General features: G+C 29.5%; 44 protein-coding genes and 1 riboswitch. Of the genes, 11 read left to right on the forward strand and 33 right to left on the reverse strand.

Going from position 1 to position 57,671, the window contains the following annotated elements; genetic code table 11:
• Positions 1 to 399 precede the first annotated feature (399 nt).
• The 9 genes from HGI79_RS07195 to HGI79_RS07235 all read right to left on the reverse strand — a co-directional run bounded on the left by HGI79_RS07195 (position 400) and on the right by HGI79_RS07235 (position 11,995).
• Complete coding sequence (locus tag HGI79_RS07195) at positions 400 to 1,572, reverse strand: FprA family A-type flavoprotein (RefSeq protein ID WP_185649992.1); 1,173 nt, start codon at positions 1,570 to 1,572, stop codon at positions 400 to 402.
• Positions 1,573 to 1,970: 398 nt separating this feature from the next.
• Entirely contained in the window at positions 1,971 to 4,259 is a 2,289-nt protein-coding gene (gene helD, locus HGI79_RS07200; protein WP_185649993.1) for an RNA polymerase recycling motor HelD, read from the reverse strand.
• Positions 4,260 to 4,690: 431 nt separating this feature from the next.
• Positions 4,691 to 5,188: an ECF transporter S component gene (locus HGI79_RS07205; RefSeq protein ID WP_185649994.1), complete on the reverse strand. Its 498-nt coding sequence runs from the start codon at positions 5,186 to 5,188 to the stop codon at positions 4,691 to 4,693.
• Between the two features lie 227 nt (positions 5,189 to 5,415).
• Positions 5,416 to 5,880: a peptide deformylase gene (gene def, locus HGI79_RS07210; RefSeq protein ID WP_185649995.1), complete on the reverse strand. Its 465-nt coding sequence runs from the start codon at positions 5,878 to 5,880 to the stop codon at positions 5,416 to 5,418.
• A 625-nt stretch (positions 5,881 to 6,505) separates the two neighbouring features.
• A complete protein-coding gene (locus tag HGI79_RS07215; protein ID WP_185649996.1) occupies positions 6,506 to 8,209 on the reverse strand; it encodes a B12-binding domain-containing radical SAM protein in 1,704 nt (567 codons plus the stop codon).
• A 206-nt stretch (positions 8,210 to 8,415) separates the two neighbouring features.
• Entirely contained in the window at positions 8,416 to 8,973 is a 558-nt protein-coding gene (locus HGI79_RS07220) for a class I SAM-dependent methyltransferase (protein ID WP_185650066.1), read from the reverse strand.
• 178 nt (positions 8,974 to 9,151) lie between these two features.
• Positions 9,152 to 9,868: a zinc dependent phospholipase C family protein gene (locus HGI79_RS07225; protein ID WP_185649997.1), complete on the reverse strand. Its 717-nt coding sequence runs from the start codon at positions 9,866 to 9,868 to the stop codon at positions 9,152 to 9,154.
• Between the two features lie 68 nt (positions 9,869 to 9,936).
• Entirely contained in the window at positions 9,937 to 11,247 is a 1,311-nt protein-coding gene (locus tag HGI79_RS07230) for a hypothetical protein (protein WP_185649998.1), read from the reverse strand.
• 187 nt (positions 11,248 to 11,434) lie between these two features.
• Positions 11,435 to 11,995, reverse strand: coding sequence for a ferritin family protein (locus tag HGI79_RS07235; protein ID WP_185649999.1), 561 nt, complete (start codon positions 11,993 to 11,995; stop codon positions 11,435 to 11,437).
• A gap of 359 nt (positions 11,996 to 12,354) precedes the next feature.
• On the opposite strand from HGI79_RS07235, the gene HGI79_RS07240 reads away from it, so the two are divergent.
• Together HGI79_RS07240 and spoVB are read left to right on the forward strand one after the other, a co-directional pair.
• Positions 12,355 to 13,188, forward strand: coding sequence for a hypothetical protein (locus HGI79_RS07240; RefSeq protein WP_185650000.1), 834 nt, complete (start codon positions 12,355 to 12,357; stop codon positions 13,186 to 13,188).
• Positions 13,189 to 13,479: 291 nt separating this feature from the next.
• Positions 13,480 to 14,985: a stage V sporulation protein B gene (spoVB, locus tag HGI79_RS07245; RefSeq protein WP_185650001.1), complete on the forward strand. Its 1,506-nt coding sequence runs from the start codon at positions 13,480 to 13,482 to the stop codon at positions 14,983 to 14,985.
• 516 nt (positions 14,986 to 15,501) lie between these two features.
• Here spoVB and HGI79_RS07250 read toward each other — a convergent pair.
• The 5 genes from HGI79_RS07250 to HGI79_RS07270 form a co-directional block, all read right to left on the reverse strand.
• Positions 15,502 to 17,109, reverse strand: coding sequence for a polysaccharide biosynthesis protein (locus HGI79_RS07250; RefSeq protein WP_185650002.1), 1,608 nt, complete (start codon positions 17,107 to 17,109; stop codon positions 15,502 to 15,504).
• 275 nt (positions 17,110 to 17,384) lie between these two features.
• Entirely contained in the window at positions 17,385 to 18,344 is a 960-nt protein-coding gene (locus tag HGI79_RS07255) for an RluA family pseudouridine synthase (protein ID WP_185650003.1), read from the reverse strand.
• A 189-nt stretch (positions 18,345 to 18,533) separates the two neighbouring features.
• Complete coding sequence (locus HGI79_RS07260; protein ID WP_185650004.1) at positions 18,534 to 19,706, reverse strand: M20 family metallopeptidase; 1,173 nt, start codon at positions 19,704 to 19,706, stop codon at positions 18,534 to 18,536.
• 21 nt (positions 19,707 to 19,727) lie between these two features.
• Complete coding sequence (locus tag HGI79_RS07265) at positions 19,728 to 21,884, reverse strand: cell division protein FtsA (protein WP_185650005.1); 2,157 nt, start codon at positions 21,882 to 21,884, stop codon at positions 19,728 to 19,730.
• Between the two features lie 96 nt (positions 21,885 to 21,980).
• Positions 21,981 to 22,280, reverse strand: coding sequence for a hypothetical protein (locus tag HGI79_RS07270; protein ID WP_185650006.1), 300 nt, complete (start codon positions 22,278 to 22,280; stop codon positions 21,981 to 21,983).
• Between the two features lie 1,150 nt (positions 22,281 to 23,430).
• On the opposite strand from HGI79_RS07270, the gene HGI79_RS07275 reads away from it, so the two are divergent.
• A complete protein-coding gene (locus HGI79_RS07275; protein ID WP_185650007.1) occupies positions 23,431 to 23,835 on the forward strand; it encodes a hypothetical protein in 405 nt (134 codons plus the stop codon).
• A 316-nt stretch (positions 23,836 to 24,151) separates the two neighbouring features.
• Here HGI79_RS07275 and HGI79_RS07280 read toward each other — a convergent pair whose 3' ends face one another.
• Both HGI79_RS07280 and HGI79_RS07285 read right to left on the reverse strand, forming a co-directional pair.
• Positions 24,152 to 24,928, reverse strand: a complete 777-nt coding sequence (locus HGI79_RS07280; RefSeq protein WP_185650008.1) for a potassium channel family protein — start codon at positions 24,926 to 24,928, stop codon at positions 24,152 to 24,154.
• A 262-nt stretch (positions 24,929 to 25,190) separates the two neighbouring features.
• Entirely contained in the window at positions 25,191 to 27,218 is a 2,028-nt protein-coding gene (locus tag HGI79_RS07285; RefSeq protein WP_185650009.1) for an ATP-dependent helicase, read from the reverse strand.
• Between the two features lie 478 nt (positions 27,219 to 27,696).
• On the opposite strand from HGI79_RS07285, the gene HGI79_RS07290 reads away from it, so the two are divergent.
• Positions 27,697 to 29,178 carry a nicotinate phosphoribosyltransferase gene (locus tag HGI79_RS07290; RefSeq protein WP_185650010.1) on the forward strand — a complete coding sequence of 494 codons (1,482 nt, stop codon included), beginning with the start codon at positions 27,697 to 27,699 and terminating at the stop codon, positions 29,176 to 29,178.
• Positions 29,179 to 29,275: 97 nt separating this feature from the next.
• On the opposite strand, the gene HGI79_RS07295 is transcribed toward HGI79_RS07290, so the two are convergent.
• Positions 29,276 to 29,500 (reverse strand): hypothetical protein, encoded by a 225-nt coding sequence (locus HGI79_RS07295; protein ID WP_185650011.1) that lies wholly within the window; start codon positions 29,498 to 29,500, stop codon positions 29,276 to 29,278.
• Between the two features lie 606 nt (positions 29,501 to 30,106).
• Between HGI79_RS07295 and HGI79_RS07300 the strand changes: the two genes are divergently transcribed.
• Together HGI79_RS07300 and HGI79_RS07305 are read left to right on the forward strand one after the other, a co-directional pair.
• A complete protein-coding gene (locus HGI79_RS07300; protein WP_185650012.1) occupies positions 30,107 to 30,496 on the forward strand; it encodes a helix-turn-helix domain-containing protein in 390 nt (129 codons plus the stop codon).
• 94 nt (positions 30,497 to 30,590) lie between these two features.
• A complete protein-coding gene (locus HGI79_RS07305) occupies positions 30,591 to 30,935 on the forward strand; it encodes a hypothetical protein (RefSeq protein WP_185650013.1) in 345 nt (114 codons plus the stop codon).
• An 88-nt stretch (positions 30,936 to 31,023) separates the two neighbouring features.
• Here HGI79_RS07305 and HGI79_RS07310 read toward each other — a convergent pair whose 3' ends face one another.
• Positions 31,024 to 31,635 carry a CoA pyrophosphatase gene (locus HGI79_RS07310; RefSeq protein ID WP_185650014.1) on the reverse strand — a complete coding sequence of 204 codons (612 nt, stop codon included), beginning with the start codon at positions 31,633 to 31,635 and terminating at the stop codon, positions 31,024 to 31,026.
• Positions 31,636 to 31,820: 185 nt separating this feature from the next.
• Here HGI79_RS07310 and HGI79_RS07315 point away from each other — a divergent pair, with 185 nt between their 5' ends.
• A complete protein-coding gene (locus tag HGI79_RS07315) occupies positions 31,821 to 33,086 on the forward strand; it encodes a D-alanyl-D-alanine carboxypeptidase family protein (RefSeq protein ID WP_185650015.1) in 1,266 nt (421 codons plus the stop codon).
• A 43-nt stretch (positions 33,087 to 33,129) separates the two neighbouring features.
• Here the strand turns inward: HGI79_RS07315 and HGI79_RS07320 are convergent, their stop codons facing one another.
• Positions 33,130 to 33,657, reverse strand: a complete 528-nt coding sequence (locus HGI79_RS07320) for a manganese catalase family protein (RefSeq protein ID WP_185650016.1) — start codon at positions 33,655 to 33,657, stop codon at positions 33,130 to 33,132.
• 200 nt (positions 33,658 to 33,857) lie between these two features.
• On the opposite strand from HGI79_RS07320, the gene HGI79_RS07325 reads away from it, so the two are divergent.
• Positions 33,858 to 35,387, forward strand: a complete 1,530-nt coding sequence (locus HGI79_RS07325) for a hypothetical protein (RefSeq protein ID WP_185650017.1) — start codon at positions 33,858 to 33,860, stop codon at positions 35,385 to 35,387.
• A 183-nt stretch (positions 35,388 to 35,570) separates the two neighbouring features.
• Entirely contained in the window at positions 35,571 to 37,094 is a 1,524-nt protein-coding gene (locus tag HGI79_RS07330) for an MBL fold metallo-hydrolase RNA specificity domain-containing protein (protein ID WP_185650018.1), read from the forward strand.
• A gap of 245 nt (positions 37,095 to 37,339) precedes the next feature.
• Here HGI79_RS07330 and HGI79_RS07335 read toward each other — a convergent pair whose 3' ends face one another.
• Positions 37,340 to 37,729: a hypothetical protein gene (locus HGI79_RS07335; RefSeq protein ID WP_185650019.1), complete on the reverse strand. Its 390-nt coding sequence runs from the start codon at positions 37,727 to 37,729 to the stop codon at positions 37,340 to 37,342.
• A 202-nt stretch (positions 37,730 to 37,931) separates the two neighbouring features.
• Here HGI79_RS07335 and HGI79_RS07340 point away from each other — a divergent pair, with 202 nt between their 5' ends.
• A complete protein-coding gene (locus HGI79_RS07340) occupies positions 37,932 to 38,180 on the forward strand; it encodes a hypothetical protein (RefSeq protein WP_185650020.1) in 249 nt (82 codons plus the stop codon).
• A 240-nt stretch (positions 38,181 to 38,420) separates the two neighbouring features.
• Here HGI79_RS07340 and HGI79_RS07345 read toward each other — a convergent pair whose 3' ends face one another.
• A complete protein-coding gene (locus tag HGI79_RS07345) occupies positions 38,421 to 39,698 on the reverse strand; it encodes a methyl-accepting chemotaxis protein (RefSeq protein ID WP_185650021.1) in 1,278 nt (425 codons plus the stop codon).
• A 305-nt stretch (positions 39,699 to 40,003) separates the two neighbouring features.
• On the opposite strand from HGI79_RS07345, the gene gltX reads away from it, so the two are divergent.
• Positions 40,004 to 41,458, forward strand: a complete 1,455-nt coding sequence (gltX, locus tag HGI79_RS07350; protein WP_185650022.1) for a glutamate--tRNA ligase — start codon at positions 40,004 to 40,006, stop codon at positions 41,456 to 41,458.
• Positions 41,459 to 41,535: 77 nt separating this feature from the next.
• Here gltX and HGI79_RS07355 read toward each other — a convergent pair whose 3' ends face one another.
• The 12 genes from HGI79_RS07355 to HGI79_RS07410 form a co-directional block, all read right to left on the reverse strand.
• Positions 41,536 to 42,711: a murein hydrolase activator EnvC gene (locus HGI79_RS07355; protein ID WP_185650023.1), complete on the reverse strand. Its 1,176-nt coding sequence runs from the start codon at positions 42,709 to 42,711 to the stop codon at positions 41,536 to 41,538.
• Positions 42,712 to 43,511: 800 nt separating this feature from the next.
• A complete protein-coding gene (locus tag HGI79_RS07360) occupies positions 43,512 to 45,371 on the reverse strand; it encodes a type IA DNA topoisomerase (protein WP_185650024.1) in 1,860 nt (619 codons plus the stop codon).
• A gap of 192 nt (positions 45,372 to 45,563) precedes the next feature.
• Positions 45,564 to 46,838, reverse strand: a complete 1,275-nt coding sequence (larA, locus tag HGI79_RS07365; protein WP_185650025.1) for a nickel-dependent lactate racemase — start codon at positions 46,836 to 46,838, stop codon at positions 45,564 to 45,566.
• A gap of 84 nt (positions 46,839 to 46,922) precedes the next feature.
• Positions 46,923 to 48,449, reverse strand: a complete 1,527-nt coding sequence (locus HGI79_RS07370; protein WP_185650026.1) for an L-lactate permease — start codon at positions 48,447 to 48,449, stop codon at positions 46,923 to 46,925.
• 390 nt (positions 48,450 to 48,839) lie between these two features.
• A complete protein-coding gene (locus HGI79_RS07375; protein WP_185650027.1) occupies positions 48,840 to 50,258 on the reverse strand; it encodes an FAD-binding oxidoreductase in 1,419 nt (472 codons plus the stop codon).
• Positions 50,259 to 50,282: 24 nt separating this feature from the next.
• Positions 50,283 to 51,482, reverse strand: coding sequence for an electron transfer flavoprotein subunit alpha (locus HGI79_RS07380; RefSeq protein ID WP_185650028.1), 1,200 nt, complete (start codon positions 51,480 to 51,482; stop codon positions 50,283 to 50,285).
• Positions 51,483 to 51,666: 184 nt separating this feature from the next.
• Complete coding sequence (locus HGI79_RS07385) at positions 51,667 to 52,455, reverse strand: electron transfer flavoprotein subunit beta/FixA family protein (RefSeq protein WP_185650029.1); 789 nt, start codon at positions 52,453 to 52,455, stop codon at positions 51,667 to 51,669.
• A gap of 670 nt (positions 52,456 to 53,125) precedes the next feature.
• Entirely contained in the window at positions 53,126 to 53,818 is a 693-nt protein-coding gene (locus HGI79_RS07390; protein WP_185650030.1) for a FadR/GntR family transcriptional regulator, read from the reverse strand.
• Positions 53,819 to 54,012: 194 nt separating this feature from the next.
• On the reverse strand, positions 54,013 to 54,684 hold the full coding sequence (locus tag HGI79_RS07395) for a ribonuclease H-like domain-containing protein (protein ID WP_185650031.1): 672 nt from the start codon (positions 54,682 to 54,684) through the stop codon (positions 54,013 to 54,015).
• Positions 54,685 to 54,877: 193 nt separating this feature from the next.
• Entirely contained in the window at positions 54,878 to 55,603 is a 726-nt protein-coding gene (locus HGI79_RS07400) for an HAD-IB family hydrolase (protein WP_185650032.1), read from the reverse strand.
• Positions 55,604 to 55,790: 187 nt separating this feature from the next.
• Positions 55,791 to 56,435: a methionine ABC transporter permease gene (locus HGI79_RS07405; RefSeq protein WP_207725731.1), complete on the reverse strand. Its 645-nt coding sequence runs from the start codon at positions 56,433 to 56,435 to the stop codon at positions 55,791 to 55,793.
• Positions 56,425 to 57,393, reverse strand: a complete 969-nt coding sequence (locus tag HGI79_RS07410) for a methionine ABC transporter ATP-binding protein (protein WP_185650033.1) — start codon at positions 57,391 to 57,393, stop codon at positions 56,425 to 56,427. The genes HGI79_RS07405 and HGI79_RS07410 overlap by 11 nt, the downstream gene beginning before the upstream one ends.
• 119 nt (positions 57,394 to 57,512) lie before the next feature.
• Positions 57,513 to 57,623, reverse strand: a riboswitch (SAM riboswitch).
• Positions 57,624 to 57,671: the final 48 nt, after the last annotated feature.

Genomic DNA, 57,671 nt, shown 5'->3' on the forward strand with positions numbered 1-57,671 from the left:
TTCTCCGTACATTTAGTATTTGGAGAAGAAATTTAATTATTCTGTATAAGTTAAGTTTAGACTTAGAAACCCTATATATAGGCATGGAACTTTTAAATTTAATTTATGTAGCATAGCATATTACTAGATTGTACCACATTTAAATAGTTTATTAGCAAGCCTTGGTCTCAAATTAGTAGAAAAGCTTAGTACTTTGATACTGTTTGAGCGTAAGCGAGTTTATCAAAATCCTTAGCTTTTCTGCTAATTTGAGGCTTAGGCTTGCTTAAACTATTTATCAGTAGCATAATCTAGTAATATGCTATGTGGAATAAATTAAGTTTAAAAGTTCCAGCTCTATACAATAAATGAGTTAACAGAATTCACTAGCTTTATTTAGCTAGTGAAAACTTTTTATACTTACATTAGTTGTAAGAACTTATCAACAAATTCATCTGCTCTCTTGAAGTCTTCTTCACTTGGTACAAATTTAAACTTAAGTCCTTCTTCAACAACTTTGAACTTTAAAGATTTTAGCCTTGCAGTTAACATATCAACGCCTTCTCCACTCCATCCATAGGATCCAAAGGCACCTGCAGCTTTTCCTCTATTAGTTATGGCACATACTAGAGATAACATATCCCATGCTGGTTTAACTGCATCTTGGTTTATTGTAGGTGATCCTACTAATACACCTGTAGATTTTTCAATTAATTCTAATATTTCACTCATATCCATGGAAGTTATTTCATGAGCCTCTGCTTTAATTCCTTTTTCATTAATTTTATCAGCCATGTATTTACCAATCTGTTCAGTATTACCGTAAGCAGAAATGTATAATACTTGAACGTTTTTTTCATCTGGTAGATGTATTGTAGCCCATTCTCTATATAGATTTATATATTTTTCTACATCATCTACATGAACTGGGCCGTGGCTTGTTGCAACCATATCAAACTTTAAGTCTTTTATTTTATCAAGTGCCATAAGAACAAACTTTTTAAAAGGTCCCATTATTACATCAAAGTAGTATCTCATTTCTCCATGATAGTCTACAGAGTTATCTGTAATAGAATTATTTGTTGGACAATAATGACATCCTAAGAAATCACAAGTAAATAGTACTTCTTTATTTTCAACATAGGTAAACATTGTATCTGGCCAATGAAGATTTGGAGCCATTATAAATTTTAAATTTGTGTTTCCAAGACTTAATTCTGCTGGAGCTTCCATGCTATTGAATGGTTCGTTAACTATATCCTTTAGATATATTAGTGCTGCTCTTGATCCTATAACAGTTGCATTTGGATAAGCTTTTATAAGTTTTACAATTGATCCGCTGTGATCTAATTCTGTATGCTGAACAATTATATAATCTACTGCTCTATCCCCAATAATGCTTTTTATGTTTGATAAATACTTATCAAGAAAATGATTTTTTACTGTATCAACTATGGCTACTTTTTCATCATCAATTAAGTAAGAATTATATGTGGTTCCTGATTTAGTTTCCATAATTATATCAAATACTCTTAATTCCGGATCCTCCACACCAATCCAATAAATGTTATCCTTTAATTTTACACTATTCATGTTAACCCTCCTAAATATATACAATATATTTTTATATATTAAATAAATTTATATATAAGCCTTATACCATAGTTAACTGCCACTAATAGCCCGCTTCTTCAAGCGGTGGGATAAGTGGCATTAAGCTTCTAGATTTATAAATGAAACTCCTCTTCCTAACGTCAGGTGAGTAAGCGACCATCACAAAATCACAGATTTTGGATGTCTACTTAAGAATCAGTTAGGATTAAAACCCAATATAATTCAAGTTTCACTTTATCTTTAAATTATTGTATCATAAAATTGCCAAATAATAAAGAATAATAGTAATTATCATTATTTAATATTGATTATTATTTATTAAGTTAAGTAATATTTATATTCCCTAAAATATTTTAGAATAAATAATAATGGGTATATTATATTAATTTCGATTTATTTCCATTATAAAATACGTATTCTAGATGAAGTGCTCTAGTTAACACTACATAAAGTATTTTCTTATCTAATTCGTTTTCTCCATAATTTTCTTCATTACAATTATATATAACACTACAGTCAAATTCTAAGCCTTTAGTCATATAAGATGGTATTATTATTTTCTCCAGCTTAAAATTTTTATCCGTTTCTTTCACTAAATCCCACTTATAACTGCTGTTTTTTCTTAAGTTCTCCTTGATCTTTTTACATTCATCATAAGTTCTTCCTATAACAGCCACATTTTTCTTGCCCATACCTTCTACTTCTCTAACAATTTCATCTACTCTTTCAGCAAATTCTTTGTTTGTTTTAAATTCTACTACCTCTGGAGTTTTTCCATGTCTTAAAACTGGCATTGCTGGCTTAAGCTTATTTTTTTGTTGTATTAATACTTTATTTGCAAAATCTATAATTTCCACTGTTGAACGATAACTCTGTGTGAGCTGTACATAGGTGGATTCTTCTTTAAATACCTCATCAACAAGTTTTTCCCAGTATTCTATTCCTCTATAGTAATATATTCCTTGACCAACATCTCCAACTATAGTTAAAGAAGTATTAGCTGCCATTTCTTTTAAGATTGCAATCTGAAACATGCTATAATCTTGTGCTTCATCTACTACTATATGTTTGTATTTATATTTTTCAGGTACACCTTCAATTTTAAACTTTAAATAAAGTATGGCAGCTAAATCATCACTATCTAATATACCCTTGTTATAGCTATTATTTAGTTCTTCTTTCATATATTTATAAAGATTTTCTGGTATCTTTCCTCTGGTTATTTCATTGAATATTTCTTCATTATTAACAAAATCAAAATAAAGTTTACTTGTATCTATTTGCTTCCATGTATCAAAATACTCATTAAAACTTTTTTTAGCTTTAATCTTCAACTCTTCTTTTTTACGATCTCTTTCATCATATATGTCTATTAACTTCTTTCTTCTTTCCACACCATCTTCCATAGTCTTTTTGATCCTGGCTACCATATATTCATAAGAGAATTCTATTTTCTCTAATATAGCAAATATTTTCTCATCTATCTTTAAAGTAAAATATCTTTTAATTTCATCTTTTCGTTTATTTAAAGGTAAATGTACCATATCTTTGGAATAAAGTCTCTGTATTTCCTTCTTTTCAAAAAGTAAATAGTTATCTACTTTTATATCTTCTATATCTAAATCTTTTATCTCCATATGCTGAACATATCTATCCATTAAGTCTTTATAGCCAATATTACCTCTTAGTCTACTACTATTTGTTATATACTCTAAAGTCTCTTCATTTTTTCCTTCTAATATTTCTGATAGTTTCTTATCTTTAGTAAATACCTTTAATTTCATACCTATTATTTCACAAGCTATTTCTTCAAAGGTGTTTTGCTTTACATTATTTATACCTAAATCCGGTAATACTTCTGATATGTAATCTAAAAATATTTTATTTGGAGCTACTACAAGTATATCTTCTCCAGATAACTTATCTTTATATTTATATATTAAATAAGCAAGTCTATGTAATGCTATTGTAGTTTTACCTGAGCCAGCTGATCCCTGGACTATAAGGGCAGTATTTTTATCTGCTCTTATAATATCATTTTGCTCTTTTTGTATAGTAGCTACAACGTCTTTTAATTTATTGCTTACACTTTCCTCCAGGTTTATTTTTAAATACTCGTCTATAAGGGCGTTTCCTTCTTCATCAGAGGATTTTAGTATTATTTCATTTATACCTTCATCAAAGATATCTTTCAGTTCTCCATTTCTTATTAAAAACTTTCTCTTAAGACTTAATTCTCCATTTATTATACCTATTGGTGCCCTGTAAAATACCTCTCCAAAAGTACCACTATAATATAAGTCAGCTAAAGGAGATCTCCAATCAATTACCTTTTCATCTCCTGTACTTATATCTCCAAGTCCAAACTTACCTATATAAAAAGTTTCTTTATCCCGTCTATACTCTCTAAAATCAATTCTTCCAAAGTAAGGTTGTTCCTTAGCCTCATTATACTTTTCTAAATTTTTATGTGTTATTTGGTAAAGTTTTTCTTTAGTTTCCAATTCTTCATTATACTTTCCTTTGGATTGTTTTCTAAGACTATCTATTCTATCTTTTAATTTTTTATCTTCTTCTTCCATTCTAACCTTTTGCTCTTCAATCCATATCTTTGTCTGTTGTAGGTTTTCTTTTTCAAACCTCATGGCCTCTGAGTTTGTTGACATTTATTTCACCCCCAATCATGTATACAAATTTTAATTTTATATTTAATTGAAATATATGTCAAGTTTTAACTCTATTATTGTACAGATAATCATACCCAAAATTTAACTTATACTACGTTATATATTATCATGTTTTATCACATTAAATATTCTTTTATTAGTATAAATCTTAAATTTAACTTATACGCAGGGATACATTGCCAATGTTGAAGTCACATTTAAATATTTTTTATTAGTCTTAGCGAAAACTTGAGCTTTAGACTGATTAAAAATATTTAACGTGACGAAACATGGTAATATATCCAGGAGTATAAGTTAAATTTCGGGTTGATTATCTATATTATAATATAGAAAAATATAAAAAACTTTTGCATATATGGAGTTAAAACTCTATACAATGCAAAAGTCCTATGTTGGATTTATTATATAGCTTACGCTACTTTTTTTAAGTCCATTTTTAAACTTTTTGATAAGGCATTTACTAAACCTAGAGAAATTATTCCGTCTACCATATGATGTATCAAAGTTCCTAACCCTACAACCACAAGAAACTTATACACTGAAAAACCAAAAGGAATTACTATTAAAGCTTCTAAAATTGCATGTATAGGACCAGTAATTAATATAACCTTCCCAAAAGAAACATCTTTCTTTAATAAGTATGCCCCTGCTAGTCCAACAAAAGTATGCATAAATGCTCTTGCAGCAATAACTGCTGGAGCAGTAAGCAAAAATCCTATACCAGAACCCACTCCAACCATAACCGCTGCTCCTGGCCCTAAAAACATAGCCATAAACATAGGTACGTGTGAAGCTAAAGTAGCACTAAAGGGACCTGCATGAATCTTTAAAAATCCAAAAGTTAAAGGAATTATAATTGCAAGGGCAGTTAAAAGTCCTGAATAGGTCAACTTTTTTATATTATTCATATTATTATACCTCCATGTATACTAATGTATATACAGTAGTATATATTATCTCTTTATATTTGTAAATAGAATTTAGTTCCGTAAAAACAAATTTGAGTTTCAATATCAATAAAATCCAATATATAAAAGCGTAAATATACTATATATATTTACGCTTTTATATATTATAGAAATTAATTTAATTAAATATCAATAACGGTAAAATTTTATCTCATTCAAGCTTGACTTTACTCTTGTAGTTTGTACATCTTTTTTGCTCTATCTGTGTATAAAACTCCATCTAAGTGGTCTATTTCATGGCAAAAAGCCTTTGCCAAAAGACCTTCCGCCGTATATTCCACAATATCTCCTTCAACAACTTCACCTGTAACTACTACTTTTTTAGGTCTTACTACTAACCCCTCATATCCTGGATAACTTAGGCAGCCTTCTATATCCTCTTCTCTGCCTATTTTTTTAATTATTTTAGGATTTATTAATATAATAGGTTCTTCTTCATCTCTAAGATCTATTAGAATAACTCTTTTTAAAACACCAATTTGCGGAGCTGCCAATCCAATACCTGAAGTGCTATATAGAGTATCCTTCATATGTTGTATAAGATTTAAAATTTCTTGGTCTATTTCCTTTACAGGCTTACTTACTTTCTTTAATGTTTGATTTCCAAATTGTAATATTTCTTTTACTGCCATAACTGTTCTTAAAACCTAATAAAATATAATCAGGTTTTAAACTCCCCCCTTATTAACTTCACTGCGTAAATTAATTCAATTATACATAGATTTATACTAACAATCAAATACACTATTTGCATAAAATATAAAAGAAAAACATCCATACTTATTCTACTTTTCCCTGACTATATAGGGTTTCTAGCTCTAAACTTAACTTATACGCAGGAATATGTTGACAAAACTGAAGCACATTTAAAAACTTTTTTATCAGTCTTAGTGAAGTGTTTTTAGAAAATCTTAGGAGCTTTGATATGTTTGAGGTACGAGTTTATCAAAGTTTCTTAGATTTTCAAAAACACGAACTTTAGACTGATTAAAAGTTTTTAACGTGCTGAAGTTTGGCAACATATTCCGGAGTATAAGTTAAGTTTCTACTTTGGAACCCTATAGATAAGCACAAGCTTAAATTTAACTTATACGTAGGCACATATTACCAATACTGTAGTCACATTTAAATATTTTTTTATTAGTCTTAGCGAAAATTTGAGAAAAATCTTAGAGCTTTAGACTAATTAAAAATATTTAACGTGATGAAGTATGGTAATATGTACGGTCGTATAAGTTAAATTTCGGTCATGGTTATTTATAATTTTTCTTTATTAATAGTTGCTGTTATATCTAATATGTTATCAGCTACATTTTCATCAAAAATCAAATAACAGTTTTCTTTACTTATTACTCCACTACTTAAAAAATTCAAAATATCTACTTTAAATCTTTCTAGGTGATATTTTTCATAAGGTATGTGAACAACATTGTTTTTCTGTGCATCTCTTAAGTTTTTCTCCAAAATCTTATCTGACTCTCTTGCAAGAAAATCTGGCAACCATCTTTTTTTATTAAACTTCAAATAGTCAAATTTAACAATTTCTTTTAAATTTTCATTTTGTTCATGCATTATTTCATTGTTAAATTCTAAAAATACTTTGTAATAATCAGTTGGTGATAAACTTCTAGCAAAGTATCCTTTACTATGAAAGAAATTTCCCAAAGCTAAGTAAAAATCAAAAGCAGTTTCAAACTTTGAAATAAAATATTTTATTATGGTATTGAATTTTTGAGAATTATAATATTTATCCACCATTTTTTCAACTCTTTTTAATAAAACAAGTTCTTCATAGCTTATATCATTAGTTTTAAGTACTTCATTAGGAGTATAAGGAGAATGGATAATCCCCCACTTTTCAGCTTCCTCTTTCATCAGTGTTCCTTTTAACACTTTTAAGAAACCAAGTTGTATTTCATCCGGTTGTATACTATATAAATCATTAAAGGATTTCTTAAAGGATTCAAAATCTTCCCCAGGAAGCCCTGCAATTAAATCTAAATGTTGCTTTATATTGCCATACTTATTTAGTTTAATGAATTGTTCTTTAATATCCTTAAATGGAACAAATCTATTAATGTTTTTTAACACCTCATCATTAGTTGTTTGTACTCCTACCTCAAATTGAAATCTTCCTTTAGGTGCTTTTTTTAATATTTTAAGCTGCTCTTCATTTAAAATATCTGCTGAAACCTCAAAATGAAAGGTGGTTTCAGTATCTAAACTCATTAAATATGTCCAAATTTTTATAGCAAAATCACTATTACAGTTAAATGTTCTATCAACAAACTTTACAAGTTTTACTTTTTTATCAACAAAAAACTTTAAGTCTCTTTTAACTCTTTCAACATCTAAAAACCTTACTCCTTGAGTGCTAGAAGATAGACAATATTTGCATTTAAAAGGACATCCTCGAGAAGATTCAAAATATATTATTTTGTTATTTAAATCATCCTCTTCACTATATGGGAACACCAGCTTATTTAGATCCATAAGTTTTCTTTTCCCACCATATATTATCCCATTATTTTCTTTATAATATAACCCTTTAACCCCTTCTAAGCTCCTATTAGAAATTACGCATTCTATAAATTCTTTATAGGATTCCTCTCCTTCGCCTTCTATAATATAGTCTACTTTATTTTTACTGTCTTTTAAAATTTCTTCACTATCATAAGATACCTCTGGACCACCGTATAATATTCTTACATCACCATCTATGAGTTTAATTAAATCAGTTAACTGTTTAACGTAATACATATTCCATATATAACAGGAAAAAACTATAATATTTGGCTTTTCACTTATAATCTCCTCAACCACTCTTTGAATGCTATCATTTATTGAAAACTCCATAATCATGCAGTGATAATCTAAATTCTTTGTATAAGCTTTTAAGTATTTTACGGCTAAATTACTATGAATAAATTTTGAGTTTACTGCTACTAAAGCTACCTTCATCCTCATTACTTCCCTTCTCTATTACTCCTTAGCTGCTTTTATTCCATGACTCCCAAGTTTCACTTTATATAGTATATAGTATCAATATGATTTAAATCAATTCTTTTACATGTTTTTGAGATTAAAAGTTATGAAATTTAAGTTTTCATTGTGGCTACCTCTAATTATTAATATAAAAACTCTGGAACAATCCAGAGTTAAAATAGTTAAGCGCTATTAACACTACCTTTGCTATTTAGTTTAAAAATTTTTTCTTTCTTTTTTTCTTTAGTAATAGCTTTTTCTGCTAACTTCTTTTTGGCTTTAATATAGAACATTCCATCAGAAGATTTTACATCTAAAACTTCGAAATAGTTCTGTAATAAGTTCATGGTTTTTTCTTTTGAATTATTTTTTAATATATTTAAGTCTCTAACTTTTATTTCTTTTAGATTGTTTCCTGGAACTACAATTTTAATACGTGCATCAAAGATTTTACCATATCCTTTATCAATATCCCATATATATAATAGACCATCTTTAGCTAAGTATTTATATATATCTTTTATAAAGTTTTTCTTATTAAGAGCAAACCATATACTGCTAAAGGAAAATAATAATATACAGTTATCATAGAAGTTCTCTTTAATATTATCCTCTTCTTGCCTACCATTAATATATTCTATATTTACATCTTCATTATATTGTTTGTAAATACTATATATGACCCCATAATTTTCCAATCCTATGTCAAGTATATTTCCTCTAAAAATTTCTTTTTCCATATTTATAAAAATTTCTTTTCCTACATAACCACCTAAAGTATTTGTGCTAATTTTACTTATAACCTTTTTCTTATCAATTACTTTTTTAAACAAATCTTTTCTCACTTTACATCACCTGCCTATTTATAATTAAATATTACTTATATGATTTCTCCATATAAAAAAAAATTCCTCCAATTTATGGAAGAATTTTTTTATTCTTTAAATCATCATAATATTTAACCATAAAACCAGCTGTAGTGCGTTGAGCTTCTCTAATTATTGTAGTAGCTATATTTTCATATTTTTCATCTCTAGATTTTATTCCTATGTTTTTTATATAAGTACTGCTAGCCATAATAGCATTATTTTTTATGAATTCTTCTATAGTATTGTATATAACAGTACCTTCTTTTACTTCAAATGAATAATCTGTCATAAGCCTACTTGCTATCCATGATTCAAAATTTCTATGGCTCTTAAGTAGATTGTTATTCACATGTTGAGGTACAGTTGCATCCTGGACTAAGTGACAAGAAGCACCAAAATAAAAATTAGCTTTTTCAATATCCTTTTCATATATCAGTTCAAGTGCTTTATTATAGTATTTTTTACATTCACTTAAAGCATTAGAGAAACCATATAACCCAGTTCCTTTACTTACATGATAAAAATGATTCGAGCTTTTTAAATCTTGATCAGCCCAGGTAACACCGTTATTTAAGACTTTTATATGCTTTTTAAAAAAATTATACTCTTCTTCATAACCATCATTTTTTAGTATTTCCACAGCCTGCCTCGTAATAAATTTATGAACAGTACAGTGCGTCTTCATTACTTTCTTTTTTAATGGATTAATGGCAAAAAATATTCCTTTTAGTGCTCTGCCATAAGTCCTCTCAAGTTTTTTTCTCATATTTTACCTATATCTCCTTTTATAAAGTTAATTTCAATACGTTGAATTTTTATACAATTCAACAAATGTTACTTACTTTTTTGAAATTTTAAGATGGTTGTTATTCCTGCTACAACTATTATTATTAAATAAATATATATACTTTTTCTAATTATTAAATTATTATTTAAAATCCCTTTATTAATACTATATAAACATTCTCCTTTTTCATCAAGTAGTAATAAATGGTTTTCTTTAAATTTCATATTAGAAATTTCACTAGCTGGACTAAACTTTATTTCTTCTTTAATTGCACCTGCACCACTGAACCTATATAGTACATTATCTAACTTATCATAAAAATATATACAATTTTTTTCTCCAATTACCCCATTACTATCTATAGCTATAGAATTTATAGAACTTACAGACTTATGTTGATATATTGGCGCTGGTGGATTAGTATTAGGATGATTTTCTAATATAAACTGAATGTTGCCTGACTTATTAACTTTAAATCTCGGAGATGTAACTGGATCACCTCCGCTATAATCAGGCCATCCGTACCAAACCCCTTTTTTTATTTCATATATATAATCGGAATCTCCTTTTATAGGTCTAGCTCCCCTGTCTTCCATTCCACCAACAGCAGCTATAAGTTTACTTTCATTTGTAAAATCCATACTAGTGATATTTCTTATTCCCCAAGAGAAAGTTTCACCGTTTCCAGTTTTTAAATTATATATTATAACAGATGCATTTCCCGGGAAATGTTCAGGAACTATTTGCCCCTTCAAGCTTTTAGTTCTATAACTTTGAAATGCACCAGTCTTGTCCTTTCCAAAATTAATTCCCTTTATAGTAATGTCTTTCGGTGTAATATCATGAATATAGGGAGTATCTTTAACCCACTTGTTATCTTCACCCACTACACCTGAATTAGTTGCAGCACCAATAGTTACATATAGGTAATCTCCTTTTATTTTTATTATACTATTTTTATAATCTCCGTAATTTGGTATATCACTTATTATTTTATCTAATTTTTTATTTTTTATATCAAAAACAAAAACACTTGTACCAGATGAAAAATACAGTTTATTATCTAAGTAATCTATACTATTAATATTTAAGTTACTATCTTCAACTAAGTCATAACTTTGTCCATTATTTTTTATAATTTGTATTTTATTTTTATAAGCTATGTAATAATTTTCCCAATCATCTATAGCAAAATCTATAGCATCCTTTAATCCTTTATATTTCACTTTATAGCTTAAGTTTTCGTTTTTTACTTTTAGGCTTTTAATAATATTCTCTGTATAATAGTATTTTTTTAGCAAGAAAACTGCTGAAAAAATAAAAATAAAAAGCAGTATAACACCAATAAACTTCTTCATATCATATCTCCTTATTACATTCTTTATGATATATATATTTTAAAAAATATATGTATATTACCACCTATATAAGTTTTTAATGTTAATACTGGTTATAGTTTCTATAATATTTACATTTTCAACAATTTTTTCAGTTATTTAACCTAAAAGCTTATAAAATATAAGCACCCACTATTAAGCTATAAATTTATTTACTTGTAAGTTCAATATGTTCTTTTTCTACGCTAGACAAAACCTCAAATACTTTTTTTATAGTTTCATCCTCTATGTCTTTTTCATATTTATGATAATATTCTACTGCATGTTTTTCTCTTTTGCAGGCCATATCTAATAAAACTTTATCTGAATCATACTTTGAGTAGTCCATATCCCTAAGTACTGGATCTACCTTAAAGCCTCCTATTTTCTTATGTATTCTAGCATGCATAAATTCTATTCTTGATAAAGCTTCGAACATTTTTTTTGTTTCATGATTTTTTACAATTTTAGAAGCTTTTTTATAAAAGTCACCATTGAAAATTTCTAATTTAATAGCATGATCTATTATTGTTAAAGCATTATCATTTAAGTTAACTTCATCATAATTTAATTCCCTGCCATCTTCAATTAAATAGTCAGCTACTGCTCCACAAAATGGGCAAAACTTTATGTTATCTGGGCTGTTTACTTGTGCAAATGCTTCCTTATTAAAACTATAATTCACTTTATTTATTTCCATCCCACAAACAACACATATTAATTTACTCATTGTAACACCCTTCCTTAAATACTTACTAAATTTAGTATAACATAAAAGGATATAAAATTTTAACCACTTTGTATAGCATTTTCCGTAAAACCGAAGTGTTTCCAAACTAATTATTACAATACTTACATAATGAATCATATAAATATTTCCTTATACAATAAAACAATTAAATTAAGTTAACATATATTATTTATGTTAATTAATTACTGCTTTTATAATCATGTCATTAAGCATAAAAAATTATTCATAGGTTAACCTAAATACAGATGCTCGTCTTAAGATAACTTATTTATATTAAGTTTATAATATTTTATCTATGAACGAACTTCTATATTTCTATTTCTAACGGAGGTATAATCATGAAAAAGGTAGCAAGTGTAGTAGCTGTAGCATTGATAACATGTTCTTTAAGTGCATGTGATAATAGAAATACTTCTTTAAGAAATCAAGTAACTAATCCTGGCAGAACAAATTTAAGAATTGACCAGCGTAATAATGTAGGCGTTAATACTAATGGTTATAAAGATGGCGTATACATTGGTCAAGGAAACAACAGTGCTCGTGGAAATGAAGCAGCCATAGTTACTATAACAAACGGCAGAATATCTAATGTATTTCTTAAGTCTATAGACAATCAAGGAAGGGAAATGTATGCAAGCACAGTAGATAGTACATTAAATCGTACAACAGATGGTACATTGAATCGTACAACAGATGGTACATTAAATCGTACAACAGATGGTACATTAAATCGTACAACAGATGGTACAAATAACATTTGGCGAAACAATATAACTGGCAATGTTGATGGAGTTGCTCCTGGAAGAATTACCACTCCTAATGGAACTGCACCTGGAAGAACTACCACTCCTGGTGGAACTACACCTGGTGGAAACATTGATGATATGAGTGGTAACCCTACTGGTAGAATTACTAATGATATAAATAGAAACACTATCGGTGCTCCTACTATTGACAATAGAAATATAAATAATAATGCTATAAACAATGCTACTAATAATACAGGTAGAACAGCAGCAACTGCTTATGATAGAGCTAGACAAGATTTAGCAGCTGCTATAATCCAAAACCAAACTCATAATGTTAATATTTCAGGGCATACAACTGAGACATCTACAATAAATAACTGGAAGTTAGCTGTTAGTAGAGCCCTTGAAAGCTCAAAAAGATAAAAGTATTAAAACATGTAGTGAGAAGACATTTTCTTCTCATCACATGTTTTTATTTATACAATAAAACTTATATTTTTATTAAGAATATAATAATCTTTACAAACATAGTAATTATTATAGAATTTAGTATATGGATTTTAAAGAGTATGTACAAGTTTCTTAATAACTTTAATAATACCATATCTGATTATTTTTTTATTAATTTAACTTTATTAAATTCTACTGTTAACTGACTAGTAATAAATTTTAATTGTACAAATTGAAAAATACTATGAGTGTAGAGGTTATTTTATGAAAAGAGACAGGTTTTTAAAGAGTTCATTGACATTAATATCATCCAATCTTATTACAGGAATTTTTGGTTTTACATTTACCATAATTATATCAAGAGAATTAGGTGCTGAAGGTATGGGGCTCTATGGACTGGTTATGCCAATTTACGATTTATTTATTTGCCTTATTAGCGGTGGTATGGTAACAGCTATATCAAAGGTTGCTGCTATATATTTTTCTAAAGATGATTTTAGAAATTTAAATCGCTCTATAGACATTTCAATAATATTTGATTCTGTATGGTCACTAATTGTTGTATCTTTTGTTTTTGTAAATGCGTCATACATAAGTACAAGCATAATTAAAGATACTAGAACCTTACATGCTCTTCAAGTTGTGTGTCCAGCTATGCTTTTTATATCTTTATCGTCAATTTTTAAAGGTTACTTTTATGGTACATCTAATATTAAGGTTCCAGCAGTTATAGATATACTTGAAAAATTTATTAGGATAGTAGTTGTTGTAACTCTTATAACTGTATTGTCGCTAAAAAGTGTGAAAAGCACAGTAACAGCCGCCTATATAACTTTGACTATTGGCGAACTTATAAGTCTTATCCTTCTTTATTTTTGCTATAAAATAAAGAAAAATAGATATGGTTTAAATTATTCTGCTCCGGAGGATAAACTACAACTTTTATTTAATATACTTATTATATCTTTACCTTTATGTTTGAATGGTTTTTTATCTACAGCATTATCTACTTTATCTGCATTAATCTTACCTCGACGACTTGTAAGTGCTGGATTAGATTACAGTACGGCTTTATCTATGATAGGTAAATTTAGAGGTATGTCTTTAAATATAATATTTTTTCCAATGGTTATAGTTAACTCCATATCCATTGTCTTAATACCAGATCTATCAGAGAAAATTGAGAAAAAAAATTATTGGGCTGCTGAACATAGAATATCTCAGGTCTTAAAAATTGCACTTTTACTTGGAATAACAACAACGATAATTTGTGTTAATATACCTCACGCTCTTGGAAAATTATTTTTTAATAGAGAAGACTTAGGATACTACATAAAATTCTTATCTCTGTCCGCTCCAATTGTTTTTACAGCCTCAACTACCTTTGCAATATTAAATGGTATTGGAAAACAAAATGTAATTCTAAGAAACTCGTTAATTGTCTCTATAGAAGAATTATTACTTCTATATACGCTTACCGGCATATCATGGATAAATATTTATGGAGTTGGTATATCATTAATAATAACCTCTTTTACTATTCTAATATTAAATATACATGAAATAAAAAAAGTTTGTAACTTAAATTTCTCTATGTATGAATTTCTTCTATTAGTGCTTTTAGGTTTATTACTCTATTTTATACTAGCTATTCTTAATAATTTAATACCAGCTTATTTATTTAAATTTAAAAACTTAACTATTATAGCTCTAGGTTTTTTATTATCTTTCATTCTTACAGTATTTATAACCAAAAATACTCCTAAATAAAAAAACAAATTAACTTAGCCTATATATAGTAATTCTATATGTAGGCTAAGTTTATATACTAATTTATTATAGATAACCACAACTTAAATTTAACTTATACGTAGGTATATATTACCAATGTTGAAGTTACATTTAAATATTTTTTATTAGTCTTAGCGAAAATTTGAGAAAAACCTTAGAACTTTTGATATGGTTGAAAGCCTAAATGGCTTTCAACCAGCCACTTATCAATGGTAATTGATAAGTGGGTCCGAACTGAGGTACGAGTTTATAAAAGTTCTTTTATATTATGAAACTCCTCTTCCTTACAGTCAGAGGAGTACTCACAGAGTAAGCGACCATATCAAAATCATAGATTTTGTATGTCTGCTTAACCGATTCGCACAAAATCACAGATTTTGGCTCTCTGCTTAAATTTGAGCTTTAGACTAATTAAAAATATTTAACGTGACGAAACATGGTAATATATACCGTAGTATAAGTTAAATTTCGAACATGTTTATCTATAATGCAGATTTACTTTATCCTACTAGTTATAAAGGCTGGTATTAACTTAGTTACTTTTCTAGGCATACCCTGTAAATCCTTTTGAGTTATACCTCCAGTTACCATCAAACCTAGCAAATAAACAAATACTCCTGCAATAATTACTATAATTGTTGAAATAGTATTAACTATGTATCCTCTCTTAGCAAATCCAAATATTACACTAAATAAATAATGCAATACAAACACCGTTAATCCCATTATTAAAGAAGCTACTAAAGGTCTAATTCCGTGTCTGAAAAGCTTTATTCTTATGCCTAAAGATTTTCTTATTATTATTCCATTCAAAATTATAGGAATAACAAATCCAATTATACTTCCTGCAACTGCACCTAAAATATTTATACTTGGTATAGAAATTAAAAAATAATTAGCAAGTATTTTACATACTATACCTAACACAGAGTAAAGAGTTGCAGTATATAGTTTCCCTAAGCTTTGCAATATTGTAGTTTGTATCTGCATAACTGACATTAATATTAAAACTACAGAACCATAAGTCATTATATAGGAACCACCCCTAAATTTAAGCATTTGAAATACTGGATCACTTAGAATAGCCAGTCCCACAGCACATGGTATTGCTATTAAGAAACATGTTCTAAAAGAATAATTAATTTTTTCTTTAACCAGATTCCTATCCTCTACAGCAGCTGCTGCGGATATAGCTGGAAGTATAGCCATTGCTAAAGATGATATAATTCCTATAGGAACATTTAATAGTTGCTGGTATTTAGTTAAATATCCATATAATATTGTAGCTTCTTTGTCCGGGAAACCACCTGCCATAAGCCTGACCTTAGTATTATATACATCTACTATGTTTCCAGCATAAGTCATCCCTATACATATAGTTATAGGTAATCCGTATTTTATGATTTTACCTATAAGCTTTTTTGTGGGAATTCTTCTAACTTCCTCGTTTAAATATCCTTTAGGAACTTTAAAGACTTTATTTTTCTCATAATAAAATATTAAAAAAGTTGCCGATATAAGTGCTCCAACTGATGTTCCAATAGTGCCTCCAGCACATCCAGCTTCTACACCAAATTTTATAAGATAGGCTGCAAAGACTAATGAAAAAACAGTATTCATAACCTGTTCAAATACTTGTGATACTGCTGTAGGGGTCATATTCCCCCTACCTTGAAAATATCCTCTATAGGCTGAAGCTATGGCTGTAAATAGTATAGCAGGCGATAGCGTTAAAAGAGATAAATATGCTTTACTATAGTGAACAGCATTGGCTAATGGGGCTGCAAAAATTAGCATTATAAGTGTCATTACAACTCCCACTACTAACAATATGAATCTTGCTATTTTAAAGCTTTTTACCGCATCTCTATAGTTTCTAACAGCTACTAGTTCTGATATCAATTTTGATATTGCTACAGGTATACCTGAATTTGTTAAGACAAATATAAAAACGTATACCTGATATGCTGCCCCGTATATTCCATATCCCTCATCACCAATTATCATCATTAGAAAAGGTATGTAAAGTAAGGATAATACCTTAACCATTATACTTGCAGCTGAGAGTATGGCAAATCCTTTGGTGGTTGATTGTTCTTTCATTTTTTAAACTCCCTATCCACAACCTCTTAGTTAACAATGTAATACATACTATAGATAACCATGCCCGAAATTTAACTTATACCACCGAATATGTTGCCAAACTCTATCACGTTAAAAACTTTTAATCAGTCTAAAGTTCTTAAATGTGCTATTCGTCTTAGCAACATATTCCTGCGTATAAGTTAAATTTAAGTTGTTGATATCTATATTGAGAATTTATATTAATATATTTTTTTACAATCTCCTATAAATTATATGTTCAACTTTTAAAAAAATTAAAATTTATCAAACATATCTTTTTTAATTTTCTTAAATATTGGTGGTAATCCCTCAGCTATAGTTTTATTCTCTATATAAGATAGCTTATCAGGACAATCTTTAAAAATTAACTTATATGCATATAAAAACTGATAATCTAAGCCATATTTATTAAAGAAATAGCTGTTAACTTTTGTAGTTCCGTATTTTGAATCTCCTAGTATAGGATTCCCTAGATGACTTAAATGCGATCTAAGTTGATGACTTCTACCAGTAATAAGTTCTAGTTCTAGCAATGAATAAGTACCGCAGCTTTGGATAGTTTTAACTTCTGTAGCAATTTTTTTAGTACCTTTTTTAGGTTCATTATAAATTTCTGCCTTGTTCTCGTCTTCATTTTTTGAGATATAAGCTTCATATAACCCGTCTTTAATTCTACCTTTTACAACAGCTTGATAGAACTTCTTTATTTTTCTTTCTCTTATCATTTCATTTAACAGCTTTAAAGCTTCATAATTTTTTCCAAATATCACTATACCAGAAGTGTTTCTGTCTAACCTATTACAAGGTGCTGGCGTAAAAGTTACTTCATTTTCTGGTGAATAAGCTCCTTTATCGTAAAGATAAGATAAAACATAATCTGTTAAAGTTGGTGCCCCACCTTTTTTATCTGAGTGTACAAGAACTCCAGGCCATTTTTCAACTAAGACCATGTTATCATCTTCATAAGTTATCTTTAAAAAGTCGTTATCAATTCTACTAAATTTAGGTTTTTTTTCATTAGAAGATATTTCTCTTGTTTCTACTATATCTCCTTCTACAAGTGAATACTTTTCTTTACCCTTTTTACCGTTTACCTTTATATCTCCTTTTCTTATACTCTTATATATAGCACTTAAAGGTACATCCTTAAGCCATTTCCTTGAAAACTTATCTAATCTTTGCCCTGCTTCATTTGGTCCTATTTCAATTCTCATTTAATCACTCCTAATATTATATATATTCTACATTTATCTTCAAATTCTAGTTCATATTTACAATTCACTTAGCTAGACAACTTCTAATTATATACTACTATTATTGCCAAAATCAATATATAAAAATAATAAGTTTAATCATTTACGTAAAAAAATAAAAGCGAGATTGAAAACCCCGCTTACTAATTTCTATTTTAAGAATTCATATACGGCTTTACATTGAACTGCAACACCTATTGGTAAACAATCTTCATCCATATCAAAAAGGCTTCCGTGGGCTGGGTGCACTATACCTTTACTTTCATTTCTTATTCCTAAGAAATAAAAAGCAGATGGTCTCTCCAGTGAGAAATAAGCAAAACTTTCCACCCCCATATTTGGGTTATCTAATGTTTTTATATTCTCTTTACCCACAATTTGTTCCGCACAACTTTTAATTAACCCAATTGATTCATCATCATTATAAAGACAAGGATAGCTTTCTTCTATTTCTATATCACATTGGCCTCTCATAGAACTTACTAGTCCTTCTACTATTTCTGCAAGCCTTTTCTTCACGTAAGCTCTATGCTCAGTTTTCATTGTTCTAATGATACCTGATATAGTAACTTCTTCAGGTATTATATTTTGCGCTGTGCCACCATGTATAGTTCCTATAGTAAGTACCGCTGGATCTGTTGGTGGAAGCTCTCTGCTTACTATATTTTGTAGTGCTATTACAACATGACTACTTATAACCACTGGATCTACTCCCATATCAGGATGTGCTCCATGAGCTCCTTTACCTTTAATCTTTATGGTAAATGGGTTAGAAGCTGCATGTACAACTCCTGTCTTTATTCCTATCTTTCCAACTTCTATATTCTCATCTACATGAAGTCCTAATATCTTATCAACATGAGGATTCTCCAGAACCCCTTCCTGTATCATGACCTTAGCTCCACCAGTAGTTTCTTCTGCTGGTTCAAATAAAAGCTTTATATTTCCATTCAATTTATCTTTCATACTATTTAAAATTTTAGCAGCACCTAAAAGTATAGTGGTATGAGCATCATGGCCACAACCATGCATTTTTCCTTTTATAGTAGAAGCATAAGGACAGTTTTTTCTATCTTCAAGAGGTAAAGCATCAATATCCCCTCTTAAAGCAATAGTTTTAGTTCCCTTTCCGCTTATTATTCCACATACCCCAGTACCTGCAGTTTCTATGAACTCTATACCTTCCTTTTTTAAAAATTCCTTTATTTTATCAGAAGTTCTATGTTCTTCATATCCTAATTCAGGATGCATGTGAAAATCTCGTCTTAAACTAACCAGCTCATCCTTCATATTCTCAGCTATTTTAAAAAAATCTAAATCCATATCTAATTCTCCAATCTTAATTTATTTCCAACCTAGTTCTACTATATCTCCTTCTTTTAATTTATCATAGTATCCAGCATTGCTGTTATTTAAATGTAAATACAAACTACCTTTACTAACAGATAAGTCAAATTTAACATGATTAAATATATCTACAAATATGTACTCTTTCTTACCTTTTAAAGTTAGCTTTTCTCCATTGACTGTAATATGTATTTCATCATTATCAGCTGCGTTTTCATGTAACCTCTTATCTTTATTAGAATTTATATTATTTGTTTCAGCTTTAGAATCTACGCTATTAGAAGTTTCGCTTGCAGCTATTTCTTTATAGGATGATGAATCTAAATTTTTTTCTGTGTTGGCATCAGTTTCACCCTTATGATTTTTAGTAGTAATGCCCTGTTCATTTATTGAACTTGCATGACCTTCTTCCCTTTTTAATTTGTATATTCTATCCCCATCTTGTATTATATAATCACCTTTAATCACTTTTCCATTTATATAATATATGTGTTCATCAGGTTCTTGCATAAAATATTGTTTATAATCATCAAGAGTTTTTGGAAATATTATTTTAACATCATCATTTTCCTTTATTTTATCATTGAAAGTTATCCTCTCACCATTTATTATACCAATAGGCTCTAGATTTTCTATTATATCATTCATAAAGAAGCTTATAGAATACAACCTTTTAACATAATCCAACACCTTTGGAGATGCATCCTTGCCATCCATGGCGTAAGTTATTTCAATTTTGTCTCCCTCTTTTACCTCTTCATCTATACTGCACAATCTATTGTTAACTCTTATTTCTGCATTAGTTGCCAAGGTACCAAAAGCTAGTCTTTTTATTCCATTTAACATAAATCTTATGTTCTTTCCATTCTTACCCACCAAAACCTTAGGATTTACTCCAGCTTGCATCATTGCATCCATAACAGTATGTTTATGAGAATTAAATAAGCTTACTACATTTCCATTTAATATAACATCTATAAAATCGTGACCTAACCTTTTTATAGATACCAGCGCAATACCTAAAACTGTTACACCAGTACTTCCTAAGGAGTTATCCTCACATACACAGTCAGTTACTACATCTCTTCCTCTTATTGCTATTCTTTCAGGAGCTATGGCAAGTTTTTCAGCTAAAAATTCTCTTAACAGGGGCGTATGTGCTCCACCACCTACAAGAAAAACAGCATTTGTGGACTTGCTTCCATTTAAGTCTATGATTCTGCTTCCTATTTCTTCAGCTATTTTCTTTACTATGGGAGTAATTAATTTAATTATTTCTTCAGAAGAAATTTCATTTTCTAATCCTAATACATCCGTATATTTAATGGTTTCACAAGCAGTACACTGTCTTTTAACTTTTTCTGCAGTATTAAAATCCAGCAAATAATTTTGTGCTATAAGCTCAGTAACCTCATCACCTGCTAAAGGAACCATGCCATAGGCACTAATACTTTCTTTACTACTTATTGCAATATCAGAGGTTCCAGCTCCTATGTCAACTAATGCCAGGTTTAGCAGCCTTAAATTTTTAGGAATAGCGGCCTCTATAGCTGCAATAGGCTCTAAGGTTAAACTTATTACCTCTAATCCTACCTTATTCATTACAGAGTAAAGACTGTCTACTACAGATCTTGGTAAAAATGTGGCTATAACTTCTACTTCTATAGTTTCCCCCTTTTGGGCAAGTAAATTACTTATTACATATCCATTTAAATAATAATTCTTAACACTATAGCCTACACAATAAAGCTTTCCACTAGCTTGGTTATTAATTTGTTTTTCTGCTGTTTTTACTGCTGTAAGTTCAAGACTTCTTACTATATCCTTATCAATCTCTTTATCATCTTCAATTTTAAGCTCTGCCTTTACAGTAACAGTTCTTAAAAATCTACCTGCTGCTGCAATAGCTACCTTTTCAAGTTTTATTTTTAGTTTTTCTTCTAATTGCTTTTTAACCATGTTAACTGCACTAGCAACTAAGGATACATCATGTATTTGGCCATCTATCATGGCTCTTTCTTCATGTTCCATAGAATATTCAGAAACTACACAAAATTTTTTATCTCTAACAATACCTACGGTTCCTATCACCGAGCGAGTCCCTATATCTAAAGCAAAAATTATATCCTGTGGATTTATGTTAACGCTGTCCATAACTCTTACCTCTTCTTTTATAATTTAAAAGCTCATATTCTAAGAATATGAGCTTTTAATAAGATTATATAACATTAAATTTAAACATTCAATAAACTACTCAGTTAGATTTAATGTATCTTCATTTTCATTTATGTATGGTAAAGATTTTATTACATGATAAACATAGTTCAATCTTAACTTTTCATCTCCAATTAACTGCTTTTTTTCTACTTTATTAAAGCATAACATATTACACCAGAAACTTACAAAGTCATCCTTAGTAATGAAATGTGTATCATTATTATCTTTAATTACAAAACCGCTATTAAAATTTTCTACTATTTCAAAATCCCTTACTTGGTTATTTGAAAGGATCACAGTTACATCATCCCACATTCTTTTAAAAGAAATCATTATGTTCCCCTCCTAAATTTAAATAATAATAAAATTTTATATATATAGTATAACACATATTATGTATAAGTCAAACTTTCCACACAATATACTAAAGTATTGTATCACATATAATCATTATCGTCACAAAATACTACTATATATGTATATATGAATTTATTTAGATAAAATCTTTCTTATATAATTACTTATTTCCCTACTATAGTTTGTTATTAGATACCTAATTAATATATTCTATGCTGAATAAAACAAAGTATTACAACATACTATAAATTTTGCTCAAATTGAAAACAGGCACAGTAAGTTTGTGCCTATTTTAAGGAATTCACAAAATAGTACTTTAATATATTTTCGAAAAATTTTTCACAGATAAAAGACAATAAGAACAAATAATTTTGAGTAATGAAGTCATTTTATTTATTAAAAATGGTATACACCACAATTGGCGTATACCATACTTTTACACAAATTACTACTAAAACAATATAATTAAAAAATCAATCCCAATTCCAAACCTAATAGGAAAGGAATACCGAATCCATATCCTCCATAAGGATAATATGGATAATATGGATAATATGGATAGTAAGGATAGTAAGGATACATAATAGTCACCTCCTAATCAAGGCTTGACCATATAGGTCTACCTATATGTTCATTAGTTATAATTTTATTGCGACTATCATGATTACTTTATACTTTATACTATATATATATTCTATAAATATAATATTTGCTACTCCTAAAGTTTTATTTTTAGTTACTACTATACCTTTAGTATCAATCCACTACGTTCCAATACAAAAGCACATAATTTATGGGGAAAAATATTAAATGCATTTACATAACATAACAATAAATTCATTTAAATCATGTTATTATTACTTTATAGATAAGCTACTTTAATATCTACTATATAAAAATCATATAAAAATCTATTTAATATTATAAAATAAGCAAAAAAATATTTTATCACAAATCTATTTTATAATATTAAATAGATTTGTGATAAAATTTTATTTATAAATATATATTATAGTATAAGTAATTGTAAAAATAAATTATTAATTTTATATTATTTAAAGATACAGACCAAAGAATGAAAAATCAAATAAAGGTTAAAATGTAAATATGAGGAAGGTGTTTAATCATGTTAGAAATTAGATGGCTTGAAAACGGAAGAATAAAATCTAAACAACTATATGATATCAACAATGCCGTAACCTTTAAAAATAAACTATTCTACAACGGCATAGAAAACGTACACATATACTATAAAAATAAAAGAATCGTTGAAATAGATAATGATTTGTTTGGAAATGAATTTTCTCAGATGTTTAATATAGCAGATATTTATCTGATATCTTATGAAGTGGACGCTATAGATGATGAGGAATACGATAAAGAGTATTATAAAAACAATAAATTGTACTTTCAAAATAAACTGGATTTAGTAACAGCTGAATTAAACTATGTGTTAGATACTTACCCATTAAATGAACAGCAATTTAAAATATTAAGTGAAGAATTTATAAGATTAAAAAATAAAATATAACCTCATGCAATAATCGAGTAGGAGGTAGATAATTATTTTATCTACCGACCTCTCACACCACCGTGCGTACCGTTCGGTACACGGCGGTTCAATAGAAATTAATGTTTTAATGAACATTTTTCAATTAATGTCTGAAGCTTCCACATATCTAATTAATTAATAAACATATGTATACTATATTCGTCTACTCCCAAAAGATATACCCCTAGTAAAACTTATTTTTCTAGGGGACGTATTGCTTTTATAAAAGCAATACGTTATATATTAATAATTATTAGAGTATTAGTTTTAAGATGAATTTAAAAAAAAAAACGTTCTACTCTTTAAGAGCCTTTAAAATTTTACAAATCTCTTCTATATCTTCTATATCCAATTCATCAAAATTATCTAATTTAGTTTTTATATTATCAATAGTTTCGTTTTTATAGCTTGTACTATTATTTCCACTTATGAAAAATGTTGATATAGTACTAGTAAGCATACTTAAAAACCCTATACCAACAAGCATAAGAAAACCAGCTAATACCCTTCCAATCGGAGTAATAGGGGATATATCACCATATCCTACTGTTGTAATAGTAACAAAGCTCCACCAAAGGGCATCTCCGTATGTAATGCCTTCAGCAAAATGTATGCCTAAAGTGCCAACAAGTAATGTAGTTAAAGTAATCCATATGGCATAATGAAAGTTATTTGTTTTTACAAATTTATCCATATGTTTTCGGAATTTCAGTAGCAATACTATGGTTCTGAGTATTTTTAGGATCTTAAATAATTTTGTAAATTTAAGTAGCCTTGTTAGTTTTAATATCTTGGCTGTTTGAAAAACCGAATCGAGTGGTATTATCGTAATTAGATCAATTATATTATCTTTAAAGAAAGCTTTCTTATCTTTAGCTAGGAATAGCCTCATAAAATAATCTATTACGAAAATAAATAGTATTATATTATCTATAATTTCAAATATATTTGTAATACTTTTAGACAAATTATAAGAACTATCAATTATTAACATAACTACAGCTATCAAGGATAACAAAGTCATTAGTATATCATATGTTAGTTTTAAAATTACTTTTTTATCTTTAATCATAAAATCGGATTAACCCCTTTATTTTGGACAATATCTAATTAAATCTTGCTTTTTTCTTACAATTACACCCTTATCTCAATATTAGTTAGCTGTTCTCTAGAATAAAGGTGGTAAAATTCACTTTCAATCACTTGCATACTTCATTTCAGTATTATTCTATCCTTTAAACTTTGAAACTCTACCTCAGTAATAGTTTCATTACCTCCAACTGTTTTTTGACTAGTTACATGTATAGAATGATTTCTCTAAATTATTTCTCTAATTAATTATTATTTTTTAGTATCAACCCACTACTCTCCAACACAAAAGCATCAAATTTTCTTTCAACGCCATTACTAAAAAGTATGCTAATATATTTATCTTCAAAGCCAGATATTTTACCTTCTCCATAGGTCTTGTGTATTATATAACTCCCTATTTCGTACTTACCCTTCAGTTCATTTTTATCATAGGTGCTTTCTATAACTTCTAATCCACATTCTTTTCTAAATCTTGATACTTCCTTGGCTTTTCCCTTTATAGTCTTAGCAGAGTATATATTTAAATTTTCAATAGCTCTAGTAACACCAACATAGAAAAGTCTTCTTTCTTCTTCTATACCTTCTGGCAGACTATTTATATGTGGTATTACCCCTTCATTGCAATTAACTATATGCACACTGCCAAACTCCATACCTTTTACTCCATGTATAGTACTTAATACTACACCAATGTTATCTATCCTTTTTTTACTTAGCTGTTCTTTGACCTCCTGAACATGAGCTAAAAAAGATGTTATAGTCATATAGTCCTCTGCGGATTCTTTGAATTCCTCCATAATATCTTTTAACTCTTCTACATCTATTTTACTTCTTTGGCAGTAATCTTTTATATATTCCAAATATCCTAAAGTATATATAATATAATTTATTGCATCTTTTAAATACATTTTGTTTAATCTTAAAATATCACCTTCTAGTCTTTCAATGTTTTTAATTTGAAAAACTGGTATATCAACTATATCCTTAAGGACTTGAAAGCAATTTTCTTTAAAACTATTTCTTCTGACCTTTTCAATATTTACTTTACTAACATATCTAAAAGGTTTATTTATTATCCTGACGAAACTTTCTTTATCAGCAACGTCAAGGCTTAACTTTAAATATGCTATTATATCCCTGCATATGAAGTGCTCAAAGAAGTTATATTCTCTATCTAAAAGCCTGAAAGGAATATTCTTTTTTAGCAAAACCTCAACTATGCTTCTACTTTCCATATTAGTTCTATATAATACCGCCATGTTATTATAGTCATAGTTATTTTTACTAGCTAAAGCTTGTATACTTTCAGATATTTTTTCTGCTTGCGTTTTTTCATTTTCAACACTATAAAAATTTATAACTCCTTGATTATTATTGTTCCATTTAATTTCTTTGTTATTTCTATTTTTGTTGTTTTCGATTATATTCTTAGATAAGCTTACTATGTTTTCAGTACTTCTATAGTTTACTTGTAAAAATATTTTCTTACCATGTTTAAAATACTTTTCAAACTCTACCATACAATCTGGTCTAGAACCCCTAAATCCATATATACATTGATCCTCATCACCCACTGCAAAGATTGAGTTTCCTTCTCCAAGCATCTGTAGTAATTCTATTTGCAATTTGTCACAATCTTGAAATTCATCTACTAGAATGTATTTAAAAAGCTTTCTGTATCCTTGTAATAGTTCTGGTCTTTTAATAAACAATGCCTTAGCATCTAGCTGCAGGTCATCAAAATCCTTTAATCCTTTTTCTTGCTTGTATCTTTCGTATAAATTTAAACACTCTACAAAAATACTTTTGTCTACTTTAGAATTGAAGTATTCTATATTTTCTTCACTACTTTTAAAAAGTGATATATCATTTATAACCTCTTTTACCTTTTCTTCCCCCACAGAATCTAGATAGGAAACAAGTATTCCATTTATCAGCTTAAAAGTATCATTTGAACTTATTATATCTAGCTTCCCTTGATACCTACTTAATATTTTATAAAACAGAGCATGAAAAGTTCCAAAAAAAGGTATCATATTACTATTTGATAACTTCATGTATCTTTGCTTCATATTCATGGCTGCTGCCTTAGTAAAAGTCATAATAATCATGTTATCTGGGTTTATGGCACAATTTTTTATAAGATGAGCTGTACGATTCATAATAACGGTGGTTTTTCCAGACCCAGGAGGTGCTACAATCAATACATTCTTTTCCTTTGTATATACTGCATTTTCTTGATATATATCTAGCTTTTGTTTTTCCAACATGTTATTCTCCCTTACATATAAAGTGAAACTTAAATCAGATGGGGTTTGTCTTACGACCCCGGGGCAGTTTCTTATAGCCGATTACCATGGTTAAACTGCCCGTTAAATGCCATTTAGGCATTTAACCCCCACCTGATTCTTAGTTGAACGAATCCAGGGACGTAGCCGCTCTTTACTCCCAGTTAAGAAGAGAGCCAAAATCTGTGATTTTCATATGATCGCTTACTCTGTGAGTACTCATCTGACCTAAGGAAGATGAGTTTCATATAAAAATGGGAGTATTAGAGCGGGTAGTCATCGGATAAATAGATCTTTTGTATATCTATATTTTATATTTATATATGAATAATATCAAATTTTTGCGTTGTATATTGTTTTTTACACTATTGTAATAATTTTAACAAAGTATTAAAATGTGTATATATATAAATTATTAACATTAAATATTTTATTATAACGGGATAGAGGAGATTTATTTATGGAATACACTAAGAATTTTAACGTAAGAAGCGGAAGGAATCTTACCATGTTAGTTGATTTTTATGAGCTTACTATGGGAAACGGATATTTAGAAAGTGGTGTGGGAGATACAATAGCTTACTTTGATATGTTCTTTAGAAGGATTCCTGATGGCGGTGGATATTGCATAATGGCAGGAGTACAACAGGTAGTTGAATACTTATCAAGTTTAAGATTTACTGATGATGATATAGAATATTTAAGTAGCAAGCATGCTTTCTCAGATAAGTTTTTAGATTACTTAAGAAACTTCAAATTTTGCTGTGATGTCTGGGCAATACCGGAAGGTAACCCTGTTTTTCCAAATGAACCCTTAATTACAGTTAGAGGACCTGTTATCCAAGCTCAATTTATTGAAACTATGATACTTCTAACTATAAATCATCAAACATTAATTGCTACAAAGGCTAATAGAATTTGCAGAGCAGCAGATGGAAGACCAGTTATGGAATTTGGTTCAAGAAGAGCTCAAGGATATGATGGAGCTATATATGGTGCAAGGGCCTCTATCATAGGTGGATGTAGTTCAACAGCCTGTTCTATTGCTGAGCAAATGTTTGGCATACCAGCAGTAGGTACTATGGCTCACAGTTGGGTTCAGTTGTTTCCAAATGAATATGAAGCCTTTAAAGCTTGGGCTGAGGTAAATCCAGATGATTGTACACTTCTTGTAGATACCTATAATGTGTTAAAATCAGGCATACCAAATGCTATCAAGGTATTTAATGAAGTGTTGTTACCTATGGGTTATAGACCTAAAGGAATTAGAATAGATAGTGGAGATATAACATATTTAACAAAAAAGTGTAGAAAATTACTTGATGAAGCTGGATTTGAAGATGTAAAAATAGTTATATCAAATTCTCTTGACGAGTTTATCATTAGAGATGTTTTAAATCAAGGTGCTAAAGTAGATTTACTTGGTGTTGGTGAAAGATTAATTACAGCTAAATCAGAACCCGTATTTGGAGGAGTCTATAAACTAGTTGCTATAGAGGATAACCAAGGGAATATCATTCCTAAAATTAAAATAAGTGAAAACGAAGAAAAAATAACCAACCCAGGCTTCAAAAAAATATATAGAATTTTTGATAAAGGACAACATCAAGCTATAGCAGATTTAATAACACTTAATAACGAAGTAATAGATGACAATGAACCTCTTGAACTATTTGACCCAGTTTTTACGTGGAAAAAGAAGAAATTAAAAAATTACTACGCTAAGGAGCTTATGGTAAAAATATTTGATAAAGGTAATCCAGTATATGAAAGTCCTAGCGTTATGGAAATTAGACAAATAGCTCAAATTGAAACTGATAAAATGTGGCCTGAAGTTTTAAGATTTGAGAATCCTCATAATTACTATATAGATTTATCAAAGGATCTTTGGAACTTAAAACAAAATTTACTTCTTAATCTATCGGAAAATTACGAAGAGTAATCATACTGATAGGATTTTGATTGTTTTTACACATAATAAAAGAGGCAGGTATGCAATAGTATTAGTTTTGCTATAGTTCCTGTCTCTTCTATTCATGTTATAAATATTGGTTATCTCTTTCCAAATAAGATTCTCTTATAAAACCCAAATCTCTTTCAATACTTTCAATTAAATCATTTCTGCTCTTACTCTTTATGCTGTTATATTCCATAAGATTTGTAAAAGGACACCTTCCTCCATTGTCTTTATAATTATATAAAGCGCAGTCCCTAAAACATTCTACGTTACTTTCATATGTTGATAAGAATGGACATTCTCTCATATCATGTACCCCTCCTTGTATTACACCTAAGCTTCACTATAAATTAAATATATTATACAATAATATTAAATAAATTTGAATATTATTTACCAATATTTTAAATTTAACTATAAGTATGTATTTCAATATTTTTCTAGCTATTAACCAATATGTAAAAATTGCTCAAATACTTATTTGAATAATAGTACTATTAATGATATAATTTTATTAGTATTATTTTTTTTATAAGGTACAAACATATAAGAACTAAGTATATATTTTATACTATTCTGTTTCATATATAGGGTTTCAAAGTGGAAACTTAACTTATACTCCGGAATATGTTGCCAAACTTCAGCACGTTAAAAACTTTTAATCAGTCTAAAGTTCGTGTTTTTGAAAATCTAAGAAACTTTGATAAACTCGTACCTCAAACATATCAAAGCTCCTAAGATTTTCTAAAAACACTTCACTAAGACTGATAAAAAAGTTTTCAAATGCGCTTCAGTTTTGGCAACATATTCCTACGTATAAGTTAAGTTTCAAGCTAGAAACCCTATATCATTAATAGTGATAATGAAAATACTTATTTATTTTGATTATTTATAATGGGAGGAGTACACAAACATGGAAAAAGAATGTAAAGTTATGAAAATACGAAACAAGGAGTATACTTGTACAGTAGAGTTAACATTAGATATTATAGGTGGGAAGTGGAAACCACTAATACTTTGGCACTTAGGCGTTGGTGGTACTAAAAGATTTAGTGAAGTAAAAAAAACTTTACCAGGAATAACTCAAAAAATGTTGACTCAACAATTAAGAGAACTTGAATCTGATGGTATGATAAACAGAAAAATTTATCCTCAGGTTCCTCCTAAGGTAGAATATTCCTTAACTCAAGAAGGAAAAAGCCTTATGCCTATATTAGATAGTATGTGTAAATGGGGAAAAGAGTACTATGAAAAAATGGAAAATTCTACCCAATCCCAACAACACCAACTTGTAGCAGAATAATTTCAACTCTTACTTCACATTCTTTACTCTTTTTTGGTTAAAATAATACTGATTATATTTATATAATTAGTGTTACAAAAAGGAGTTGTTAAGAATGCTAACTGGTATATCTCTTTCTTATTTTTTTCTAACTATGGCTATTATTTCAATTGCTGCATATTTATATTTTAAATTGTTAGTAATAAAATCTTCGCCTGACAGTGATAAAGCAGATAAGATTATTGGAAACATGAAAGACCCTGAGAGCTGGCGTCATCGAAATACACGTATGTACCACTTATGTATGTTTTGGTTTATAGTATCTACAGCTGCTTTTGTAATTCTAAAATTTTTTTATATGATGACTTTAATACCCATTACGTATTTAATAATCTATGCTGTATTAGTAGTATTATCTATACTTATTTATCCTGGATTAAAGAAGAAGGCTTCTGTATAAAAGAGCCTTCTTTTAGTTATCTGTATATAGGTATGAAACTTTTAAATTAAATTTAAAAGTTTCATATCCGTATTGTGCCTTTAAATTATTATATATTTTGTTCTTTTATAATATCAATAAATCTCTTTATAACTAATGCAGTGAATCCCCATATATTATAATCCTTGTACTGATAAAAATATTCTGCCATTTTTGTACTTCTAAATTTATAGTTTTTGCCATTCTTTATAAGGTGATAAGGAAAGTTCTCATCTGGCTTAGCTACAATATCTATTTCATGAAACATAGGTAAATTTTCCATGAAAAATTCAATTGGCACTTTAAAAATATGATCTACTTCGTCCTTATTAGGATTTATATTAGTCTCATTTATTTTGCCTACAAAAGGATATATTATAAAATTATGAGGAGTAACTATGTAATCCATAGTTCCTATTAACTCTATATTTTCTATAGGTATATTCAGCTCTTCTGATGTTTCTCTTATGGCTGCATGCTGTGGAAGTTCTCTCTCTTCTACTTTTCCTCCGGGTAAACATATATCTCCCGGTTGAGTTCTTAGCTTTAAAGATCTTACTTCAAATATTATGTTAGTTTTTCCTTTTTCTTCACAAAGTAAAATCATAACTGCGCTTTTTTTAAAATTATCTATCATACTTGCATCTCTATATTTAAAAATTTTTTCTATTTTTTCAACCATTTTATTTGCTCCTTTAAAGTATTAGTAATTTCCAAATATATGATTAATTTCTATTCATTAGGTTAATTAATTGTAAAATTAATTACTAAGTGTTATACTAAAAAATATCATAATTTAATTATATGTTTTTTTTAATATATGTATATAAATAATTCTATAAAATTAAGTAAATGGAGAGATGTGCCTTGAAACAAAAAAAATTCTGTTTGTTATTAATATTAATCATGCTTTTTTCCTTAAGTTCTAATGTGTTTGCTTCAAATGATGGGACGCAAGCAGAGCCTAAAATTTATGGAAAATCAGCCATTACTGTAGACTTAGAAACTGGTGAAATAATTTATGCAAAGGATATAGACAAGAAAGTATATCCTGCTAGTACAACAAAATTAATGACAGCCTTACTGCTTGCTGAAAATAAAAATAAAACGGATATACTAAAATATACTCAAGGAGCTAAATCACAACCTGAATATTCCTTAAACGTTAACCTACATACAATTGATGTTGGAGAAACTATGTCTGCTGCTGATACTATGGACGGTCTTTTACTGTATTCTGGTAATGATGTTGCCTATATGATAGCTGAAAATGTAGACAAGAGTGTAAAAGACTTTTCTGATAGGATGAACGCTGAAGTAAGTAAATTAGGTTTAAAAAATACACACTTTGTGACCCCTAATGGTCTTCATGATGCTAATCATTACACTACAGCTTATGACCTAAGCGTTATTGCAGGAACAGCATTTAAAAATCCTTGGGTTAAGGAGTCTATGGGAAAACTGAAGAGTTCCATAAAAACCTCTAAAGGAACTATCTTCATAGTAGAAAATAGGAACAAGCTTCTTGGCAAAGATGGGTGTATTGGTGGAAAAACAGGATATACTATTCCCGCTGGAAAGTGTCTTGTCGCAGTTTATGAAAGAGGCGGAAGAAAGATATTGGGTGTAGTTATGGATTCTGTTTATGATGCAAATGATTCTTTTGTATTTGATGATATGAAAAAAATTATAGACTGGAGCTATTCAGCTAAAGCCACGACTCTACACAATAAGGATTCTGTAATATCAACAAAAGCTCTTAAATATAGACCTTTAGGTTTTATAGGACCTGAAAAAACTATAGATGTTCCTATTCTTGTTAAGGATAATGTAACTTATTATGACAACACTGTTAATAAAGGTGAATTAAAAGAATCTGTATCATTAAATAATTTAACTTTATCAAACTTAAAAGGTAACAATGCTGTTGGTACTTTAACTTTAAATGAAAGAAATCTGTCTAAAGAATACAAACTTTATGCCAATGTGCCAAAAGGTGCACTTACTAAAAATAATCTTCCTATATATGGAGCTGCCGCAGGTGTAGTGATAGTCGTATTGGGTGCTATTGCTTTTATAGTTAAAAAACTAGCAAGTATTAATAGAAGAAAAAGAAGAGGAAAATATATATAGTAGAAAAGCATGTAGCAATATTAAGTTATGCTACATGCTTTTCTTAATATTCCTCATCAAACTTTCGTTTATATTTTTCATACATTTCATGAAAAAGTTTTAAATGAAGTTTTTCGTCTAATATAATTCTATAAAGCAATTTCCTTACATGTTCATCTTTAATTAAACAAGCGTGATCTTCATAATTTTCTATGGCGTTTTTCTCTGATTCCATATCTGCTATAAGCATTTCCAAAAGGTAATCTGAAAAGTTTACATAATCTGCTGTCCATAGTTGTCCATTAGGCGCAAAAGAGCTAATAAAAATAGGTTTTACTCCTAGTAGCTTTATGGTTTCTCCTAAAAGCTCTAAATGCTTCATCTCAATTATAGATATTCCCATTATAAGCTTAGAATAATCTTTAAATTTTTTTTCACTAATAATATGTTGATATACATATAAATTAATTGCTGTTAGCTCACTAACTGCACCTGCATAGTCTTGAAGAAGTATGTTTCCATATTCTACATTTTGACATTCCACTTTTGGTTTTGGATATGAAAGTTTAACTTTGCATTTATACCCCGACATAAATCCTCCTAGAATTTACTTGCTATTGTATAAATATGTTTTTGTCCTAATTGTTATTCCTACTAATACTTTGCTATACAAAAAATCAAAACATGAATTATATTATGCTCTATGATTTAATTTTTATTTTCCAGCACATACTATATATGTTAGCCATAATTGAATTTTACACTTATATTAAATTACGGAGGATGGTTTTAGTGTTAAAAAAACAGTGTATAAAGATAAGTAGTAAAAATTATTTCACCTTACCAAATTATATAAGCTTAATTGCTGTAATAACAGCTGCTATTATAAGTATATACACGTTATTTTGCTGGCCAATGCCAGGTGTTGCGGATCAAGGAGATTTTCAAAGAGTAATGTCTGTTACTGGCTTGGATGAGCTTAAATCTCTGGGAAATGATTATAATTCTCACTGGTTTCACTATGTAGTAACTCAATACAAAATGGTTTCAATAGACTTAAAAAGACTTATAGGTATCATTCCTACAACCAGTTTAATTTACCCTATAACATTAGTTAGAACAGTATCTGAACTAGCTGGGATACAGTATTTTGACACTAGATTCTTAGCTATTGTTTATGCTGTACTATACATGCTAAGTCTATATATGTGCGTTAGATATATTGGAATTAATAAAATTGGAACATACATATTTTTCACATTGTTATCCTTACTTATATTAATAGATGGAAATTATCTCATATGGTTTAATAGTTTATATGGAGAACCTATGATGATTGTGGGCTTACTATTGTTTATTTCATCTATTTTATACCTATGTGAGCATATAGAAAAAATAAACTTTAGAACTATTTTTGTTCTCTTTGTTCCTGCATTATTATTTTTAGGCTCTAAACTACAGTGTTTTGTAGCTTTACCCTTTGTAATTTCTTTTATTATACGTATAGCCTTAATTCATAGAAAAAGAATAACTAATATTAGAACTTTATGTACCTTTACTGCTGCCACATTTATACTAATATTTTATGTAACTAGTATATATAAACAAGTAGATAGTACTTGTGGAGTAGATACCAAGTACAACTCGGTTTTTTACGGTATATTAAAAAATTCAGCAAATCCAAAAAAAGATTTGGCAGTACTAGGTTTACCACCCGACTTAACCTTAGATGCAGGAAAACATGCTTATTTGCCCAAAAATCAGTATGTAAAATACGTACCTTGGTCTGACCTAACTGAAAATGAATTTAATAAAAAAATTAATAATTTTAAGCTTTTAAAATTTTATTTACTTAATCCAGTAAGCTTAATAAAAGGTATGGAGTATACCTCATCCCACTGTTTTGACACAAGAAGTTTCCTTGGAAAATATGAAAAATCTGCAGTAAAATTATATACTTTTACATTCAAACGATTTACCCTTTGGTCAGACTTTAGAAACTCAATTTTACCTAAAAATTTAATCTTTATTATACTATTCTATGTTTTAACAATTTTATTATCTATCATGGAGTATATAAAAAGGAAAAATGATATACCAAATCGATTACGTATAGAGCTTTTATGGTTACTCATGATTATTGGAATTTTACAGTTTCCAATGCCTTACATTGGAAATGGCGAAGCTGATACTTCTAAGCAACTTTTTTTATTTAACTACACCTTTGATATTATTCTTTTAATTCTATTTACTTGGACTTTTAATAAAATATATACTTTTTTAACTGATTTAGTAGTTAAATATAAAACTTTGTTACATTAAACCCCATTATACCATATTTTAACAAACAAATACTTTTAAAAACTTACATAAGACTTTATAGATATGGAACTTTTAAATTTAAAAGTTCCATATCTATATATTATTAGCAACTAAAACTTTAATATTTTTAATTTTGTTAATTTTATGCTATAATTTAAGTAAATCATCCGAGGGGGGATTACAATGAAAATTGAATTTTATGGTGCAGCTGGTTGTGTAACTGGTTCCTGTCACCTATTAAAAATTAAAGATAAAAATATTCTCTTAGATTGTGGAATGTATCAAGGAAAAGACGGGAAAGAAAGAGGTAATGAAACTTTTAATTTTAATCCCAAAGACATTGATTACGTTATCTTATCTCATGCACATATAGATCATAGCGGGAGGCTTCCTCTTCTATATAAAAATGGCTTTAAAGGTCAAATCATATGTACTGAAGGCACAAGAGATTTATGCAGTGTAATGTTACCAGACAGCGGTCATATTTTAGAGTCAGAAGTTGAATGGAAAAATAGAAAAAGAGTACGACAAGGATTATCAGAATTAGAGCCACTGTATACATCTAAGATAGCAGAAGTTACAATGTACCTTTTCAACGGATACCCTTATGATCAATGGGTAGAACTTTTTGATGGAGTTAAAATTAGATTTAGAGATGCAGGCCATTTATTAGGTTCTGCTATAGTTGAACTTCTTATATCTGAAGATATTAACGATAAAAAACAAATAAAACTAGTTTACACTGGAGACTTAGGAAATAAAAATCTACCATTATTAAAAGATCCAACAACTATCGATTATGCTGACTATGTTATCATGGAAACCACATATGGAAACAGACTCCATACAGATTTATCTTCTGAATTAAATGAGCTTGCAAAGATTATAAAGGAAACCTTCAAACGCGGTGGTAACGTAATAATTCCTTCCTTTGCCGTAGGAAGGACTCAAGAAGTCTTATATACTTTAAACAAATATGTAGAAGGTGATGTATTAAAAGCGGTGTCTGTCTACGTAGATAGTCCACTAGCTTCTGAATCCACCTCAATTTTTTCTAGATACTATAAATATTTCGATGAAGAGGCTAAAAAACTTTTGAATCAAGGTGATGACCCATTAAATTTTGAAGGCTTAACTTTTACAAAATCCCCTGAAGAATCCGCTAGGCTTAATAAAATACAAAAAGGTTCAATAATAATTTCTGCTAGTGGTATGTGTGAAGCTGGAAGAATAAAGCACCACCTAAAACATAACTTGTGGAGAAAAGAATGTTCAATTGTATTTGTAGGTTATCAAGCTGAAGGAACACTTGGAAGAAGTATCGTAGATGGAACTAAAAAAGTTAAAATATTTGGCGAAGAAATAGCCGTAAATGCACAGATTTATAATTTTCACGGGCTATCAGGTCACGCTGATAAAAATGGTCTTACAGAATGGTTGGAGAGTTTTAAAGCTAAACCTGAAAAAGTGATGCTTGTACATGGCGACAATAATGTACAGCAAAGCTTTAATGAATTTCTACAATCAAAAGGTTATTCAACTTTTATAGCAAAGCCTGGGGATACTTTTATTCCAGGGATGGTATCACAAAAATTTAGTATAATTAGGAACAAGATACTTTCAATTTTAGATTCTGTAGAAGATTTAGACTCTATGGATAAGGATATATTATTAGAACAGATAAAAAACACTATTAAAGATGTATAACTTAAATAGTGTTAGAAAACGTTATCTAGGAACACAGCTACCCTTTACTCTCAGTTAAGACATAGAGTAAACCTTGCTGTTAATTCCAAATGAATAAAAAGGAGTAAGATAATCTACGTTTCTTACTCCTTTTTACTAATATATTCTCTTTATGTATTTACGAAGATTATACAATAATTCCTTAGAAATTTACATTAGTAAAAATGCTTATTTACAAAAAATTAAAAGTTATTAATTTTAGTTTACTACAAAATAATACTAAACTTATCATCTTTAATTATTATATCTTTTACTTCAACAAAGTTAAATTTACTTCTAAGATAATCATTTATATCTAAAGAGAAATGATTAGCATTAATCTCCCAAATACTCTTGTTTATGTTAACTCCTGTTGTATTTAATATAGACATAATCAATCTAACAGGACCTTTAGATTTCACACTAAACATTATTTTACCTTTATCGAATCTATCGTAAGTTAAAATAACATTGAATGAAGGTACCAATTTACCAGGATCTATAGTAACTTTTATACTGTCATCCTCACATCCAATTTTTCTTATTTGTTCGGGCATTTTAACACTATTTTTGATGATGTCTACCAACTCACATAGTTCAAAGTTTATAGAAGCCATAAAAAATCTCTCCTCACAACTAGCTAACTTGTGTATTTTTTATTCCAATAAATATATATGCATTACACCTAAATTTAATATTAATAAATAACTAAATTTAAATAAACTTAGAAAAATTTATTAAAGTATTATACTTATTCCCATAAATAAGTATATAATAAATAATATATTTATTTTTTAATGTGATAAGGAGAGATTACTTATGGAAACTACAATAATGGCTCTAACTATTGATCCTAGGAGTGCTCATGCACCACAAGTTCAAACAGTTTTAACTAAGTATGGATGTATAATAAAAACAAGACTTGGTTTACATGAGGTTAGAAAGGATTCTTGTTCCGAGGTTGGTCTAATAATTCTGCACCTTAGTGCTAGCCTAGATGAAGTTAAACAATTAGAAAATGAATTATGCCATGTACAAGGAGTAAAAGTTAAATATATGACATTATAGTAAAGTTTATTTATAACATACCTATACATATAACTTATATATAAGGTTTCAAAAATTTATCCGATGACTACCCGCTCTAATACTCCCATCTTTATAGGAAACTCCTCTTTAGATGAGTACTCACAGAGTAAGCGACCATATCAAAATCACAGATTTTGGCTCTCTGCTTAACTGGGAGTAAAGAGCGGCTATATTTCTTTATATATGTTAAGTTTTCAACTAGGCATCTATACTTACATACTATTGAACCTTAAATGTACTTACTTTACTACGAAGCTCTGAGGATCTGTCATATACAATTATAGAAAGTTGCGCAACCTCTTCGGAGGATGCTAGCAGCTCTTCTGACGAAGATGATATAGCTTCAGAAGCAGCGGAAACCTCCTGTGCCGATTCCGAGATTTTTTGAACTCTTTCTAATACCATACTATTATCCTTAATAGTACTATTTAATAAATTTTCCGTTTCTTCTATTAATTCTGGTACACTTCGCATAGAAGATATAATTTCCTCAAAGGATATTATAGTATCATTAGCCACAACAGCTTGTTCCTCAAGTAGCCCACTTACTTTACTTGAGTTATCCATTACATCATTAGTCTCTACTGTAATAGATTTTACAAGACTTATAATTTTTTCTGAAGAAAATTTTGATTCTTCTGCCAACTTTCTTACTTCATCTGCAACTACTGTAAATCCTCTTCCTTGTTCACCTGCTCTTGCTGCTTCAATAGAAGCGTTTAATGCCAATAAATTAGTTTGTTCTGATATATTACTTATTATATCTGTAATTTTTCCAATTTCAGAAACTGTTGAAGATAATCCATCTATTTTTTGTAAAACTATATCAAAGGACTGTTTAATGTTAACAATTACACCTATTAACTCATAAATTTTACCTTCTCCTTCTACAGCTTTACCTTCTGTTTCCTTGGTACTTTCTCCTACTACAGTTAATTTTTCTTGAACCATGTTAATTTCAGCAGCTAAATTAGTTAAAAGTTTAACTGCATTAAATATTTCAGTTGATTGATGAGTTACACTAGTAACAACTTGTTGTATAGAACTAGTGACATGATTTGTTGCTGACAGCATTTCTTGTGATGTAGCAGAGAGGGTTGCTGCGGAATCCCCTAGTTCACTGCTAGTATCTTTGACTGATAACAAAGAATCTTTAATTTTGCTTAGAGTATCCGTAAACTTATGGAACATACTTGTAATTTCATCTTTTCCTTCTATCTCTATTGAAGCAGTAAAATCACCTTCTGCAATTCTATTCATAGAATCAGACATCTTCTCAATAGGACTTGAAATCCTTTTCCCTATAGCTATAGATATTACAGCTGATATAATACCAACAATTAACATAGTGATAAGCAGTGTTTTTACTATAGTATTATTAGAGTTTGTTAAGTCACTTACACTGCTATTTACAAAATATATTATACCTCCAGATAGGATTAATGGTATTATTGCAAAGCTCGTGAAAACTATGGCAAGTTTATTATTTATTTTCATGACTACCTCCTATGTAAAAACTGAATTAATATATAAAAATTATACTAAAAATCCTTATAGTTTAAAAGCCTTTTGTTATATTTAACTAAACTTTTAATAAATAGAAATTAATATTTGTAAATTATTTCAAATAATACTCTCTTAAATTCATAGTATATAAAGCCTTGAGTATTATATACAATCTCAATTGAAGCTTGACATAAAATGGCTGATATTATATTATTTATTATGGATTATATTCTGCTAGTTTACCTTTCGTCTTTCAGATGAAAGGTTTTTATTTTAAAATAACGGGAGTGAAAAAGATGACTAAAATTAGAACAAGATTTGCCCCAAGCCCAACTGGATATATGCATGTTGGTAATTTAAGAACGGCTTTATATGCCTATTTAATAGCTAAACATGATGGTGGAGATTTTTTATTCAGAGTTGAGGATACTGATCAAGAGAGATATGTAGAAGGTGCATTAGATGTCATTTATAATACATTAAAAGCTACAGGCCTTAACCATGATGAAGGTCCTGATATAGGTGGCCCTGTGGGTCCTTATGTTCAAAGTGAAAGAACACCTATTTATTCAGAATATGCTAAAAAGTTAATTGATAAAGGTGAGGCATATTACTGTTTCTGTACAAAGGAAAGATTGGATTCTCTTAGAGCTGATGCTGAAGCTGAAAAGAAAACACCTAAATACGATAAACACTGTCTTCATCTTTCAAAGGAAGAAATTGAAGAAAATTTAGCCTCAGGGATTCCTTATGTAATTAGGCAAAATAATCCTCAGACAGGTACAACAACTTTCAATGATGAAATATATGGAACAATTTCAGTAGATAACTCAGAGCTTGATGACATGGTACTTATAAAATCTGATGGATTCCCTACATATAACTTTGCTAATGTTGTAGACGATCACTTAATGGGTATAACTCATGTAGTACGTGGAAGTGAATATCTATCATCCTCACCAAAATATAATAGATTATATGAAGCTTTTGGTTGGGAGGTTCCTGTATATGTTCACTGCCCTCCAATTATGAAAGACGCACAACATAAATTAAGCAAGAGAAACGGTGATGCTTCTTTTGAGGATTTAGTAAGCAAGGGATATTTAAAAGAGGCTGTATTAAATTATATAGCTTTACTCGGATGGAATCCTGGTACAGACAAAGAAATATTTACTTTACAAGAATTAGTAGAAACCTTTAATTATAGAAATATTAATAAATCACCAGCTATTTTTGATCCTGTAAAACTAAGATGGATGAATAGTGAATATATAAAAGCTCTTCCTCTTGAGAAATTTCATGAGCTTGCTCTTCAATATTATAAAGAAGTAATTCATAAGGATTTAGATTTTATAAAGATAAGTGAACTTATGCATACAAGAGCTGAAGTATTAAATGAAATCCCAGAAGCTGTAGCTTTCTTTGGCGAACTCCCTGAGTACTCCATAGATTTCTATGTGCATAAAAAAATGAAAACTACCTATGAAAATTCCTTAGAAACTCTTGAAAAAATACTTCCAAAGTTTGAAGCAATTGATGATTGGAATTTCAATACAGTTCAAGATGTTTGTATGGAACTTGTTCAAGAATTAGGTGTTAAAAATGGAGTAGTTTTATGGCCTGTAAGAACAGCTGTTTCAGGAAAGCAATCTTCTCCTGGTGGAGCTTTTGAAATAGCTGATATAATTGGTAAAGAAGAGACTTTAAGAAGAGTTAAAGTAGGTATTGAAAAACTTAAATCTGCTAGATAGTTTAAACTATTGTTTTTAATAAAAATATACCCTTGTATAATACAAGGGTATATTTTACATTTCAATAAATTTTAAGCTTAACGTATGTAATATCCACTGGGTTCTATAGGTTGTCCATCAGAATTCCTTGTTTCAAAATGTAGATGAGGACCTGATGAAACACCTGAATTACCCGAATAGGAAATTAACTGTCCTCCACTAACTCTTTGTCCTACAGATACAACCACTGAAGAGTTATGTCCATAAACAGAAGTAATGTCTCCATGGTTAATCATTACCACATTACCATATCCAGACATAGATTGAGCCGCAATAACTACACCATCTTTTAAAGCATAAATCGGAGTATTCATTGGTACTCCTATATCTATTCCTGCATGAAGTCTACTGTATTTTAAAACAGGATGGTACCTCATACCAAAAGGAGATGTAATAGGATATGCTCCTCCTGTTACACTAAATAATTTTCCATTGGAACTAACACTAGCGGATGATGCATGTACACTATTTCCTCTTGAAACACTAGGTTTACTACTTGAGCTTTTTAGATTTTGAATTGTTCTTGTAATATCTTTAGATTCTGATTCCTCCTTAGAAATCATATTTTCATAAAAGGTCTTATCTTTTTCAAGGTTTACAACTAATTGCCTTTTTTCATTTGATGCTACCTGTAATGATTTATATTTTTCATCAGCTTCACTCTTTAAAGCAGTTAAAGTTTTTTTGTTCTTCTCTAACTCTAATTTGCTTTTTTCTAAACTCTGTTGTCTATTCCTAATATCAACTATTAGTTTATTATCATATTCCATTATTCTTCTCACCATATCTATTCTACTTATTAGATCAGATAAATCTGTTGCACTCAAAATAGCATCTAAGTATCCAACATTACCTAATTCATATAAAACTCTCACTCTTTCCATAAACAGTTGGTTTGCCTTAGAAAATTCCTGTTTTTCAATTTCAATTTCTTTTTCTTTTTCTCCTATCTTGGAATTTAGCCCTTCAATTCTGCCTTTTAATTCTTGAAGCCTTGAAGATACTTTACTCATATTCTTGTCCAAGTTATCCAATTCTTTTTCTGCATTGTTTTTCTCATTATTTATATCCTTTAACTTATCTTTCTTTTGATAAATAGAGTTATTTATCTCATTTAATTTTTTCTGACTATCCTCAATTCCTGCTGCATAAGCATATGTAAACATAGAAGTGTTAACTGCTAGAGTTATTGCTAAAATTATGCTTCGTCTCATTAATTTTCCTCCATATATTTTGCATTATATTAAATGTATATAATTAGAATTATAATGATTACATATGAAGTTGTTATGAATATGTTATAAAAATTATGTAAACAAGATTTAAAAATCATTAATAATAAATAATTTTCATCTATATTTTCATATGAAGTAAAATATTTGTCCCATGACTACTAAATCTAATACTTTCACCTTATAGAGAATAAAAATTCCCTATAAAGCCAAAAATTCTGTTTATACTTTTATTAATTTTATTCATATTAGGTTGTCCTTTTTTATAATATAAATTTACATTCTAATATAAACTTTAAGAAAATAATACTATTTATACATATTATTTTCTTTTGCTGCTGCTTTAAGTAATGCTAATACTATAACAAATATAAATCCCCAAAAAAATATTATAGATAACAATAAAACTCTATTCATATAATTTTTTCATACCTTTCAATGTTTTTATCTATATTATTGCCAAAAATATATTTTAATTACACTAGTTCAGCATATATACTTCCAAATTTAACCTTGCATTAAATCCTTTTAAATATAAAATAAAATAATAAGTTAAAGATGCCACGAATATTTCGTTTTAGGCAAAGAGATAGTTTCCGCTGATAGCTGTGCTATCAAAGGGTTCTGCCAACACAGCCTGACGCAATATAGGCTAGCATGCTGACTAATTATTTTTTAATATGCTTTAGAGATAAAAACCTTAGAAACAAAATTTGCCAACTCATTATAATATGTTGACAAATAATTTATATCTTCATCTACAAATTGATAGCTATAATAACTTAACCTTTATTTTCCCTAGTATCTGAAATGATAACTGCTTTATTTAGTTTTATCTTTTCTACACCTTTTCTTGTAAAGTTAAATATATTATTTAAGAACACTTCTTTGTTTAATACCCCTTTTTGAATATCAAATAAAGACTTCTCCATTCTTCCTGTGTAATCAGTATCCATTAATTCTTTTATAGGAAAGTTATCAATTAGCTTCACACCTTTATCTGTTATAAGTAAAGATTTACCTTTAGTTATTATATATCCTGCATACTTTAATTTATTAATAATTTCTGCTCTTGTTGCAGCTGTTCCTATAGAATATCCATTTAAAACAGCTAAATCTACATCTTCTTCTTTATCAGAATCATTTGCATTTTTGCCACAGGTTTCCATAGCTTTAAGTAAAGTTTTTTCTGTATGATGAGCTGGTGGCTTAGTTTTTTTCTCCATGATTTTTATATCCGTCATCTCTACTTCTTCATCTTTATCTACATATGGCAGTAACTCATCTTTGCTGCTTTCCTTATATAATTTTAACCATCCTTTAACAATCATTACTTTTCCTTTTGTAGAAAATAGCCTATCATACTTCTCTCCCTTTACACAGGTAATAATTTCAGTATGCTCATATTCTGCTGGTATCATAAATTGAGATAAAAATCTATTTTTTATGGCATCATAAACTTTTTCCTCATCTTCACTAAGACCTTTAGGAATTACATATGTAGGTATAATAGCACTGTGACTTTCTACCTTTTCATTGTTAAATATTCTTTTAGAGGTATTAAAAACTATTTCCTTCTCAAAAGATAACCCTTTTTTTAAACTATTTAACACTTTCTCTGCCTTATCCTTAAGACTTTCTTCTAATGCTGTACTGGATGTTCTAGGATAAGTTATATATTTTTTTTCATATAGCTGTTGTGCTACCTTTAACACTTTATCTGCTGTCCACCCATTATATTTGCTGGTTATATATCCCTGAAGATTAGTTAAATTAAAGAGACTTGGTGGATATTCTTTTTTATTTTCAACCTTTTTTTCAATAACTTTTCCGATTTTCTTTTCAATTTCACTTTTTAAGCGTTTAACACTTTCCTTATTATTAAACTTTTCGGTTTTTCCATGAAAAAACTTTCCTTTATAGGTTCCTTTTTCTGCTTTAAACTCAGCATATAATTCGAAATACTTTTCTACTTTAAAATTTTTAATTTTCATTTCTCTATCATAAACCATTTTTAAAGTAGGCATTAGTACTCTTCCTATATTCAAGAGGTTTCTTTTACCTCTACAGTATTTCATAGTTGCAACAGAAGTAAAATTGATTCCTATAACCCAATCTGTGTATTGTCTAGCCAATCCAGCATCCTGCAGCGGCTTCATTTCTTTATTAGTTTTTAAATTTGCTAATCCTCTTTTTATTTCCTCAGGAGTCCATTCATTAATTAATATTCTGTATATTGGCTTTTTAACTTTAAGAAAGCCATATATAACTAGCGCTATGGTTTCGCCCTCTCTATCGTAGTCTGTAGCTGTAATAATCTCCTCCACATCATCTCTATTAATTAGATCTTTTATTATATTCAATTGTTTTTTTGCACCAGTATCTATTCTGTTTCTATTTTTACCATCAGGTTTTATCTTATATTTAAATTCACCAGGTATATATGGAAAATTCTCAAAGCTCCATAAAGCAAGCTTTTCATCATAGTCTTTGCAATCATATAAAGTTAGCAAATGACCAAAGGCCCATGTTGCTATGTACTGCTCCCCTTCAATATACCCGTCCTTTTTTGTTTTACACCCTAAAGCCTCAGCGATATTTCTAGCTACTGAAGGTTTTTCTGCCAAAATAAGTTTTTTCATAAAATTCACCTATAATATATAAATTTAGATTTCAATATTGTAATGCAGTTAATAATTATACTACAACCTATTCGTTGAAACAATAAATTCATTAATTTATGGTAAATTTTCACTTAGAAACTCTACATTATTGTAACAAAAAAATAGGAAGCTCTACTGCTTCCTATTACTTTAATACTCTATATTTATTTATTACCTAACTATAACGGAAACTCCATCAGGTATAACAGCAACCTTTGCATCTTTACCTTTTATTACGTACGCTCTTTTAAGAGCTTCTTCAAAGGTGGATGCATGCTCCATGTGCATATTTTTTATCATCTGAGCATCGCACATATCCGTAACAAGTATAACCGTATACTTGTCTAGCATTCTTGCAAGTATTTGGAACTCCCATTGGTCTGGTGCAGTTTCACTTCTTGGCACTTTAGATATTTTATCTAAAAGTTCTCTTGGAGTCTTTGCTTGTGCTAGATTATCATAAAAGGATTGTCCTCCATGTCCATCATTACAAGCGGAAACCATTATAATTACTCCATCTTCATTACAAGTAGCTTCCGCTGCTGTCATACCTTTTACTGATTGATATATATTTTGATCCAATGGGTATCCACCATTTGTAGATACAACTATATCTGCATGAACTTTTTTTACTTCTGATAGTTCTAGTACAAACTTACAACCTGTTTCATGAGCTTTTTCTCTATGTCCAGAAAAAGCATTTATTACTTTCTTCTCGCTATCGATAACAACATTTAATATAAAAGCAAGCTTTGCTTTTTCAGCTGCATATAACATATCTTTGTGAATAGGGTTGTTTTGTAGTACTCCAGTTCTAGCAAAAGGACTTGATATAAACTCACTGCAGTGATTGGCCATAACTGTAGTAGCTGAAGCTATACCAGGGAGTATGCTCTTTCTGCCTCCTGAAAAACCAGCAAAAAAATGAGCTTCTATAAATCCTTCTGCTATTAATAGTTCTGTTTCAACCGCTGCTTTATTTATTATAAGTTCTCCCCCAGAAGGCAATGTTCCAATCTTTACAAGGCTACTATCATCTTGTGAATCATGTATTAATATTTTTTCATTATTAACAATTTCTTCTCCAAATTTATTTACAAGCTCTTCATGGGTAGTAGCTCTATGAAACCCTGTAGCTATAAGAATAGATATATCTACGCTAGGATTTGCCTTTCTAATTCTTTTTAATAGTATAGGCATGGTAACTTTACTTGGTACAGGTCTAGTATGATCACTGGTTATAATAACCATGTTCTTCTTCCCTACTACTAAGTCTTCAAGTTTATCACCGCCTATTGGATTATCTAAAGCGCTCTCAACTATTTCTACCTGAGTGAGAGTGGACCTATATTCTGCAGCTTTAGATTCCAGTATACCCACTAGATTTTTATCATTAATTTCAATATCTAACATTTTCTTATGATATGGTATTTTTATAGTTGCCATTTTAAATTCCTCCCAAAGTCACGTTATTAAATTTCGGGCATGATTATCTATATAAAACTATCACAAAACGTTTACACAAATAAACTAATTAAAACCAAATACAGGTCCCATTACAAATGCCACTAAACCTAATATGATTACATAAATTATACAAAATTTTAAGGTAGCTGATAATATTTTACCCTCTGCTCCAACAAGTCCTGTAGCTGCTGTAGCAACTGCTATACTTTGAGGTGATATCATCTTACCTGCTGTTGCACCTCCCATATTTGCTGCGGCCAACCAATATGAATTTAACCCAAGTGATTTAGCTGCTTCTACCTGAAGACTTCCAAACAAAATATTAGCTGAAGTATCACTACCAGTTACAAAAGTTCCAAGAGCACCTATAATTGGAGCTATGACTGGATATCCATGTCCTGTTATAGAAACTAAAACCACAGCTATAGATTTAATCATTCCACTATAGCTCATAATTTTTGCAAGTGCTACTATGGAAATTATAGTAATAGCTGAATTAGTCATTTGTCTTGCGGTTTTTCCAAGGATACCCACAATTTCATTAAATCTTGCTCCTTGAATTAAGCCCCCTATGATACCTGCTGCTATAATCAATGTTCCAGGATTAGCAAGCCACGCAAAAGAATATGGATGCCCACCAGGACCGTTGTAAATAGCTACTGAAGTTTGAATTGATGATAAAGCTTTATTTATACTTGGAAACAATGAACTTGTAGCTATTATAATTACAAATACTAATATGAATGGAATCCAAGCCACAAATGCTTTATTGAATGATATTTGTTGTGTATTCTTACTAGCCTTATCTTTATGAAATATCTTAGCCCAACCTATAGTTACCGCTAAGCATACAACCGAACCAAGTATTGCTGGAAGCTCAGCTCCCATGTACTTACCTGCCAAAAGTTCTGGTATGGCAAAAGATAAACCTGATACTAGAGATATACCAAAAACTCCCTTTATGGCTTTTGGGCTTTTCCCTGTAAGCATTACTAACACCATTGGAATAACAATAATTAAGATTACCAGTTGAAGAACTACAGCATAACTCAATAGATTTACATTTAAGCCGGCTACCTTAGCAAGAGTTGATACTGGAAGACCTATAGCTCCAAAGGCTGTTGGAGTTGTATTTGCTATTAAACATATGATTGCTGCAAAGATTGGATCAAATCCAAGAGCTGCCATTATACTTGCTGGAATAGCAACAGCTGTACCAAAACCTGCAATGGCTTCAAGAAACCCACCAAATCCCCAGGCTAGTATAAGAACTAGTATTCTTTGGTCAGTTGTAATACCAGTCATCATATTTTTAATGACGTCCATACTCTTTGTATAAAGGGATAAGTTATAAATAAACACAGCTGCAATTATAACAATCATTATAGGCCATATAGCCATAGCAGCTCCCTCTACCCCTGCCCTTATACTATCTATTACCGGCATTTTCCAAACAACTATTGATAAAATTAGTGTTATGATGAGACTTATAGGTGTTGTTTTATGACCTGCTATCTTTAGCCCTACAAGAGAAACCATTAACCAAATTATTGGTATTAAGGCAATAAAGAAAAGTAAGTACACATTCATAATACTCCTCCAATATAATAATTGATAATTGGTAATATGGTATGACCACCAACAGTTTCATCTTAACATAAATTTGAAAACATTTCCATAATTGTTATTTTATTAACACCCCTTAATACATTATCTTTTTATACTAAAAAGTTATTTATAACATTTATACCAAGCTTTATTATTTTATAATTATTAATTTTTTTTAGCTAACTTATGTGATTTTATTTTTACCGTTAAATTTTTCACAAAGCTCATATTGAAAGTTACATTAAATCCGTTGAGTTTCATATAACGATGGGAGTATTAGAGCTGGTGATAAAAGTTAAACATATATAATGCTGATATACTGTGCCAGCATTATATATGTTTTAATGTAGTGTTCTAAATAGTATACCTTAGCTATTGACAGACTTTGCCTGGATTCAGGATATTCTTAGGATCAAAGGCTAATTTAATGTTCATCATCAAATCCATATAATCACTTCCATATTGCTCAAATAAATATGGTTTCTTCGCATATCCTATTCCATGCTCTCCTGATACTAATCCGTCTAATTCAATAGACTTTTTATACATACATTGGAATATATCCTTTAACTTTTTCTCCCATTGTTCCTGTGATAAATCATCTCTTAATACATATACATGTAAGTTTCCATCTCCAGCATGTCCAAAACTCCTAATTCTTACATTAAACTGTTTTTGAAGTTCATCTGTATATTTAACAAACTCTGCAACTCTATTCCTTGGAACAACAACATCACATTCATCCATTTCTGTTGTAGTTGCCTTTACAGCCTCAAGAAAGGCCCCTCTAGCTGACCACACTGCTTCTTTTCTTTCATCCGTGTCTGATATATAAACATCTAAAGCCCCTTCATCCAAGCATATTTTAGCAACCCTATCATAGTCTTTTTCTATATCTTCTCTGCTATTTCCATCAAATGTTAGAAGCAAATACGCATCTGAAGAGTTATCCGGAAACTTTTTACCTAAAAACTCTTCTGCAGCTAATATAACTTCTCTTTGCATAAATTCTATAGCTGTTGGTATTGATTTTGATTTTATGATCTTAGGAACTGTATTTATTGCTAGTTCAAGATTAGGAAATGGTATTAGCAAGCTTATTGCTTTTTTAGGTAATGGTAATAATTTTAGCACAGCCTTTGTTATTATTCCTAAGGTTCCTTCTGATCCACATATTAAATCTTTTATGCTATATCCTGAGCTATTTTTAACAACTTTTCCTCCAACCTCTATAACTTTTCCTGTAGGAAGTACTACAGTAAGCCCTCTCACATAATCTCTTGTTACTCCATATTTAACAGCTCTCATTCCACCAGCATTAGTGTTAATGTTTCCACCTATTGTAGCTGACTTTTCTCCTGGATCTGGTGGGTAAAATAAATCATACTCTTCTACAAACTTTCCTATTTCCATTAATAAAACACCTGGTTCCACCGTTAATGTCAAGTTTTCCTCGTCTATTTCAAGTATTTTATTCATCTTAGTCAAATTAATCATTATTCCGCCATGAATTGGCACTGATGCTCCAACAAGTCCTGTTCCAGACCCTCTAGCTACCACTGGAATATTTTTTTCATAGGCATATGCCATTATCTTTGATACTTCTTCTGTACTAACAACTTCAACTACAGCCTCTGGCATTTGGCTTATTCCACCTAATTCATCGTGGCTAAAATCTTCGTTTATTTCATGTCCTATAGCAACTCTATCCTCACCAAGTACTTCTACTAAAAATTCTACGTCTCTTTGGTCTAGTTTTTTATATTCCTTGTTTTCACAATTACATATCATTTTCACTACCTCCTTACTGATATTTTAAGCTATTCCTTTTCCTTCTTTTATATTACTTATTAATCTAGGAATTACTTCATACACATCTCCTACTATTCCATAGTGAGCTACATTAAATATAGAAGCTTTAGGATCTTGATTTATGGCTACTATACAATCCGAATTATTCATACCTGCTGTAAATTGAACTGCTCCAGAGATTCCACAGGTAATTATAAGTTTAGGTTTAACAGTTCTTCCGCTCAGGCCTATTTGCCTCTTTGCATCTACCCATCCAGCTTCAATAAGTGGTCTTGTTACCGCCAATTGTGCACCAAGTAATTCAGCTAATTCTTTTATCATATCTAAATCCTTTTCAGATTTTATACCTCTTCCAACTGCTACTATTACATCTGCGTCAGAAATACTTTCTTCAACTTCTTTCTGTGTTACTTTTAATACATTTATATTGGATTTTAACTTATCTTTCTCTATATAGCATAAGTTAACTTTTCCAAATATTTCTGAAGTCCTTTCTGGTGCATCCATAACCTTATATCTAACTGTTGCAAGCTGCGGTCTATTATTTGGATTTATGATTTGAGCCATTATGTTACCACCAAAAGCTGGTCTTATTTGTACTAAATCTGTGTTATCTTTCATATCAAGTATTGTACAATCTGCTGTAAGCCCAGTTTTGAATCTTGCTGCAACCCTTGGCGCTAAGGATCTCCCAACTGTTGTGGCCCCAACTAGTAATGTTGACGGTTTTACTTTGTTTATAAAATCCTCCATAGCTGCTGTATATGGTTCTATTCTAAAATCTTTCAATTCTTCGTAGTCATATAGGAAAACTTCATCTACTCCATAATGCAAAATTTCCTGTGCTTTGTTCTTAATATTATATCCTACAAATACTGCATATACTGGATAGTTAACCTTAGCTGCCAATTCTCTTGCTTTTCCTATAAGTTCAAAAGTTACTGGATGAATATCACCCTCTACATGGTCTACATAAACAGCAACACCCTTCCACAAATTTTTATCTATCTTAACAATTTCCTCTTCTACAAATTCTATGACCCCAGCTGGCCCCTTTTTAACACAAAGCTTGCACATTTTACAGGCCGCACTTACTTCTATTTTTCCATCTTTATTCTCTATTGCTCCAAAAGGACATATTTTTACTAATTCATCTATAACTAAAGAATTTAACTTCTCCTGATTTACAACTAATTTACCCAATTTCCATTCCCCCAATTTTTCAAATATAATATTCTACTATGAATATCCATAATTCTAATATATTAATAATGTTATTTATGCATTCGCTACCGTCCATAAGACTCCGGTTTTTAAAGCTATGAGTTAACGGCTGCTACTGATTGGATCAATTCATCTAATACTTCTTATTAATATTAGTTAACTTTTACACAAATTTAAGTTCTTTAAGTTTAGTAGACAACTTTTCTGCTAATTCTGCTCCAGATCCAGTCCAAGTTTCCTTATCAGTGTTTACTGCTGGTGGGAATATCCTTTCAACCTGTGTTGGTGAACCATTCAATCCATATCTTTTTTCATTTTGATCTTCAAAGTCTTTTAGACTTAACATTTTAACTTCTCTATCTTTTGTCTGTATTTTCTTTTTATAGGATGGAAGTCTTGGTTGGAATATATCTTTTTCTACTGTTAGTAAGCATGGGTACTGTACTTCCGCTAACTCTATGGTATTTGGCATATCCATTTCTACTACTATTGATTTATCTTTTACTTCTTCTATTTTTATTACATTTGCTATATGAGGCATTCCTAAATATTCAGCCATTTCTGGTCCAACTTGAGCAGTATCCCCATCTGTTGTTTGCTTTCCACATAATATTAAATCAACATTTCCCATTTGTTTAACTCCTTGTGATATGGTATAAGATGTTGCTAAAACATCAGCTCCAGCAAATTTTCTGTCTGAAAGCAGTACTCCTTTATCTGCTCCCATCATGTATGCTTCTTTAATTATATCCGCAGCTTGTGGTGGACCCATACTTATAACCTTTATAGTACCCCCTATCTCTTCCCTTATCCTTAAAGCTGTTTCAAGGGCATACAAGTCATAGGGATTCATTTTGGAATCTACACCATCTCTCTTTAATACTCCAGTTACTGGATCTACTTCAACTTTTGAAGTTCCTGGAACTTGTTTTATACATACTAAGATATCCATATTTATACCTCCAAATAATTTATAATTTTTCCATATTAATAAGTAATAATCTCAATAAAATTATTTATCCGATGACTACCCGCTCTAATACTCCCATCTTTAATGAAACTCATCTTCCTTAGGTCAGATGAGTACTCACAGAGTAATCGACCATATGAAAATCACAGATTTTGGCTCTCTAATTAACTGAGAGTAAAGAGCGGCTACGTCCCTGGATTCGTTCAACTAAGAATCAGGTAGGGGCAAAACCCCATCTGATTCAAGTTTCACTTTATCGTATGTTCAAGTTTTATATCATTCTGCGTAAAAGGTAGGATTACAAAACGTTTTCACGACAATTAAAAAATATAAACTCCTTTGAAGATTAATTTATCTAAATAGGTACTTTTGTATTGGTAATATGGTCTTACCAGTTGATATTTATATATTATCATACAATTTATGAAATTTCTACCATTGTTATGGAAATAACATAATATTTTTTTACATAAATAACGCCTATATAAAATTATTAATATTTATACCTGATAAATATATTTTTATAATAAAATTTATTTATTTTTACATAAAAATATGATAATTATTTAACACATTATAGTAAACCATTAAAAAAATATCAACTTGACTTTCTTTTCATCTAGTTGATATTTAAATTTACCTTGTTATTTAACTATTTAAGAATATAATAATTAGTAAAATCTAAATGTTTTTTCATGGCATCCGCAGCTTTTTCGGGATTATGATTTCTTAGTGCCTCATATATATCCCAGTGTTGTTTAGCAAGGACTTCTATATTTTTTTCATCTACAATTATCTTTTTTCTTGCATCTTCAATAAATGAATCCATTAAACCAGATATGGCATTAAATATATTAAGTATTAGAAAGTTCCCAGAGGATTGTGCAATCTCATAGTGAAACTTCTTATCTATCTTTACATTATCATTTTCATTTTTTGTATTTTCAAATGCCTTTACCAAAATCTCCAAACTTTCAAGTTCTTTATGTGTAATTTTTTGTGCCGCTATTGATGCTGTTTCTACTTCAATAATTTTTCTTACTTCAATTATTTCCATTGGGTTACTTTCTTGTAACATAAACATTATAGATAGAGGCTCAAAGAGACTATTTTCAAATTCCTGTCTAATATAATTACCTTCACCTTGTTTACACTCTACTAAACCAATTATTTGAAGTGCTCTTAAGGCTTCCCTTATAGAAGTTCTACTAACCTGAAGATGCTCTACAAGCTCTCTTTCTGAAGGAAGTTTATCTCCTCTCTTTAGGGTTCCATCTACAATCATATGCTTGATTTGTTCAATTACCTGTTCATAAACCTTTGTATTCTTTATTGGACTAAACATCTAATCAAACCCCTTATCTATCTATAGTTTCGTATAATGCTAATTAATTTCAACTTATTAATAAAAATAATTATAAAATAATTAGTTGAAATCACATATTCTATAGTTAATAATACATTATAACCCTAATTTTTTAAAGATTAAAATACAAAAGACTTGCTTTAAATTTTTAAATTTAAAGCAAGTCTTTTGTATCATTCATTGACTTCATCTTTATTTTTATATACCACCTTACTCCAGTTTGTATATATGTGAAATAAACTTACTACATCTTGTTCATTATATAGCAAAATTTTTTCTTTTTTCTCTTGTGGCATTCTATCTATATATTCTGAGTCTTTAATAATTTTGCTAAAAGTTTTTGCGAGATTTGAGCCACTTATAATTTCACTATCCCTAAAGATACAAAACTGTTTTTCTAATGCCTTTAGCCCTATACATTCATGTTTATCTTTCTCATACTGTTTTTGCAAATCAATTTGTACAAAATAATTGTCTATATTTAAGTCAATATTATATTTTTCAAAAAGATATTTTATAACTGTAAAATCATTATTACCTGAAAAGGTAATTATATATTTTTTATTATATTTAGTTGACATTAAGTAAAAATAATCTTTAGCAAGCTTTAGTATTGCTTTAGCATCATTTTTATTTTCTATCATATACTGAGTTACTTTTAACTTGTTTTCATCCTTGTCAAAGTAGCAACATCCAAAAACACCTATACAAATAGGTTTTTTATATATATAATGCTCTAGATCGAAAAATACAGCATCCTCATATATACAACTATTTCCATCTACAGTCAACGGGTATTCTGCTAATACTCTATCTACATCTATACAATTTTGTCTTTCTATCACTATACCACTCTTTTCTAACTAAATTCTGTAAAGTACTATGATGTAATACTATGTTACCTAATATTATAAGTTGGTATTTTATAAAGAGCAACTTTCAATGAACTTAAAGCCAAGACAGCTAGAGTTATAATTTAGCAGTTTATAGAATTATATAGAGCTTTATACTAATTTACTTATCTATATTATACTTATACTAAAAATTATTTATACAATCCGGCTTTAGATTATATACTACATCTTTTCTCTCTACAATGATTTGAATTCTTTCTTTCATCTCACTATCACTTAATACCTTTTTCAATATTTCATTTGTTGGATTAACACATACTGGATACGCCACCATCTTTAGCATATCAAAATCCCCAGAAGTATCTCCATATGCATAACTTTTTGACAAGTCTATGTGATGTTTTATAACCAGTTCATCTACTGCATTTTTTTTGCTTTGGCTATCCCACATAGGTATTACTTCACCTGTATAAACATCGTTGTTATCCCTTAAATAAACAGCTCCTCTATAATCATGGAAGCCATATTTCACAGACATCTCACTAACTAGCTCCACGGGGCTGCCTGAAACAATTATTATCTTGTGTCCTTTATCCTTATGCCATTTTATTTTATCTCTTGTGTGAGTATATACTCTATCACCTTTCTGGGTCACTACAGTTTTAGCAATAAATTCAACCTGTGACTTATGAAGTCCTTTTATAGCTTCAATATATATATCCGCCATCTTTAAAAGATAATCATCATAGTTTCCTTGCCTTTTGTCCCATTTTTCATATTCTGGTTTAACTTCTTTATACCATCTTTCTGGAGGTATTATTTCATATTTAACCAACTTCTTAAATACTTCAGTAATTAGTCCTTCTCTATATAAGGTACCATCAATATCAAAAAAAGCTGCTGTATTCATACTCTCCTCCTTCAATTGTAATATATTATTGATTATAATTTTATTCGGTAATTTATACTATTACAATAATATATGCAGTTACAATTAAAACATTGCAGGTAAATATATTGTTAAATTAATTATATTATTTTAACACTTTATCCCATGACTAACTACTTCAATACTCCTATCTGATTCAAATTTCACTTTATTTAGTAAATTTTTTATATACTATGTTTCCTACGCTTTGAAGTACTTGAACAAGTACTATAAGTACAATAACAGTATAAATCATTACATCTGTCTTAAATCTATAATATCCATATTTTATAGCAACATCTCCAAGTCCGCCTCCGCCAACTGCTCCCGCCATAGCTGAATATCCAACTACACTTATTACTGTTAACGTTATTCCAAGGACAATAGAGGGCATTGCTTCTTTTAACATAACCTTGAAAATTATTTGAATATTGCTTGCTCCAAAAGATTTTGCTGCTTCTATTACTCCAGGATCCACTTCTTTTAAAGCTGATTCTATTATTCTAGCTGCAAAAGGTGCTGCTGCAATAGTTAAAGGCACTATAGCTGCTGTTGTTCCAATAGTTTTTCCTACTAAAAGCTTTGTAAAAGGGAAAATAGCTATCATGAGTATAATAAACGGAAATGATCTTAATAAGTTAACTACTACATCCAAAACTTTGTGTACAGCCATATTAGGCGTTAATCCTCGTTCATCAGTAATTACTAATAAAATGGCTGGTATAAAACCCGCTAATACAGCAAATATAGTTGAAACAGAAACCATATACAGTGTTTCCTTTAATGCAGGATATAATACTTCGCTAAATATCATTTGTTTCTACCTCCCAAGCCATAGATTTTGATTCTAAATAATTACATATATTTTTTTTATGTTCTTCATCAGTATTAATAACTAAGCTTCCAAGTACATCATCTCTAAACTTCTCTAGTCTTCCCCAAACTATGGAAAAATCAATATTAAGCTCTCTTGCCATTGATGTAATTACACAGTTTCCACTGGTTTCTTTAGGGAAGAATATTCTTATGTTTACACCTTTATCTGGTAGAGTCCTATCTTCACCCAACAATCTTTTTAAGCTAGCATCTGGTTTTAAAAATAATTGTTCAACTTCTCCAACACTTTTTACCTCTCCATCATCCATAATAGCAATCTTACTACATATTTCTTTTATTACTTCCATTTGATGTGTTACTATAACTATAGTTATATTTAACTTTTCATTTATTGTTTTTAATAGTTGTAATATAGATTTAGTTGTTTTAGGATCAAGTGCAGAAGTTGCTTCGTCGCAAAGTAATATTTTAGGATTCAATGCAAGAGCTCTAGCAATAGCAACTCTTTGCTTTTGCCCACCACTTAATTCTTTCGGCATACTATTTAACTTATCATTAAGTCCTACTAAATCTAGAAGCTTTTCCACTGTTTCCTTAATTTCATTTTTACTAATACCCCATACTTCTAAAGGTAGAGCTACATTATCAAAAACATTTTTTCTCTCTAAAAGGTTAAAATTTTGAAATATCATACCTAAGTTTTTTCTGAAAGCTCTCAAATCTTTCCCCTTTAGGTCCTTTACTTCCTTGTCCATAACTGTTATACTTCCTTCATTGTAGGACTCTAACCCATTTAAGCATCTAAGCAATGTAGATTTTCCAGCACCACTATGTCCTATAATTCCAAATATCTCGCCTTCCTTTATCTCTAAATCTACATTTTTTAATACAGGCTTATTTGAAAATGCTTTATTAACTCTATTAATAGTTATCAATTAATTTTCCTCCTCTTTATAATGTAACCTATGTAATATTAGTTGAATCTTACAAATATTAATTATTTGAACAAAAATAAAAGCCAGAGAAAAACCTCAGGCTATAAATCCACTGTTTCCTCTCATCTCTCAGCTTGCGCTGCTGGAATTAGCACCAACGTATTACTGAACTAAATAATACTGGTTGCTGGGTTTCATAGGGCCAGTCCCTCCGCCTCTCCTGATAAGTTTAAGACTAATATATTAAATTTATTACGCCTCATTATAGCAATATGCAT

The organism is Clostridium sp. DJ247, from assembly GCF_014231265.1.

What these genes read in the sequence shown, in the direction of transcription:
- HGI79_RS07195 (WP_185649992.1), bottom strand. Translation starts at nt 1,572, where the DNA reads ATGAATAGTGTAAAATTAAAGGATAACATTTATTGGATTGGTGTGGAG.
- helD (WP_185649993.1), bottom strand. Translation starts at nt 4,259, where the DNA reads ATGTCAACAAACTCAGAGGCCATGAGGTTTGAAAAAGAAAACCTACAA.
- HGI79_RS07205 (WP_185649994.1), bottom strand. Translation starts at nt 5,188, where the DNA reads ATGAATAATATAAAAAAGTTGACCTATTCAGGACTTTTAACTGCCCTT.
- def (WP_185649995.1), bottom strand. Translation starts at nt 5,880, where the DNA reads ATGGCAGTAAAAGAAATATTACAATTTGGAAATCAAACATTAAAGAAA.
- HGI79_RS07215 (WP_185649996.1), bottom strand. Translation starts at nt 8,209, where the DNA reads ATGAAGGTAGCTTTAGTAGCAGTAAACTCAAAATTTATTCATAGTAAT.
- HGI79_RS07220 (WP_185650066.1), bottom strand. Translation starts at nt 8,973, where the DNA reads ATGGAAAAAGAAATTTTTAGAGGAAATATACTTGACATAGGATTGGAA.
- HGI79_RS07225 (WP_185649997.1), bottom strand. Translation starts at nt 9,868, where the DNA reads ATGAGAAAAAAACTTGAGAGGACTTATGGCAGAGCACTAAAAGGAATA.
- HGI79_RS07230 (WP_185649998.1), bottom strand. Translation starts at nt 11,247, where the DNA reads ATGAAGAAGTTTATTGGTGTTATACTGCTTTTTATTTTTATTTTTTCA.
- HGI79_RS07235 (WP_185649999.1), bottom strand. Translation starts at nt 11,995, where the DNA reads ATGAGTAAATTAATATGTGTTGTTTGTGGGATGGAAATAAATAAAGTG.
- HGI79_RS07240 (WP_185650000.1), top strand. Translation starts at nt 12,355, where the DNA reads ATGAAAAAGGTAGCAAGTGTAGTAGCTGTAGCATTGATAACATGTTCT.
- spoVB (WP_185650001.1), top strand. Translation starts at nt 13,480, where the DNA reads ATGAAAAGAGACAGGTTTTTAAAGAGTTCATTGACATTAATATCATCC.
- HGI79_RS07250 (WP_185650002.1), bottom strand. Translation starts at nt 17,109, where the DNA reads ATGAAAGAACAATCAACCACCAAAGGATTTGCCATACTCTCAGCTGCA.
- HGI79_RS07255 (WP_185650003.1), bottom strand. Translation starts at nt 18,344, where the DNA reads ATGAGAATTGAAATAGGACCAAATGAAGCAGGGCAAAGATTAGATAAG.
- HGI79_RS07260 (WP_185650004.1), bottom strand. Translation starts at nt 19,706, where the DNA reads ATGGATTTAGATTTTTTTAAAATAGCTGAGAATATGAAGGATGAGCTG.
- HGI79_RS07265 (WP_185650005.1), bottom strand. Translation starts at nt 21,884, where the DNA reads ATGGACAGCGTTAACATAAATCCACAGGATATAATTTTTGCTTTAGAT.
- HGI79_RS07270 (WP_185650006.1), bottom strand. Translation starts at nt 22,280, where the DNA reads ATGATTTCTTTTAAAAGAATGTGGGATGATGTAACTGTGATCCTTTCA.
- HGI79_RS07275 (WP_185650007.1), top strand. Translation starts at nt 23,431, where the DNA reads ATGTTAGAAATTAGATGGCTTGAAAACGGAAGAATAAAATCTAAACAA.
- HGI79_RS07280 (WP_185650008.1), bottom strand. Translation starts at nt 24,928, where the DNA reads ATGATTAAAGATAAAAAAGTAATTTTAAAACTAACATATGATATACTA.
- HGI79_RS07285 (WP_185650009.1), bottom strand. Translation starts at nt 27,218, where the DNA reads ATGTTGGAAAAACAAAAGCTAGATATATATCAAGAAAATGCAGTATAT.
- HGI79_RS07290 (WP_185650010.1), top strand. Translation starts at nt 27,697, where the DNA reads ATGGAATACACTAAGAATTTTAACGTAAGAAGCGGAAGGAATCTTACC.
- HGI79_RS07295 (WP_185650011.1), bottom strand. Translation starts at nt 29,500, where the DNA reads ATGAGAGAATGTCCATTCTTATCAACATATGAAAGTAACGTAGAATGT.
- HGI79_RS07300 (WP_185650012.1), top strand. Translation starts at nt 30,107, where the DNA reads ATGGAAAAAGAATGTAAAGTTATGAAAATACGAAACAAGGAGTATACT.
- HGI79_RS07305 (WP_185650013.1), top strand. Translation starts at nt 30,591, where the DNA reads ATGCTAACTGGTATATCTCTTTCTTATTTTTTTCTAACTATGGCTATT.
- HGI79_RS07310 (WP_185650014.1), bottom strand. Translation starts at nt 31,635, where the DNA reads ATGGTTGAAAAAATAGAAAAAATTTTTAAATATAGAGATGCAAGTATG.
- HGI79_RS07320 (WP_185650016.1), bottom strand. Translation starts at nt 33,657, where the DNA reads ATGTCGGGGTATAAATGCAAAGTTAAACTTTCATATCCAAAACCAAAA.
- HGI79_RS07330 (WP_185650018.1), top strand. Translation starts at nt 35,571, where the DNA reads ATGAAAATTGAATTTTATGGTGCAGCTGGTTGTGTAACTGGTTCCTGT.
- HGI79_RS07335 (WP_185650019.1), bottom strand. Translation starts at nt 37,729, where the DNA reads ATGGCTTCTATAAACTTTGAACTATGTGAGTTGGTAGACATCATCAAA.
- HGI79_RS07340 (WP_185650020.1), top strand. Translation starts at nt 37,932, where the DNA reads ATGGAAACTACAATAATGGCTCTAACTATTGATCCTAGGAGTGCTCAT.
- HGI79_RS07345 (WP_185650021.1), bottom strand. Translation starts at nt 39,698, where the DNA reads ATGAAAATAAATAATAAACTTGCCATAGTTTTCACGAGCTTTGCAATA.
- gltX (WP_185650022.1), top strand. Translation starts at nt 40,004, where the DNA reads ATGACTAAAATTAGAACAAGATTTGCCCCAAGCCCAACTGGATATATG.
- HGI79_RS07355 (WP_185650023.1), bottom strand. Translation starts at nt 42,711, where the DNA reads ATGAGACGAAGCATAATTTTAGCAATAACTCTAGCAGTTAACACTTCT.
- HGI79_RS07360 (WP_185650024.1), bottom strand. Translation starts at nt 45,371, where the DNA reads ATGAAAAAACTTATTTTGGCAGAAAAACCTTCAGTAGCTAGAAATATC.
- larA (WP_185650025.1), bottom strand. Translation starts at nt 46,838, where the DNA reads ATGGCAACTATAAAAATACCATATCATAAGAAAATGTTAGATATTGAA.
- HGI79_RS07370 (WP_185650026.1), bottom strand. Translation starts at nt 48,449, where the DNA reads ATGAATGTGTACTTACTTTTCTTTATTGCCTTAATACCAATAATTTGG.
- HGI79_RS07375 (WP_185650027.1), bottom strand. Translation starts at nt 50,258, where the DNA reads ATGATATGTAATTGTGAAAACAAGGAATATAAAAAACTAGACCAAAGA.
- HGI79_RS07385 (WP_185650029.1), bottom strand. Translation starts at nt 52,455, where the DNA reads ATGGATATCTTAGTATGTATAAAACAAGTTCCAGGAACTTCAAAAGTT.
- HGI79_RS07390 (WP_185650030.1), bottom strand. Translation starts at nt 53,818, where the DNA reads ATGTTTAGTCCAATAAAGAATACAAAGGTTTATGAACAGGTAATTGAA.
- HGI79_RS07400 (WP_185650032.1), bottom strand. Translation starts at nt 55,603, where the DNA reads ATGAATACAGCAGCTTTTTTTGATATTGATGGTACCTTATATAGAGAA.
- HGI79_RS07405 (WP_207725731.1), bottom strand. Translation starts at nt 56,435, where the DNA reads ATGATATTTAGCGAAGTATTATATCCTGCATTAAAGGAAACACTGTAT.